Raw genomic sequence first — 54,872 nt, 5'->3', positions numbered from 1 at the left:
GGTCCCACGATGTCGTGTTCAAGGGACTCTCCGCGCTGCGCCGGATGGACCACCGTGGCGCCCGCGGAGCCGAGCCCAACACGGGCGACGGCGCGGGCATCATGATCCAGATCCCGGATGCGTTCCTGCGCGAGGTCCTGCCGTTCGAACTGCCCCCCGCCGGGCAGTACGCGACCGGCCTCGCCTTCCTTCCCATCGACGACGAGGCGGCCGCGCGCGCCCAGCGGGTGCTGGAGAAGTACGCGCTGGTCGAGGGCGCCCAGGTGCTCGGCTGGCGCGACGTGCCGGTCGACCCGGCCGACCTCGGCGCCACCGCGCTGACCGCCATGCCCCGCATCCGCCAGGTGTTCGTGAGCGCCGAGAAGCTCGGCGCGCCTGGCACCGTGCTCGGCGGCCTCGACCTGGACCGGGTCGTCTACTGCGTGCGCAAGCAGGCCGAGCGGGAGACCCGGGAGCGCGGCATCCAGCTGTACCTGCCGTCGCTGTCGTCCCGCACGATCACGTACAAGGGCATGCTCACCCCGGACCAGGTCGTGTCCTTCTTCCCCGACCTGTCCGACGAGCGTGTGGCCTCGGCGATCGCCCTCGTGCACTCGCGCTTCTCGACGAACACGTTCCCGTCCTGGGAGCTGTCGCACCCGTACCGCATCATCGCCCACAACGGCGAGATCAACACGATCCGCGGCAACCGCAACTGGATGGCCGCCCGTGAGGCGCTGCTGGCCAGCGAGAACCTGCCGGGCAACATCCGCCGGCTGTTCCCGATCTGCACGCCGGAGGCGTCCGACTCGGCGAACTTCGACGAGGTCCTCGAGCTGCTGCACCTGGCCGGGCGGAGCCTGCCCCACGCGGTGCTGATGATGATCCCCGAGGCGTGGGAGAACGACTCGCGGATGGACCCGCTGCGCCGGGCCTTCTACCGCTTCCACGCGTCCCTCATGGAGCCGTGGGACGGCCCCGCCTCGGTCGCGTTCACCGACGGCACCGTCGTCGGCGCCGTGCTCGACCGCAACGGCCTGCGCCCGGGCCGCTGGTGGCAGACCAGCGACGGCCTGGTGGTGCTGGCCAGCGAGGCCGGCGTGCTCGACATCGACCCGGCCACCGTGGTGGCCAAGGGCCGCTCGGCCCCCGGCAAGATGCTGCTGGTCGACACGGCCGCGGGCCGCATCCGCACCGACGACGAGGTCAAGGCCGAGCTGGCCACGGCCGAGCCGTACGAGGAGTGGCTGCACGCCGGGCTGATGGACCTCGACCAGCTGCCGGAGCGTGAGCACGTCGTGTACACGCACGACTCCGTGCAGCGGCGGCAGCAGACGTTCGGGTACACCGAGGAGGAGCTCAAGATCCTCATCGGCCCCATGGCCCGGGTCGGCGCCGAGCCGCTGGGCTCGATGGGCACCGACACCCCGGTCGCGGTCCTGTCGACCCGGCCGCGGCTGATGTACGACTACTTCACCCAGCTCTTCGCGCAGGTCACCAACCCGCCGCTGGACGCCATCCGCGAGGAGCTCGTCACCAGCGTCGCGGCCACCATCGGCCCCGAGGGCAACCTGCTGCGGCCCGGCCCGGCCTCGTGCCGGCAGATCGCGCTGCCGTACCCGGTCATCGACAACGACGACCTGGCCAAGATCCTGCACATCGACGACGACGGCGACCTGCCCGGCTTCAAGGCCGTGCGGGTGTCCGGCCTCTACCCGGTGCGCGACGGGGGCACCGGGATCAAGCGCCGGCTGGTCGAGATCATGCGCGGCGTCTCGGAGGCCATCGAGGACGGCGTGCGCATCCTGGTGCTCTCCGACCGCGACTCCACCGTCGACCTGGCCCCGATCCCGTCGCTGCTGCTCACCGCCGCGGTGCACCAGCACCTGGTCCGCGAGCAGACCCGCACCCAGGTGTCGTTGGTGGTCGAGTCCGGCGACTGCCGCGAGGTGCACCACGTCGCGCTGCTGTCCGGCTTCGGCGCCTCCGCGGTCAACCCGTACCTCGCCTTCGAGAGCGTCGAGGACCTGATCAACACCGGCGCGCTGCCCGGCGTCGACCCGGACAAGGCGATCCACAACTACGTCAAGGCGCTCGGCAAGGGCGTCCTGAAGATCATGTCCAAGATGGGCATCTCGACCGTCTCGTCGTACTGCGGCGCCCAGGTCTTCGAGGCCGTCGGGCTCGACCCGCGCTTCGTGGAGCGCTACTTCACCGGTACCCCGAGCAAGATCGGCGGCATCGGCCTGGCCGAGGTGCACGCGGAGATCTCCGCCCGGCACTCCCGGGCCTACCCGGCCAACGAGGCCGAGCGGGCGCACCGGCGGCTCGAGGTCGGCGGCGAGTACCAGTGGCGCCGCGAGGGCGAGCTGCACCTGTTCAACCCCGAGACGGTCTTCCTCCTGCAGCACGCGACGCGTTCGCGGCAGTACGACGTCTTCCAGCGGTACACCGCGAAGGTCGACGAGCTGGCGGGCCAGGCGGGATCGCTGCGCGGGCTCTTCGAGCTGCGCACGGGCGTGCGCCCGGCGGTGCCGATCGAGGAGGTGGAGCCGGTCGCGGAGATCGTCAAGCGCTTCGCCACGGGCGCCATGTCGTACGGCTCCATCTCGGCCGAGGCGCACGAGACGCTCGCGATCGCCATGAACAGGATCGGCGGCCGGTCCAACACCGGCGAGGGCGGCGAGGACGCGGACCGGCTGCACGACCCGCGCCGGCGCTCGGCCGTCAAGCAGATCGCCAGCGGCCGCTTCGGCGTCACCACCGAGTACCTGGTCAACGCCGACGACCTGCAGATCAAGATGGCGCAGGGGGCCAAGCCGGGCGAGGGCGGGCAGCTGCCGGGCAACAAGGTGTGGCCCTGGATCGCCAAGACCCGCCACGCCACCCCCGGCGTCGGGCTGATCTCGCCGCCGCCGCACCACGACATCTACTCCATCGAGGACCTGGCCCAGCTGGTCTTCGACCTCAAGAACGTCAATCCGTCGGCGCGCGTGCACGTCAAGCTCGTGTCCGAGGTCGGCGTCGGCACCGTCGCGGCGGGCGTGGCCAAGACCAAGGCCGACGTCATCCTGATCTCCGGCCATGACGGTGGTACCGGTGCGTCGCCGCTGAACTCCCTCAAGCACGCCGGCACGCCGTGGGAGCTGGGCCTGGCCGAGACGCAGCAGACCCTGCTGCTGTCGGGGCTGCGGGACCGGGTCAGCGTGCAGGTCGACGGGCAGCTCAAGACCGGCCGCGACGTGGTGGTCGCGGCCCTGCTCGGCGCCGAGGAGTTCGGCTTCGCGACCTCGCCGCTCATCGTCTCCGGCTGCATCATGATGCGCGTCTGCCACCTCGACACCTGCCCGGTCGGGATCGCCACGCAGAACCCGGCGCTGCGCAAGCGGTTCACCGGCACCCCGGAGTTCGTCGAGAACTTCTTCCTGTTCCTGGCCGAGGAGGTGCGGGGTTACCTCGCCGAGCTCGGCTTCCGCACCCTCGACGAGGCGATCGGCCACACCGAGCTGCTCGACGTGCGCCCGGCGGTCGACCACTGGAAGGCCGGCGGGCTCGACCTGACCCCGCTGCTGCACGTGCCGCCGCTGGCCGACGACGCGGCCCGGCGCCAGACCACCAAGCAGGACCACCGGCTCGAGCGGGCGCTGGACAACCAGCTCATCGCGGCGGTGTCCCCGGCGCTGGACGCCGGCGAGACGATCCGGCTCGAGGTCCCGGTGCGCAACGAGCACCGCTCGGTCGGCGCGATGCTCGGCGGCGAGGTCGTGCGGCGGGTCGGCGGGGCCGGCCTGCCCGACGACACCGTGCAGATCACGCTGCGGGGCGTGGCCGGGCAGTCCTTCGGCGCCTTCGTGCCCCGCGGGGTCACGCTGCGGCTGGTGGGCGAGGCGAACGACTACGTCGGCAAGGGCCTGTCCGGCGGCCGGCTGATCGTGCGCCCGGACGAGCGGGCGCCGTTCGTCGCCGAGGAGCAGACGATCGGCGGCAACACGGTGCTGTACGGCGCGACCGGGGGCAAGCTCTTCATGCGCGGCCGGGCCGGCGAGCGCTTCGCCGTGCGCAACTCCGGCGCCCTCGCGGTCGTCGAGGGCGTGGGCGACCACGGGTGCGAGTACATGACCGGCGGTACCGTCGTCGTGCTCGGCACCACGGGCCGCAACTTCGCCGCGGGCATGTCCGGCGGGGTGGGGTACGTGTGGAACCTCGACCGCGACCTGGTCAACGCGGAGCTGGTCGACCTGCGGCCGGTCAGCGACCCCGAGCGGCTGCGGGCGTACGTCGCCGAGCACCACGCCGAGACCGGCTCCGCGGTCGCCGAGCGGCTGCTGGCCGACTGGGACACCGCGGTGGCGCAGTTCACCGAGATCATGCCGCGCGACTACGAGCGTGCGATGGAGGCGATGCGGGCCGCCGAGGCTGCCGGCCGCGATGTGGATGCGGCTGTCATGGAGGTGGCACGTGCCTGACCCGAACGGTTTCCTGCGCTACGAGCGACGGCTGCCGGCCCGCCGGCCGGTGCCCGTGCGACTGCAGGACTGGCGGGAGGTGTACCCGTCCGCCGGCGACGAGCTGATCCGGGAGCAGGCCAGCCGCTGCATGGACTGCGGCATCCCCTTCTGCCACGACGGCTGCCCGCTGGGCAACCGCATCCCGGACTGGAACGACCTGGTCCGCAGCGGCGACTGGGACTTCGCGATCGAGTCCCTGCACGCGACGAACAACTTCCCGGAGTTCACCGGGCGGCTGTGCCCGGCCCCGTGCGAGGCGGCCTGCGTGCTGTCCATCGCCGGCGGCCAGGCGGTCACGATCAAGCAGGTCGAGGTCGAGATCATCAACCGCGCCGTCGCGGCCGGCCGGGTGACCGCGCGCCCCGCGCCCGATCGCTCGGGCAAGAGCGTCGGCGTCGTGGGCTCCGGGCCGGCCGGGCTGGCCGCCGCCCAGCAGCTGGCGCGCGCCGGGCACGACGTCGTGGTCTACGAGCGCGACGACGCTTTGGGCGGGCTGCTGCGGTACGGCATCCCGGACTTCAAGCTCGAGAAGGAGCACATCGACCGCCGCCTCGAGCAGCTCCGGGCCGAGGGCGTGGAGTTCCGCACCGGCGTCAACGTGGGCGTCACGGTCTCCGTGGAGGAGCTCCGGGCCTCGCACGACGCGCTGCTGCTGGCCTGTGGCGCCCTCACCGGCCGGGACGTCGTCGAAACGCCCGGCCGGACGCTGCGCGGCATCCATCTGGCGATGGAGCACCTCGTCGAGTCGAACCGCGTCGTGGCCGGCAAGCAGCCCGCGCCCGCGATCACGGCCGAGGGCAAGCGCGTCATCATCATCGGCGGCGGCGACACCGCGGCCGACTGCCTGGGCGTCGCGCACCGGCAGGGGGCGGCCTCGGTGCTGCAGCTCGACCAGTACCCGACGCCGCCGGAGGAGCGCGACGAGTCCCGCGACCCGTGGCCGACCTGGCCGTGGATCCTGCGCAACTACCCGGCCCACGAGGAGGGCGGCGAGCGCGCCTTCGCGGTCGCCGTGACCTCCTTCGAGGGCGACGCCGAGGGCAACCTGACCGCGGTGCGCATCGCCGAGGTACAGGTGGCCCGGGTGGACGGACGCCGGCAGGTGCGCGTGGTGGAGGGGACCGAGCGGGAGTACCGCGCGGACCTCGTGCTGCTCGCGATCGGCTTCGAGGGCACCGAGGAAGGGCCGCTGCTGGCCAGCCTCGGCCTGACCCGCAACCGCCGCGGCGGCATCGACACCGACGAGACGTGGCAGAGCCCGGCGCCGGGCGTCTTCATCGCGGGCGACATGCACCGCGGGGCATCGCTGATCGTGTGGGCGATCGCGGAGGGCCGCGCGGCCGCCGCGTCGATCCACGCGTACCTCGGCGGCGACGGCGCGCTGCCCTCGCCGGTCGCGCCGTCAGCGGTGGCCCTATCGGCCTGAGGTGCTAAACGGGAGCGGGCCTCTTCGGGGGTCCGCGCCCGGGTACCCTGGGCCACGAGTACGGCCACGGCATCCAGCAGCGCCTGGGCATCCAGTACCAGTACACGATCTACCAGGAACTCCAGGGCGACCTCAACCTCGACCCCGGGGACGTGGAATCGGGTGCGGATCGCGCTCGAGCAGCAACGTGACCTGCTGCGGGCGCGCCGCGATCGCCTGATCGAGGGATGGCCCCCGGATCGAAGCGAGGCCGCGGCGGCGTTCGTCGACAAGCTCAACGGAATGATCGACACCATGACGGCCACCGCGGCCGCCGTCAACCGCATCGGCGTGGGCGTCGACGAGGCGTTCGCGGCCATCCGGGACGCGAGGCGCCAGCTCGAACCGATGCTGGCGGCCTACTCCGGGCCCAATCCAGGACGGGGACTGCCGATAGCCGGCGCGCAACAGGCCCATCTCGATCAGCAGGCGCGCGAGGTGCTGATGCGGGCCGACGCCAAGATAACGGGCGCGAGCGGCAACATCAGCACCGATATTCCGGCGGCCGCACGTTTCGGCGAGTCGACGGAGGTCGTCACGCTGGACAACGGCCCCGGCGGCAATGCGTCGTTGTCCGGTCGCCAGGCCTCAGGCCGGAGCGCCGTTTCGGAATTCTTGCCGGCACCGCGATTCGATCCGCCGTCTCCTCCCCCGGCCGCGGTGGGAAACAGCCCCGGCTGGGTGACCGAGGGAGGCGGATTGGTGCTGACCGGGGGAGCGCCGGGCCCATCCGTGCCACCGGCCGGAACCTCCGCACCTCCCACGGTGGGGGGCGGTTACCGCGATCGTTCCTACGAGCAGTACGCCGAGCGCCGGCGAACCAAGCGGGGCAACGACGACGAGCTGTGGCCGGTCGAAGAAGGCGTCAGCCCCGTGATCGACGCTCCGCGCGAACGGCCTCACGATCCTGGTCCGGGCGTCCTCGGAATCGACCGTTGACCGGCTCGGTTCGTCGTGCGGCCGTCTGCGCGGCGGCGATGCTGATGCTGGTGACGACCGCCCGACCGGCATTCGCGGACAACGTGCGTGAACGGGAGTGGCACGTCGCCGCGCTCGGTCTGGCGGAGGCCCACCGGCTGAGCCAGGGCGACGGCGTGATCGTTGCGGTGATGGACACCGGGGTCGATACCAGGCACGCCGAACTCACCGCGGCCGTGCTCCCGGGGAAGGGCTTCGGTGAGGGCAACTCCTCGGACGGGCGGAGCGACTCGTTCGGCCATGGGACGGCGGTGGCCGGCCTCATCGCCGGGCGCGGGCTTCCGAACGGCGGTGGTGTGCTCGGCGTCGCGCCGAAGGCGATGATCCTGCCGCTGCAGACGCTGCGCGGCGATGACGGGCTCGGCGTGCCCGGGTTTCTGGCCGAGGGCGTCGACTGGGCGGTGGCCAACGGCGCGAAGGTCGTCTGTGTGGCCGGCGGTACCAGCGAGAACGGGCAGGTGCGAGAGGCCGTCGAGCGTGCGTTGAAGGCGGACGTCGTTGTCGTCGCCGCCGTGGGGAACACGCCCCGGCAGACCACTGTCGCCTTCCCCGCCAAGCTGCCGGGGGTCCTCGCCGTCGGCGGCACGGATCGCAACGGAGAGCACGCGCCCGTGTCCGTGGCAGGCCCGGAGATCCGGGTCGCGGCGCCGGCCGTCGAAATCATCTCGACCGGGCTGTCCGGTGACTACACCGTATCGATGGGCACGAGCGACGCCACCGCGATTGTTGCCGGTGTCGTTGCGCTGGTGCGGGCCAGGTATCCGCATCTCTCGGGGGCCGAAGTGGTTCATCGCCTCACGGCTACCGCTACCGACAAGGGGAAGCCCGGCCGTGACGAGGAGTACGGGTTCGGCATTGTGAATCCCGTCGCCGCGCTCACCGCCGACGTTGTGCCGGTTCCGCCGTCCGCGGCGGTGTCGTCCGCGCCGGCCCGATCGGCTGGTGCGGGTGTGAAGTGGGGGTTTGGGCTGGGGGTCAGCGTTGTCTTCGTGCTGATCGGGGTGTTCGTGATCGGGCGGCGGGTTGCGGAGCGGCGTTAGTCACCTCTCGCGTTGGTGTGGCGATCACCCTTCGCGGGTAAGGCGCGCAGAATGGGGGATACCGTCTATGACACGCTCGTGCCGCTCGGGATTGCGCTCGCCGCTGCGCTGCTCGCGCTGCTGTTCGTGCAGATTGTGCACAAGCTGATTCTGCGCGTCGGGCGGCAGTCCTCGTTCCTCACGGAGCTTGCTCAGCGTGCGCATCGGCCTACGCAGTGGGTTGTCGTGCTGTGTGCGGTGTACTTCTCGGTACGCGCCACGGCCGATGGGGCCTCTTGGCGGCACGCTTTTCTGCACGTCGATCAGCTGGTCGTGATCGGGGCCACCGCGTGGCTCGTCGCGGCGCTGCTCGTGGTGGCCGAGGACGCGGCGCTGGCGCGGTTCCGCACCGATGTGCCCGACAACCGTACGGCGCGGCGCGTGCACACGCAGGTGATCCTCATTCGGCGCGTGACGGTTGCCGTCGTGGCGGTACTCGCGGGCGCCGTGATGCTCATGACGTTTCCCCAGGCGCGGCTCGTCGGCACGTCGGTGCTGGCCAGTGCCGGGTTCGCGGGCATCATCGCCGGTCTGGCGGCGCAGAGCGTGCTGCGCAACCTGTTCGCGGGGCTGCAGCTCGCGTTCTCCGACGCGGTGCGGCTCGGCGACGTCATCATCGTCGAGAACGAATGGGGGCGGGTTCAGGAGATCACGCTGTCGTACGTGGTCGTGCACGTGTGGGACGACCGGCGGCTCATCCTGCCGACGTCGTACTTCACCGAGAAGCCCTTCGAGAACTGGACCCGGACGGATTCGGCTCTGCTGGGGGCGGTGATGTTCGATGTCGACTGGTGGCTGCCGGTACCGGAGATGCGTGAGGAGCTCCGGCGCGCCCTGGAGTCCACGGACCTGTGGGACGGGCGGGTGTCGGTACTGCAGGTCGTCGAGGCCACGGGCACGGCCATGCAGCTGCGTGCGCTCGTGAGCGCCGTCGACGCGCCCAAGCTGTGGGACCTGCGCTGTTTCGTGCGCGAGCACCTCGTGACCTGGCTGCGCGACACGCATCCGACCGCGCTGCCGAGGTTCCGTACCGAGATGACCTCCGCGATGCCGATCCACGCGACGCTCACCGGGCAGACGCTCACCACGGACGGTGACTCCCGTGTGTTCAGCCACAGCGTCGACGGGCGGGCCCGCGCGGAGGCGTTCACGGGGCGGGAGCAGTAGCCCCGAAAGGGTGGACGGGAGGCCAGGAGCGGGGAACGCGCGGGTGGACGGCGTCTCAACTGATGGCGCCGGACCGGGGCAGCGGATACGCCCCGTGAAGGAGGAGCTAGCCTCAACGGTGTGACTCGACGCGCCAAAATCGTCTGTACGCTCGGCCCGGCCACTTCGTCGGCCGAGCGGCTCCGTGGCCTTGTCGACGCCGGTATGGACGTCGCGCGGCTCAACTTCAGCCACGGTAGCCACGAGGACCACGCCTCGGTGTACAACCTTGTTCGGGAGGCCGCCATCGGCGCCGGTCGCCCCGTGGGCATCCTCGCGGACCTTCAGGGTCCGAAGATCCGTCTCGGCCGCTTCGCGGACGGACCGCACGAATGGGCGGCCGGGTTCACGGCCGTCATCACCAGTGACGAGATCGTCGGCACCGCCGAGCGGGTCTCGTGCACGTACAAGAAGCTCCCGCAGGAAGTCAAGGCCGGCGACCGGCTGCTCATCGACGACGGCAAGGTCGCCGTCGAGGTGACCGCCGTCGAAGGCAACGACATCACCGTCCTCGTCACCGAGGGCGGCATGGTCTCCAACAACAAGGGCGTCTCGCTGCCGAACGTGGCCGTGAGCGTGCCCGCGCTGTCGGAGAAGGACGCCGAGGACCTGCGCTTCGCGCTGCGCCTCGGCGCGGACTGGATCGCGCTGTCCTTCGTGCGCTCGCCGGACGACATCAAGCTCGTCCACGAGATCATGGCGGAGGAGGGCATCCGCCGCCCGGTCATCGCCAAGGTCGAGAAGCCCGAGGCGGTCGCCGCGCTCGAGGCCATCGTCAACGCGTTCGACGGCGTCATGGTCGCCCGCGGTGACCTCGGCGTGGAGATGCCCCTGGAGCAGGTGCCCCTGGTGCAGAAGCGCGCGGTGCAGCTCTGCCGCGAGCAGGCCAAGCCGGTCATCGTCGCGACCCAGATGCTCGACTCGATGATCGAGAACGCGCGGCCGACCCGCGCGGAGGCATCCGACGTGGCCAACGCGGTCCTCGACGGCGCCGACGCCGTCATGCTGTCGGGCGAGACCAGCGTCGGGAAGTACCCCATCCTGACGGTCTCCACGATGGCCCGCATCGTCGCGACCACCGAGGGCGGCGCGCTCACCGTGCCCCGCCTGCAGCACGACCCGCGCACCCGGGGCGGCGCGCTGACCTCGGCCGCGTCCAACATCGCGCGCAACATCGGCGCGAAGGCGCTTGTCGCGTTCTCCCAGACCGGCGACACCGTGCGCCGCCTGGCCCGCCTGCACTGCGAGCTGCCGCTGCTGGCCTTCACCCCGGAGCCCACGGTGCGTAACCAGCTCACCCTCAGCTGGGGCGTGCAGACCTTCGACGTGCCGTTCGTGGAGCACACGGACGAGATGTTCATGCAGGTCGACCTGGCCCTCGTCGGCCTGCCGTGGCTCTCGCCCGGCGACGACGTGGTAATCGTCGCCGGCTCCCCGCCCGGCACCCCGGGCTCGACGAACACGCTCCGCGTTCACCAGCTGGGAGCACTCTCACAGGTCTGAACGGACCGGGCGGGCCCGTTGATGCGTAAATTGTCCGTGTGACCGAACTGGTGAGCGGGCAGGACGCGGTGGACGGGCTCGTCCGCCTCCTGGATCTCGAGGCACTGGGGGACGACCGGTTCCTGGGCAGCAGCCCGCCGGACGGCCCCCAGCGTGTATTCGGCGGCCAGGTGGCCGGGCAGGCCCTCGTCGCCGCCGGGCGCACCGTCGACCGGGAGCGGCAGGTGCACTCGCTGCACGGGTACTTCGTGCGGCCGGGGGATCCGAGCGTCCCGATCACGTACACCGTGGAAAACATCCGCGACGGGCGCTCCTTCTCGGTGCGCCGGTCGGTCGCGGAGCAGCACGGCAAGGTGATCTTCTTCATGTCCGCCTCCTTCCACCACCCGGAGGAGGGCCTGGACCACGCCGAGCCCGCCCCCGCCGACGTCCCGCCGCCGGACGAGGTCCCGACGATGGCGGAGCGGCTGGCGAAGTACGAGGAGCGCGCCGGCATCTGGGCGGTCGTGCCCCGCCCCATCGACGTGCGCTACGTCGGCGAGCCCGGCTGGGTCCCCGCGGGCGACCGCCCCGCCGAGCCCCGCCAGCGCGTATGGATGCGCCTGGCCGGCAAGCTGCCCGACGACCCGGTCCTGCACACCTGCGTGCTCACCTTCGCCTCGGACCTGACCCTGCTCGACTCGGTCCTGTCGGCCCACGGCGCCGTGTGGGGCCCCGGCGGCTTCGTCGGGGCGAGCCTGGACCACGCGATGTGGTTCCACCGGCCCTTCCGCGCCGACGAGTGGTTCCTCTACGACTGCGTGAGCCCGTCCGCGTCGGGGGCCCGCGGCCTGGCCACCGGGCGCATGTTCACCCTGGACGGCCGGCACATCGCCACCGCCGTGCAGGAGGGCCTGTTGCGCCGCGTGGGAGGATGAGCTTATGCGGCTTTCGGCCCGAGTGGACTACGCGCTGCGCGCGGTGGCGGAGCTGGCGGCGACTTCGGCCGACGCCAAGCTGGTGACGGCCGACCGTCTGGCGTCGGCGCAGCAGATCCCACCGAAGTTTCTGGAGAGCATCCTGCTGCAGCTGCGCCGCGGCGGCGTCGTGGTCGCCCAGCGCGGCCCCGAGGGTGGCTACCGGCTGGCCCGCCCGGCCGCCGAGATCTCCCTGGCCGAGATCATCCGGGTCATCGACGGCCCCCTCGCCAACGTGCGCGGCCAGCGCCCGGAGGAGCTCGGCTACCACGGCGCCGCGCAGGCCCTGCAGGACGTGTGGATCGCGCTGCGCGCCAACGAGCGGCTGATCCTCGAGACGGTGACGATCGAGGACGTGGTGACGGGCGAACTGCCCGAACGCGTCCGGGACCTCGTCGCCGATCCGCGCGCCTGGGTCTGATGATTCTTGCTCGGGTCCGCGTCAGCTGCGGACCGCCGCTCCCGCCAGAAATCCCGGCGTCCGGGGGCGGTGCCAGCGCACCCGCTATTTCCTATCGGAAAAATAGTAGATAGGATCGGCGGCGTGACGATCGTCGTGGTTTCCGGAAACCCCCGCCCCCACTCGCGGACGCTGCACCTGGCCGAGGAGGTCGGCGGGGCGCTGGCCGCGCGGCTCGGGCTGGCGGCGCCGCGTACCGTCGACGTCGGGGACCTCGGGGTCCGGCTGCTCCAGCCCGGTGACGGGGCCGTCGCCGACGCGGTGGCGGCGCTGCGGAGGGCCAGCGTGCTCGTGGTGGCCACGCCGACGTACAAGGGAAGTTACACGGGCGTGCTCAAGGTGCTGCTCGACCAGCTGCCGGCCGGCGGCCTCCAGGACATCGCGGCCGTCACCGTGGTCACGGCCGGGGTGCAGCCGCAGGCGGACGCGGCCCAGCGCAACCTGCGGGAGCTGCTCGGCGAGCTGGGGGCGGTGCCGGTCGAGCCGGGCCTGGCCGTGATCGAGGGCGAGCTGGCCAACGCGGGCGCAGCGGCGGCGGCCTACGTCGACTCCATCGCCGCCGGGTTCAGCACCGTCGCGACCGAGGCGAGCTGACCGCGCGCCCGCGCGTCAGTTGTTCAAGGCCGCCGCGGTGGTCAGCAGTGAGCCCGCCTCCTCGGGGGCGCCGCGCTCGGCGAGTTCGTTGAGCGAGCGGGCGATGCTCAGCAGCGCGTACGTCTGCGTGACCCGTAGCGTCCGGTCCATCTCGAGGTCGTCGGCCATGTCCAGCTCGGCGCGGATGCTGTGCAGGAAGCCCTCGGCCGCCTGCAGGTAGGGGTCGTGCGCTTTTGTCGACATGATTCCGAGCGTAGGACCCGCGGCGCGGCAAGATCCGGGAAAGCCGCGAAACGACCGGGGCCGTTTCATGACGGTCGTGCAGGACCCGGCGGCCGGCCTCGTCCGCGCGGCCTGTTCGTCGCTCGGGCGCGCCGGTGCGGATCTTGATGGGGTGTGGCCCGCCGTGAGCGGAGCGAGCTAACGAGGCTGCCAGGCCGCCGGGGGAGTGGTCAGGCGGCGTACATGGGCGGGCATGCGGCCGCGCACCACGTCGGCCAGGCTCACCTCGTCGAGCACGTTGCGCACCGCGGCGCGCACGGCGACCCAGAGCTGCTGCAGGTGTTCGGCCGTGCCGGAGTACATCGCCTCCTCCGGGCGTACGCCGCGCACCTCGGCGAGCGGGCCGTCGACCGCGCGCAGCACGTCGCCGACCATGATCTCCGAGGGCTGGCGGGTGAGCACGTAGCCGCCGTCGACGCCGCGCTGGCCGCGGACCAGGCCTGCGCGCCGCAGGTCGCCGAGGACCGCCTCCAGGAACTTGCGCGGCATTTCCTGCTCGTCGGCCAGTCCGGCGGCCGAGACCACCGCCGGGTACGCCGAAGCGAGCCCGAGGGAGGCGCGAACCGCATAATCTCCGCGCGCCGAGATGTGCATCGAAAGCCTGCCTTTCCGGCCGGGCTGGTGGCATAGGTTGTCCGGTACCAATGTAGGGTGCCCGTTCCCGCGTGATCGCCGGGGTAGCGTTGTCGGATTATGCGATCAGATGAGCCGCGGCGGGGCGCCGACCACAACGTCATGCGCGAGGTCAACCGCTCGCTCGTGCTCGCCCTGGTCAAGGAGGGCGGGCCGGTCTCCCGGGCCAGCATCGCGCGCTCCACGACGCTGGCCAAGCCCACGGTCTCGGCGATCGTCGACGAGCTCATCGCCGAGGGCCTGGTGCGCGAGCTCGGGCCGGGCTCGACCGCGGTCAGCGGCGGGCGGCCGCCGATCCTGCTCGAGTTCAACGCGCGCTCGCTGCTCGTCGTCGGGGTACACATCGGGGCCCGGCGCACCACCATCGCGATCGGCGACGCCACGGGCGAGGAGATCGTGCGGAGCGAGCTGGCCACCCCCGCCCTGGGGACGGCCCCGGCCGAGGTCCTGCGGCAGGTCGCCGCGGAGGCCCTGCACGCCATCGCCGGGGCCGGGCTGAAGGGCGCGAAGATCGCCGCGGTCGGGGCCGTGCTGCCGGGGCTGACGGACTTCCACGCCGGCGTGTGCCTGCTCGCCCCCAACCTCGGCTGGCGCGACGTGCCGGTGCGCGACCTGCTCGCGGCCGCGCTGCACGACGCCCCCGTCTACGTGCACAACGCCGGGCAGGCCGCCGCCGTGGCCGAGAACCTGGAGGGTGCGGGGGAGCGGGTGGGCGACCTTGCGCTGCTGTACACCGGGACCGGTCTTTCCGCCGGCATACTGTCCGACGGCCGGGTCTTCCACGGGGTCGGCGGCACCGCGGGCGAGATCGGGCACAACGCGGTGCCGGGCAACGCCGAGCCCTGCAACTGCGGCAAGATCGGCTGCCTGGAGACGCTCGCGTCGGGGCCGGCGATCGTGCGCGCGGCGCGGCGGGCCGGGCTGGACGGGCTCGACGCCCGCGAGGTGACCGCGGCCGCGCACAACGGCGACGCGGTGGCCCGGGGGGTCATCGAGGAGGTCGGCGAGCACCTCGGGCTGGCGGCATCGTGGCTCATCAACGCGTACAACCCGGCGCTCGTCGTTGTCGGGGGCGGCCTCGCGGCCATCGGCGACCTGCTGCTCGAGCCGCTGCGCGCGGCCGCGGCCCGGCACACGCTCGCCCCGGCCCTGCGCGGGGTCGAGATCCGGGCCTCCAAGCTGGGCCCGGACGCGGAGGTCAGGGGCGCGGTACTGCTGGCCCTGCAGCACTCGGAGACGTACTACCGGGTCGTCTTCCGCGCTTGAAAAGGAGGTTAGTTCTTATCTTGAACAAACCTCCGCCCGCAGCGTAACGTGTGGCCTGCAACCGCCAACACACCCCGCGAAGAGGTACCTCATGACTGATTTCCAGCCCACGCGCGAAGACAAGTTCAGCTTCGGCCTGTGGACCGTCGGCTGGCAGGCCCAGGACGTCTTCGGCGGCCCGACCCGCGCCCCGCTGGACTCCGTGGAGGCCGTGCACCGCCTCTCGGACCTCGGCGCCGCCGCGGTCACGTTCCACGACGACGACCTGTTCCCGTTCGGCAGCGACGACGCGACCCGCGACAAGCTCATCGGGCGCTTCAAGGAGGCGCTGAGCGAGACCGGCGTCCGGGTGGAGATGGTCACCACCAACCTGTTCAGCCACCCGATCTTCAAGGACGGCGGCTTCACGTCGAACGACCGTGCGGTGCGGCGCTTCGCCATCAAGAAGGTGCTGCGCAACATCGACCTCGCCGCCGAGCTGGGCGCCGAGACCTACGTGCTCTGGGGCGGCCGCGAGGGCGCCGAGTCCGGCGGGGCCAAGGACGTGGCGGCGGCGCTGGACCGGTACCGCGAGGGCCTCAACCTGCTCTGCCAGTACGTGCGCGAGCAGGGGTACGACATCCGCTTCGCCCTCGAGCCCAAGCCCAACGAGCCCCGTGGCGACATCCTCCTGCCCACGATCGGGCACGCCCTCGCGCTCATCGCGGCCCTCGACGAGCCCGACCGTGTGGGCCTCAACCCCGAGGTGGGCCACGAGGAGATGGCCGGCCTGAACTTCGCGCACGGTATCGCGCAGGCGCTGTGGCACGGCAAGCTGTTCCACATCGACCTCAACGGCCAGCACGGGCCCCGGTTCGACCAGGACCTGCGCTTCGGGGCGGGCAACCTGCGCGGCGCGTTCTGGACCGTGGACGTGCTGGAGACCGGCGGGTACACCGGCTTCCGGCACTTCGACTACAAGCCCCCGCGCACCGAGGACTACGACGGCGTCTGGGAGACCGCGCGTGCCTGCATGCGCAACTACCTGATCCTGCGCGAGCGGGTCCGCTCCTTCCGCGCCGACCCGGACGTGGCCGCGGCCCTGGCGGAGGCGCGCGTCGACGAGCTGTCGCAGCCGACCCTGGCCGAGGGCGAGACCATCGCCTCGCTGCGCGCCGAGGAGTTCGACGTCGACAAGCTGGCCGCGCGCGGTGGCGCGTTCGAGGTGCTCGACCAGCTTGCGATGGAGCACCTCCTCGGAGTTCGTTCATGACACTCGTCGCCGGGGTGGACACCTCCACCCAGTCGACGAAGGTGCTGGTCTGCGACGCGGACACCGGCGCGGTCGTGCGGGAGGGCCGCGCCGGGCACCCCGACGGGACCGAGGTCGCGCCCGCGCACTGGTGGGCCGCGTTCGGCGAGGCGACCGCCGGCGGCCTGCTGGACGGGGTCGCGGCGATCGGCGTCGGCGGGCAGCAGCACGGCATGGTGCTGCTCGACGAGGCCGGCGAGGTGGTGCGTGACGCGCTGCTGTGGAACGACACCCGCTCCGCCGGCGCGGCCGCGGACCTCATCGCCGAGCTGCCCGGCGGGGCGGCCGACTGGGCCGAGGCCGTCGGGCTGGTGCCGGTGGCCAGCTTCACCGTCACCAAGCTGCGGTGGGTCGCCCAGCACGAGCCCGACGTCGCGGCGCGCGCCGCGTCGGTGGTGCTGCCGCACGACTGGATCACGCATCGGCTGAACGCGAGCTCCCGAGAGCAGACGACGGACCGCGGCGACGCCTCCGGGACCGGGTACTGGTCGCCGGCGACGGGGGAGTACCGCCCGGACCTGGTCCGGCTCGCGTTCGGCCGCGACCTGCGGCTGCCCCGGGTCGCCGGGCCGGCCGAGGTCGTCGGCGAGACCGCGGACGGGGCGCTGCTCGCCCCGGGCACCGGCGACAACATGGCCGCCGGGCTCGGCCTGGGCCTGCGCCCGGGCGACCTCGTGGTCTCCCTGGGCACCTCCGGCACCGTGTTCGGGGTCAGCGCGACGCCCGTCACCGACCCGAGCGGGACGGTGGCCGGGTTCGCCGACGCGAGCGGGCGGCACCTGCCGCTCGTCGCCACGCTGAACGCGGCCCGCGTGCTCACCGCGGTGGCGGGCCTGCTCGGCGTGACACTGTCCACACTGGACGAGCTCGCGCTTTCGGCCGAGCCGGGGGCGGGCGGGCTGACGCTGTTGCCGTACCTCGACGGCGAGCGCACGCCCAACCTGCCCGACGCGCGCGGACTGCTCAACGGGCTCACGCGGGCCAACGCCGGGCCGGCGAACCTGGCCCGGGCCGCGTACGAGGGCATGCTGTGCGGGCTCGCCGACGGCCTCGACGCGGTCCGCGCGCTGGGCGTGCCGGTCGAGCGGGTGCTGCTCATCGGCGGCGCCGCGGCCTCGCCGGCGGTCCGGGCGATCGCGCCGGGCCTGCTCGGGGTGCCGGTCAGCGTGCCGGAGCCGGCGGAGTACGTCGCGCTCGGCGCGGCCCGCCAGGCGGCCTGGGCCCTGCGCGGCACACCGGAGGCGCCGGCGTGGCCGGTGTCCGCGGCCGAGGTGCCGGCCGGTCCCGCCGAGGGGGTCCGGAAGGTGTACACGGATGTGCGCGACCGGGCGCAGGCGCTCCTGCGTTAGGCACGCTTGCTTTTGGACACGCGCCAGCGCCGGGGGTTTCATCCCCGGCGCTGGTGTGCGTCGATGCCGTCGCTCAGTGGTCGTCGGGCCAGTCGCCGGTGAGCCGGCGCACGCCCTCCGCCCCGCCCCGGTCGATGGCGGCCTTCACCACGGCGAAGACCGCTCCCTGCAGCGCCGCGGCGGCCAGGACCTCGCCCCAGCCGTACTCCCGCGAGGTCGCCTCGGGCGCGTCCTCCTCGCCGGACAGGCGCTTCCAGATCTGCTTGAACACGACCCCCGCCGCGATGCCGCCCGCCACGCTGAAGGCGATGCTGAACGGCTTGTACAGCAGCTTGTTCATTCAGTACTCCCGCCGGTTGCGGAAGCCGACCAGCGCCGCCAGCACCAGCAGGGCGGAGCCGACGACCCACGGGGCCGGCCGCTCCCGCGCCGAGTCGAGCATCCGGCGCATCCCGGTCTGCACCGTCAGGCGCGGGTGCATGCGCAGCTCGCGGCGCGCGTAGGCGGCGTTGACCGCCATCTGCTCGACACCCTCGCGCATGCGCAGCTTCGCGGTCTCGACCGAGGAGTGCATCGCCTCCTGGGCCCGCGTCTTCACGTCGGCCCTGGTCGCGAGGGCCTCGACGGTCTCGCCGAGCCCGGCGCGGGTACGGGCGATCTCGGCCCGCAGCGCGTCCGGGTCGGCGGCCTGGCTGTGCCCGTTGGCACTGTGCGATTCGGTCGCCGTCATTTGTGGCCCCCGTGCTTCACCGAGCTGGTGATGGTGTCGATGTCGGCCTTCACGCCCGCGACCGTCTCCTCCGGCATCGCCGGCACGGCCCGCTTCACCTGGCCCTTGCCCACCAGCGCGAGCACGCCCGCGACGATGAACAGCGCCACGCCGACGATCAGCGCGGCGAGCCAGGCCGGCATCACCGCGGCCAGGCCGATGATGAGTGCGGCCAGCAGGGCGCCGACGCCGTACATCGCGATGACCCCGGCCCCGCCGAACATCCCGACCCCGAGGCCGGCCCGCTTGCCCTTCGCGGTGAGCTCGATCTGGGCCAGCTTCAACTCGTCGCGCACCAGCGTGGAGATCTGCTCGGCGGCGAGCTTCACGAGCTCGGCCGTGGACCGATCGCCTGTGTGGGTGGTCGTACCGGTGATCGGGTTCTGCACGCGCGGCGCCACGGCCGGGCGGTTCTCCAGGGTGGACGTCATGGCTTCTCCTCTCGCCCGTACCAACCTGATGCCCAGCCTTCGGGGTGGTTAACCCGCAACGGTTGCCACGGCCGCCTCATCCACCTCTTCAGGCTCCTCCCGTGCCCTTGCGGGCAGTAGGAAGCACAGCGCGGCGGCCAGAGCGAGCAGCCCGAGCTCGAGCCACAGCACGCGCTCGAGCGAGCCGGTGAAGCCGCGGCCGCCCCAGGAGAAGAACGCGGTGCCGAGCACGGCGACCCCGATCGCGCCGCCGACCTGCTGGGCGGCGGTCAGGGTGCCGGAGGCCGAGCCGACCTCGTGCTCGTCGACGGCGGCCAGGACGATGTCGAAGTACGGCGCCATCGAGGCCCCCATCCCGGTCCCGAGCACCAGCAGCGCGGGCAGCAGCGGCCAGGGCGAGGCCGAGCCCCCGGTGGCCGCGAGGGTGACGAGGAGCCCGGCGACGCCGAGCGCGACGACGCCGGTACCGCCGACGAGCACCTTCCGCCCGCCGAGGCGCGCGCTCAGCCCGTGGGCGGCGACCGCGCCCAAGGCGGTGCCGAACGCCCAGGGGGCCTGGGTGAGGCCGGCGCGCAGCGGGCTGAAGCCGAGACCGATCTGGAGGTACACGCTGATGATGAGCGACAGCCCCATGAGCCCGGCGAAGAAGATCAGCCCGACCACGAGCCCGGCGTTGAAGCGCTGCTTGGCCAGCAGGGAGGGCTCGACCAGCGGGCTCCGCCCGGCCCGCACGCGGCCCTGCTCGTAGCGGCGGAACAGCCACAGGCCGGGCGCGGAGGCGGCCATCGCGGCCCAGCACCACCCCGGCCAGCCCAGCTCGCGCCCCTGGACCAGCGGGAAGACGAGCAGCAGCAGCGCGCCGCCGAGCAGCGCCGTGCCGGGCAGGTCCAGGCGCAGGCCCGGGTCGCGCTCGCCGGTGCGGGGCAGCACGAGCGCGGCCCCGACCAGCGCGGCGAGGCCGACCGGCAGGTTGATCAGGAAGATCATGCGCCAGCCGGTGCCGAACAGGTCGGCGTCGACGAGTACGCCGGCCAGGATCGGGCCGCAGACCGCGGAGAGCCCCATGACCGGGCCGAACGCGGCGAACGCGGCGCCGAGTTTCTCGGCCGGGAACGCGGCCTTGATCAGGCCGAGCCCCTGCGGGATGAGCACGGCGCCGCAGAGGCCCTGCAGGACCCGGAACGCGACAAGCCAGGCCGGCCCGGGCGCGACCGCGCAGAGCAGCGACATGAGCGTGAATCCGGCCGCGCCGGCCAGGAACATGGGACGGCGCCCGAAGATGTCGCCGAGCCGGCCGCCGGTGACGAGGCCGACGGCGAAGGCGAGGGTGTACCCGGCCGCGAGCCACTGCAGGAAGGCGGTACCGCCGCCCAGGTCCGCGCGGATGGACGGCCCGGCGATGGCGATGATCGTCGCGTCGAGAAGGTCCATGACCTCGGCCGCCAGCACGACGGCGAGGACGACCCAGGGGTTGGAACGCTGTTCGTTTCTCACGAACATCGTTCTACTTACGAACACCGTTCGTGTCAAGTAGGATTGGCGGGTGCCAGCTGCCGCCATTCCCGCCCCACCGTGGCGGGCGCCGAAGAAGCCCCCGGCCGCCCGCCAGCCCCTGAGCGCGGAGGCGGTGCTGAGCACGGCACTGCGCCTCGTCGACCGCGACGGGCTCGACGCGCTGAGCATGCGGCGGGTGGCGCAGGAGCTGGGCACGGGGGCGGCGTCGCTGTACGCGTACTTCGCCAACAAGGACGAGCTCCTCGAGCAGCTCCTCGACCGCGTGGTCGGCGAGATCCCGCTGCCGCGCGCGGACGCCCCCGACTGGACGGCCGAGGTGCGGCGCACCTGCTTCGCCAGCCGCAACGTCTTCTGCTCGCACCGCGACCTCGTGCGCGTCGCGCGGGCGAACATCCCGACCGGCCCCAACTCGCTGCGGTACACCGAGGCCCTGCTGGCCCTCCTGCGCGGCGCCGGCATCCCGGACCGCGTCTGCGCCTGGTCCATGGACCAGATGTCAATGATCATCATCGCCGACGCCGTCGAGCAGTCCATCCACGCCGAGCTGGGCCGGCGCACCGAGGCCGAGGCGGAGCCGTACCTGCACCAGGTCCGCGACTACCTCGCGGCCCTCCCCGCCGACGAGTTCCCCAACCTCGTGGCGCTGGCCCCGACGATGATCGAGGGCAGCGGCGACGAGCGCTTCCAGTTCGCGATCGACCTCATGGTGGACGGCCTCGCCCGCTACGCCGGCGCCGGGGACGGTGACCGGTGACCGCGATCGTCGGCCTGGTCCACCAGGGCACCGTCTACATCGGCGGCGACTCGGCGGGCGCGTCGGGCTGGAGCCTGACCGTTCGCGCCGACTCGAAGGTGTTCCACAACAACGGCTACCTCTTCGGGTTCACCACGTCTTTCCGCATGGGGCAGCTGATTCGGTACTCCCTCAAGCCCCCGAAGCCGGTCGGCGACATCGAGCGCTTCATGGCCACCCGTTTCATCGACACGGTGCGCGACTGCCTCAAGGCGGGCGGCTGGGCGCGGCGCGACAGCGAGCGGGAGGAGGGCGGCACCTTCCTCGTCGGCGTGAAGGGCCGCCTCTTCACCGTGCACGACGACTACCAGGTGGCCGAGGCGGCGGACGGGTACGCGGCGGTCGGCGTGGGGGACGAGATCGCGCTGGGCGCGCTGTTCGCGACGGCGCAGTCGCGGATGGCGCCGCAGCGGCGGGTCGAGACGGCCTTACGCGCGGCGGAGCGATTCAGTGCTGGGGTTCGGGGGCCTTTTGTGTGCTTGTCGCAGCCGCCGGGAGCGCTGCCTTCGGGTTCTTGAGGTGGCTGGGCGTTATGTCGGGCGCTGGCGCGCCGCGACATAACGGATTTTTCGCCTGACGGGGTATATGTCGGCTTACCTGGACTTTGGGGCTGTCCGACGACGCTCGGCCGATGGTGGCGGGAGCTTGCGCTCCCGCAATGTGTAAGCGTGGTCGCTGTTCGTTGTTGCGTGCGGTTATTCCTCTTGGTCGTGGTTTGCCGGCGGGTTCGTGCGGGTCGTCATTCGGTGGTCCCGGATTTGTGCGCTATATGAAGTGGGGCGGCGAGGTTCGGGAGTGGTTGGGATAATTGTGGGGTGGTGGGGCAGATATCGTTGTTCAGTCGGGCGCAAGTGGCTGCTATGCGGGATCGGACTCGGGCGCGGAATTGGTCGCCTTCTCAAGATGCGTTTCGGCGGGAATGCGAGGAGCGTCGCTACTGGGGGCTGAAGCGTCGGTATGCGGAGAAGCTTCGGCGGGAATATGGCAGTGAGGCGGCGGGGTATGCGAGCTTTGCGCGGCGGGCGGCGGAGGCGAAGGCGAACTACGAGCAGCGGGCGGCTGCCGTTGCGTCCGGCGGGCCGGTTTCGTCGGTTGAGCAGGTCGAATGTCCCGTCCCGCTGGTTCCGCGGGTTGAGCAGGTCGCATGTGCGGCGGCGCCGGTCCCGGTGGTTCCGCCCGCTCGGTCCACTTCGCCCGTTTCGCGGGTTGAGCAGCCCGGAAGTCCCGCCCTGCCGGATGGGCACCCCGTCGAGCGGGCCGTCGCCGACAATGACGATGGTCCCGAGCCGCGGCGCAGCATGGACCGCGCCGACCTGGCCGGCCCCAAACGGCAAAACCGCGCCGCGCCGGCGTCACGAGCGCACGGCCCCGTCGATTCGTCAAGGCGCGGAACAATCAACCGGAGCCCGCGCCGGCCTGTGCATTGTGCACGCCGCCGTAATCTCCGAATTCCCGCTCCACCGAATCGGAGAAGAATGCCTTCCGCCGACCGATTAGCCTAGGGCCGATTCTGATTGCATGGCGGCAATATTGCCGGAGTGAAGGATTGCCGTACCGTGTGCGCATGACGTTCTCGATCGTTGGGCGCTCCGAAGACGGGCTGTCCCTCGGGGTCGCGGTGGCCAGCAAGTTCCTCGCCGTCGGGGCCGCTGTGCCCGCCGCCGAGGCCGGGGTCGGGGGGCTTGCTACGCAGGCGTTCGCGAACCTGGCGTACCGGGTGCAGGGGCTGGCGTTGCTGCGGACCGGAACCGCCGCCGGAGACGTCATTGCCGGGCTCACCGCCGCCGACGCCGGGCGGGCGCACCGGCAGCTCGGGGTCGTCGGGCCGGACGGGGACGGGGCGACCTTCACCGGGGACGAGTGCTTCTCGTGGGCCGGGGGCGTGGCCGGGGACGGGTACGCGATCCAGGGGAACATTCTCGCCGGGGCCGAGGTCGTGGCCGAGATGGAGCGCGCGTGGCTCGGCTCGGCGGGGCTGTCGCTGCCGCGCCGGCTCTACGCGGCGCTCGTCGCCGGGGACGCCGCCGGTGGGGACAGTCGCGGGCGGCAGAGTGCGGCGCTGTTCACCGTGCGGCGCGGGGCCGGGTACGGGGGCATGAGCGATACCGAGGTCGACCTCCGCGTGGACGACGACCCCGATCCGGTCGGGCGGATGGGCGGGCTCATAGACCTCTGGGAGTTGTACTTCGGCAAGCCCGACCCCGCCACCCTGCTACCCCTGGACGGCCCTCTCGCGGTCGAGGTCGGGGAGCGGCTGGCGGCGCTCGGGTACGACTCCCTCGACGCCTGGGCCGGGGTCGAGAACCTCGAGGAGCGCATGGTGGCCGGCTCGATCGACCCGCTGGTGCTGGAGCAGTTGCGCGCCCCCAAGCCGTAGGTCATCCGGCGGCCTCGCGCAGGGCGGCCAGGGTCGTGGCGATCGCCGGGCGGTTCGCCGCCGATGCTCGGACGGCCGCGGTGATGCGGCGCTCCAGCGGCTCGTGCAAAGGGTGCGCGGTCACGTCGTAGCGCGGGTCCACGGCCAGGCCAGGCAGCAGCGTCACCGAGAGGCCGGCCTCGACGTGGGCCAGGAGCGGGCCGTACGAGGCGAAGAGCGCCGTCACGTCCGGCTCGAAGCCCGCCCGCCGGCACGCCCGCGTGATGAGATCGTGCGTCCACGTGCCCGGGCGCTCCGCGGACCAGAGAGCGCCGGCGTACGAGGCCAGATCGACCGGGCCCGCGCCCGCGCCCGAAGCGGTGACGAGAACCACCGGGTCGGTCCCCAGCGGGGTGTGCCGGATCTCCTCGTCGACCGGGGCGGTGCCGTCGAACAGGTCGGCGGTCACGGCGATGTCGCACGCGCCGCGGCGCAGGGCCGGCACGCTCTCGGTCGGGTCGAGCTCCCGGATGTCGATGCGCAGGCGCGGGGTCTCGGCGCGCAGGCGGCGGATGGCGGCCAGGACGAACGTGTTCGCCGCGCTCGTGAACGCGCCGATCGTCACGCGGCCGGCCGGCGCGGAGGCGTCGCCGGCGAGCTCGGCGCGCGCGGTCTCCATCTGGTCGAGGATCGTGCGGGCGTGCCGGGCCAGGGTCTGGCCCGCGTCGGTGAGCCGCAGGCGGCGGCCGGCCCGCTCGAACAGGCGGGCGCCGGCCTCCCGCTCCAGCACCGCGAGCTGCTGGGAGACGGTCGAGGGGCTCAGGTGGGCGGCCTGGGCCACGGCGCGCACGGTGCCGAGCGCGGCCAGGTCGCCGAGCAGCTTCAGGCGCCACGGATCGAGCATGTGTTCGCCGCCTCCGAACAAGCTGTGCGAGATTGTGAGCTGGAAGTGAACATAGTGCGGGCCGTAGCGTCAGGTCATGGCGGACTTCTGGAGCGATGCCGAGCGGCATGTCGTGCGGTACGGCGGGGCGTTCACCCCGGAGATCATCGTGCGCGCCGAGGGCAGCCACGTCTTCACCGAGGACGGGCGGCGCATCCTCGACTTCACGTCGGGGCAGATGAGCGGGATCCTGGGGCACTCGCATCCGGAGATCGTGGCGACGGTACGGCGGCAGATCGGCGAGCTCGACCACCTCTTCAGCGGCATGCTCTCCCGGCCCGTCGTGGACCTGTCGCGCCGGCTGGCCGAGTCGCTGCACCGCGCGGAGGCGCCGGAGCTGTCGAAGGTACTGCTGCTCACGACCGGCGCCGAGTCCAACGAGGCGGCCGTGCGCATGGCGAAGCTCGTCACCGGCGGGTACGAGATCGTCTCCTTCGCCCGCTCCTGGCACGGCATGACCCAGGCGGCGGCCGGGGCCACCTACAGCGCCGGGCGCCGTGGCTACGGGCCGCCGGCGCCGGGCAACTTCGCGATCCCGGCGCCGGACTCGTACCGCCCCGACTTCACCCTCCCCGACGGCACGCTGGACTGGCGGCGCCAGCTCGACCACGCGTTCGCGCTCTTCGACGCGCAGTCGTCCGGGGCGCCGGCCGCCTGCCTCGTCGAGCCGATCCTGAGCTCCGGCGGGGTCATCGAGCCCCCCGCCGGCTACCTGGCGGCGCTGCAGGCCAAGTGCCGTGAGCGGGGCATGCTGCTCATTCTCGACGAGGCCCAGACCGGCCTCGGGCGAACCGGGATGTGGTACGCGTTCGAGCGCGACGGCGTCGTGCCCGACATCCTCACGCTGTCGAAGACGCTCGGTGCGGGCCTTCCCCTGGCGGCCGTGGTGACCACGGAGGAGATCGAGCAGAGGGCGTACGAGCGCGGGTTCCTGTTCTACACCACACACGTCAGCGATCCGTTGCCCGCCGCGGTCGGGCTCACGGTGCTCGACATCATCGAGCGCGACGGCCTCGACCGGCGCGCGGCCGAGCTGGGGGAGCGGCTGCGGCGGGGCCTGCTCGAGCTGCGGAGCCGGCACGATGCGGTCGGCGACGTACGCGGGCGCGGGCTGCTGCAGGGCCTCGAGCTCGTGACCGACCGCGCGGCCAAGACCGGCGCGGACAAGCTGGGGGCCGAGGTCACGCGGCGGTGCCTGGAGCTGGGCCTGCACATGAACGTGGTGCAGCTCAAGGGAATGGGCGGCACGTTCCGGATCGCGCCGCCGCTGACGAGCACCGACGAGGAGATCGACCGGGGCCTGGCCATCCTGGACGAGGCCCTCGGCGAAAGCCGCTGAACGGGCGAATACCCCGACGGGCGAAAAATCCGAAAAGTCGCGGCGCGGAGCGCCCGACTTTTCGGAGCCGCCGCCGCTTCGGCGCCTGTTGTGACTCGAGTGCGATGGCGGGGATTTTGAGGGGGTTTGGGTGGAGCGAAGCTCCCCCAACGCGAGCGGAGCGAGCTAGGAGAACAGCTCGTTGCGCACTGCGTACAGGGCCGCCTGCGTCCGGTCCTGTACGCCCAGCTTGGTCAGGATTGCGCTCACGTGCGTCTTGACCGTCTTCTCGGCCAGGCCCAGGTTGCGCGCGATCTCGCGGTTCGAGCGGCCCCGGGCCACCTCCGCCAGGACCTCGCGCTCCCTCGCCGTCAGGTGGGCCGCATCCGGGGGTGGTGCGCCCTCGGTCAGCAGGCGGGCCACGTCGGGGTGGAGCAGGATGTGGCCGGCGTGCACGGCGCGGATCGCGGCGGCCAGGGCGGGCGGGTCCACGTCCTTGTAGACGTAGCCGGCCGCGCCCGCGCGCACGGCCGGTAGGACCGCTGAGGGCTCGGTGAAGCTCGTGATGACCAGCACCCGCGCCCGGGTGTGGGCCGCGGCCAGTTCGTGCAGGGCCGACACGCCGTCGCCGCCCGGCATGCGCAGGTCCAGCAGGATCACGTCCGGGTCGGTGCGGGCCGCCTCCGCCACGCACGACTTGCTGTCGAAAGCTTCGCCCACGACCTCGATGTCGTCCTGCACGTCGAGGAAGGTGCGCAGCCCCTGGCGTACCACCGGATGATCGTCGACCACGAGGACCCGGACGGTCTCAGGCACCCGGCACCTCCATCGTCACCGTCGTGCCCGCGCCCGGCGTGGAGCGGATCAGGAGGCGGCCGCCGGCCGCGCGGGCGCGCTCGCGCATCGAGGCCAGGCCCAGCCGCGGGCGGGGCAGGTCGCCGCGCGGGTCGAAGCCGCGGCCGTCGTCGGCGACGGTCAGCACCACGCCCGGGCCCGCGCGGCGCAGTTGCACGGCTACGTGGGCGGCGGCCGCGTGCCGCAGGGCGTTGTGCAGGGCCTCCTGGGCCACGCGGTACGCCGCCTCCTCGCGTGCCGCCGGCAACCGCGGCACCGCGTCGGCGGTGAAGGAGACCTCGGCCGCGTGGACGCGGTCGAGCAGCTCGGCCTGGCGGCGCAGGGCGGGGGCCAGGCCGTCGCCGGCGAGGTCGACCGGGCTCAGGCCGACCACGATGGACTTCAGCTCGGCGGTGGCCTCCGCGGCCAGGCGGCGCACCACGTCGAGCTCGGCGGCGGCGCGGGCCGGGTCGCGCCCGACCAGCGCGGCCGCGGCGTCCACGGTGAGCCGGAGGCTGAACAGCTTCTGGGTGACGGCGTCGTGCAGCTCGCGGGCGATCCGCTGCCGTTCCTCCACGATGGACAGTTCGCGGCCGCGCTCGTAGAGGCGGGCGTTGACGATCGCGATGGCCGCGTGCGCGGCGAGCAGCTTCAGCAGCTCCTCGTCGTCGGCGTCGAACGCGCCGCCGCGCTTGTTGGCCAGGAACAGCTCGCCGAGGATCTCGACACCGTCCACAATGGGCATACCGAGGAAGTCGACCATCTCCGGGTGGGCCGCGGGGTAGCCCTCGAAGCGCGGGTGGGTGCGGATGTCGGCCGAGCGGACCGGGCTCGGGTCGCGCAGCATCGCGCCCAGCAGGCCGTGCTGGCGGGGGATCGGGCCGATGCGCCGCCACTGTTCGTCGCTGAGGCCGTCGGCCAGGAACTCCCGGAACGAACCGAGCTCGTCGGGGATGCCCAGCGCGGCGTACTCGGCGTCGAGCAGCCGCCGCGCGGCCGAGACGATCGTCTGCAGGACCTCGCGCACCGAGCGGTGCGCGGTGACGGCCAGCACCGCGGCGCTCACCTCGCGCAGCTCTTCCCGATCGCATCCGGCCACGCTCCCCAAGGTACCGACGCCAGGGTCTTAGGACCATGGACCTAGGCGCGCCCCCGTCCGCCGCCCGATGGCACGCGGCCGTGCGCTTCTTAGCGTCGAAGTCATGGACACCAGAACCGCCATCGTCACCGGGGTCTCCCGCGGCCTGGGCAAGGCGCTCGCCGAGGCGCTCGCCGGGGCCGGCTGGACCGTCATCGGCGACGGGCGGACCCTAGAACCGGTAGAGCCGGCCGGCCACCCGAACATCAGGGCGATCCCCGGCGACGTCACCGACTCCTGGCACCGGGCTCTGCTCGTCGAGACCGCGCTGGAGACGGGCCGGCTCGACCTGCTCGTGAACAACGCGGGCATCCTCGGGCCGAGCCCGCAGCCGGCGCTGGCCGACTACCCGCACAGCGCCCTGCGCGACGTGCTCGAGGTCAACCTGGTCGCGCCGCTCGCCCTCACCCAGCTCGCCCTGCCCGCGCTGCGCGACCACGGCGGGGCGGTGGTGAACATCAGCTCGGACGCGGCCACGGGCGCGTACCCGGGCTGGGGCGGGTACGGCGCGGCCAAGGCCGCCGTCGAGCAGCTCAGCCACGTGCTGGCGGCCGAGGAGCCGAAGCTGCGCGTGTGGTGGGTCGACCCCGGCGACCTGCGCACGCAGATGCACCAGGAGGCGTTCCCGGACGAGGACATCGGCGACCGGCCGCCGCCCGAGTCCGTGACGCCCGCGTTCCTGCGGCTGCTCGCGGCGCGGCCCGAGTCGGGCCGGGTCAAGCTGTGACCGCCGTGCTCGACTTCGCGCTCCCGGCCGAGCTGGAGGCGCGCGAGCCCCCGGAGGCGCGCGGCCTGGCCCGTGACGAGGTGCGGCTGCTCGTCGCGTCGCCGGCCGGCGTCGCCCACCACCGGTTCACCGAGCTGCCCGGGCTGCTGCGCGCCGGCGACGTGCTGGTCGTCAACACGTCCGGGACGCTGGCGGCGGCGGTGCGCGTTTCGGGGGTACCGCTGAGCCTGCACTTCTCGACCCACCGGCCCGACGGGCGCTGGGTCGTCGAGGTGCGCGGCCCCGACCGGCGCCCGCACCCCGGCGCCCCCGGCGAGCTGCGGCTGCCCGGCGGGGCGAGCGTCACGCTGGAGGAGCCCTACACGCGCGGGCGGCTGTGGGTCGCGACCGTGCGAACGCCGGTGCCGGTGCCCGAGTTCCTGCGCCGGTACGGCGAGCCGATCCGCTACGCGTACGTGCGGCGGCGGTGGCCGCTGTCGGCGTACCAGACCGTGTTCGCCCGCGAGCCCGGCAGCGCCGAGATGCCCTCGGCCGCGCGGCCGTTCAGCGAGCGGGTCGTGACCCGCCTGGTCGCCGGGGGCGTGCAGTTCGCGCCGCTGCTGCTGCACACCGGGGTCGCCTCGCCGGAGGCGCACGAGCGACCCTACGAGGAGTGGTACTCCGTCCCGCCCGCCACGGCCCGCCTGGTCAACGACGCCCGGGCGGCGGGCGCGCGCATCATCGCCGTCGGCACCACGGCGGTGCGGGCCCTGGAGAGCGCGGTCGCGCCGTCGGGCCGGGTCGTGGCGCGCGAGGGGTACACGGACCTCGTCATCACCCCGTCCCGCGGCGTCACGGTCGTCGACGGCCTGCTGACGGGCTTCCACGAGCCGCGCGCGTCGCACCTCGACCTGCTGGCCGCGGTGGCCGCGCCGCCGGTGCTGGCCGCCGCGTACGACGCGGCCGTGCGCGAGGGCTACCTGTGGCACGAGTTCGGCGACGTGAACCTCCTCCTGCCGTAGGGTCGTGCGGGTGGACGATCTGGTGGCGCGGGCCCTGCGGGAGTTCAACGAGCGCATCGACGTGTACGACCCCGCCCCGGGCCCGGCGGTGGCCGAGGTGCGCGTCGGCGAGCAGGTCATCGCCCTGCGCGCGCCGGTCGCGAAGGCCCTCGCGGAGGCGCTGCGCTCCTACGCCGACCCGCGCGACCGCGGCCCCTGCGACCACTGCGGCGGCCCGCGCCTGGACGACAACTTCGTCTGCGCCGACTGCGGCCGCCCGAGCGGCGTCTTCGGCCGCCTGCTGGCCGAGCGCGTCGCCCGCTACGACCCGCCGTCCGAGCTGTCCTGAGCCCGGATCCTCGCCAGCAGCGCCGGGACCCAGTGCCCGCCGTAGCGCGCCTGCAGCTCCGGACGGCGCCAGTCGTCGCCGGTGACCACGCCGGCGACCGCATCGGGGTGCAGGAAGCAGTCAGCCTCCGGGAGCGCGGTCATCGCCCCGCGGCCTCGCGGAGGCGGGCGAACTCGGCGGCCAGGGCCGGCAGCTGGTAGTGGGCGTTCAGGCCGCTCGGGTTCGGCAGGATCCACAGCCGCGTCGGCAGCAGGGCGTCCGAGTCCTGCGGGCCGACCTTCGCCGCCTGGGTGCCGAAGGCGACCCGGAACGCGGTCACGCCCAGGACGGCCAGCCAGCGCGGCGCGTACTCGGCCACCTTCGCGCGCAGGAGAGTGCCGCCCGCGGTCAGCTCCTCGCGGGTCAGCTCGTCCGCCCGGGCCGTCGCGCGGGCGGCCAGGTTCGTGATGCCCAGGCCCCAGCCCGGCAGGAGGTGCTGCTCGTCCGGGCGCAGCTGCCGCGGGGTGAAGCCGGACCGGTGCAGGGCCGGCCAGAAGCGGTTGCCCGGGCGGGCGAAGTGGTGGCCGCTCGCCGCCGACCACAGGCCCGGGTTGATGCCGCACAGCAGGACGTCGAGGCCCGGGGCGATGACGTCGGGCAGCAGGCGGTCCGCGGCGGCCAGGAGCTCGTCGCGCGTGAAGCGCACGCGGGCGGGTGCGTGGCGGTTCACGGGCGACGGCATGCGGACAAGCATGCCAGGGCGCGCGGCCCGATCCGGCACAGTGAAAGGCATGGATCTGGAGGCGGTACTGGCGCTGTGGGACTCGCCGGTCGACGAGCGGGCCGACGCCGTCGCCGATTTTCGGCGGTACTACGCCGATCCCGTGCCGGTGAACGGGGTGCCCGTGTCCGCCGAGGGGCTCGTGGCCCGCGCGCGGGCGCTGCAGGCGGCGTTCGCCGACCGGCGGACCGAGATCGTGCACCGCGTCGAGACCGCGGACCGGGTCGTGATCGGGTTCTTCATGCACGTGCGGCACGTCGGGCCGTACGACACGCCGTTCGGGCGGGTCGCCGCGACCGGACGGCCGCTGCGCATCCGCGTCAACGACATCCTGACCGTTCGCGACGGGCTCATCACCGACATCTGGGTGATGAGCGACGACGTGGACCTGCTGCGCCAGCTGGGGAAGCTGCCCTCTAGCGTCTGAGGCATGAGCGAGCGGCGGTTGATTTCGAGTGGGTCGACGTTCGAGCGGGAGATCGGGTACTCCCGCGCGGTGGTGGACGGCGACTGGGTGCACGTGTCCGGCACGACCGGGTTCGACTACGCCCGCATGACGATCTCGGACGACGTGGTCGAGCAGGCCGAGCAGTGCTGGCGCAACATCGACGCGGCGTTGAAGGAGGCCGGGGCCTCGCCGGCCGACGTGGTGCGGGTGCGGTACCTGCTGCCCGACGCCGCGGACTTCGAGCCCTGCTTCCCGGTGCTGCGGCGGTGGATGGGCGACGTGCGGCCGGCGGCCACCATGCAGGTCTGCGGGCTCTCGGACCCGCGGATGCGCATCGAGATCGAGGTGACCGCGCGCCGCCGGTCCAAGCTGGGCTGGCCCGCGTAACACAGCCCGGCGACAAAGTGCCCGGGTGACAGAAATCAGTCAGTCATCCGACAGGGTGATTCCCAGGGCCGTGGCGAAGAGGCCCAGCAGCTCCTCCGCGTCGACGCCGGTCATCGTGGCGCCCTCGAGGCCCTCGATGCCCGCCGCGCCCCCGAGGGTGCACGACTCGAAGCGGGCCCCCGCCGCGGCCGCGCCCGTGAAGGTGGCGCCGGTCAGGTCGCAGCCGCTGAACGTGGCCCCGGTCAGGTCGGCGTCGGTAAAGTCGGCGCCGGTCAGGTCGGTCGAGGTGAAGAAGACGGAGTGCAGCTGGGCGTCGCGGAAGACGCTGCGCTCGGCCCGGCAGTCGCGCACCGTCACGTCACGCAGGGTCCCGCCCAGCCACTGCAGGTCGGCCAGGCCGCAGTCGCGCAGCGTGACGCGGTGCAGGACGGCGTGATCGGCGTGCACGTGGTCGAGTGCGGTGCGTTCGAGCAGGCAGTCGGTGAGGATCGCGCCCGACAGGGCGGTGCCGGTCAGGTCGGCGCGGTTGAAGCGGCACTGCACGAACTCGGCCGACTTCGCGCTGCGGCCGGTCAGGGCCAGGTCGTAGAAGCCGATGGCCTGGTAGGCGGCGCCGTCGCGCAGGTCGTCCTCCTCCAGCGTGCCCAGCGTGAGGGCGCGTGGCGGCCGGGGGCGGGCCGGGCCCGGGCGGGCCGCGGAGACCGTCGGGAACGCGCCGGTGGCGAAGGTGCCGGCCGAGAAGATGCGGCCCTGGGCCGCGTGGCGCGGGGTGGGGCGCACGCCGGAGGGTGACGGCTGGGAGGGGACCGCGGGCAGGGCCATGGATGTGACGTTAGTGGCTGGAGTGACAGTGCGTCACGGCGGGCCGCCGGGTGTCGATCGGAAACCAGGGCGCGGGTGAAAATCACGGGGCAATCGCGCGGGCGCATGCCTATTCTTGTGCGCGTCATGTCTGAAACGCCCCAGCCGGCCGCCCTGAGCGAGCTGCGCGCTCGCCTCGCCGGGCTCATGCCCCAGGATCAGCATCGGCTGCGCCGCCGTCTCGACGGGGCCAAGCGCTCCAAGAACGCGCAGGGCATCGCCGAGGCGATCAGGGCCGACGTCGAGCGCGCCGAGCAGCGGGTCGCCGCCCGCCGCGCCGCGCTGCCCGCGATCAGCTACCCGGAGCAGCTGCCGGTCAGCCAGCGCAAGGACGAGATCCTGGCCGCGATCCGCGACCACCAGGTGGTGATCGTGGCCGGCGAGACCGGGTCGGGCAAGACGACCCAGCTGCCGAAGATCTGCCTCGAGCTCGGCCGCGGGGTCACCGGCCAGATCGGGCACACCCAGCCGCGGCGGATCGCGGCCCGGACCGTGGCCGAGCGCATCGCCGAGGAGCTCGGCACCGACCTGGGCGCGACCGTCGGCTTCAAGGTGCGCTTCACCGACCAGTCGTCGGAGCAGACCATGGTCAAGGTCATGACCGACGGCATCCTGCTCGCCGAGATCCAGCAGGACCGGCTGCTGCGGCGGTACGACACGCTCATCATCGACGAGGCCCACGAGCGCAGCCTGAACATCGACTTCATCCTGGGGTACCTCAAACAGCTCCTGCCCCGCCGCCCCGATCTCAAGATCATCATTACGTCGGCCACGATCGATCCCGAGCGGTTCTCCCGGCATTTCGGGGACGCCCCGATCGTCGAGGTGTCGGGGCGCACCTACCCCGTCGAGGTCCGGTACCGGCCGATCGAGGACGAGGAGGACGCCGACCAGTTCGACGCGATCTGCCTGGCCGTCATGGAGCTGCAGGACGAGGGCCCCGGCGACGTGCTCGTCTTCCTCAGCGGCGAGCGCGAGATCCGCGACACGGCCGACGCCCTGACCAAGCTGGACCTGCCCGGCACCGAGATCCTGCCGCTGTTCGCCCGGCTCTCCTTCGCCGAGCAGCACCGGGTGTTCCAGGCGCACAGCGGGCGCCGGGTGGTGCTGGCGACGAACGTGGCCGAGACCTCGCTCACCGTTCCCGGCATCAAGTACGTCGTGGACCCCGGCACGGCGCGCATCTCGCGGTACAGCCACCGCCTGAAGGTGCAGCGCCTGCCCATCGAGCCCGTCTCCCAGGCCTCGGCCAACCAGCGCAAGGGCCGCTGCGGGCGGACCTCCGACGGCATCTGCATCCGCCTGTACAGCGAAGAGGACTTCAACGCCCGGCCCGAGTTCACCGACCCGGAGATCCTGCGCACCAACCTGGCGTCGGTCATCCTGCAGATGATCGCGCTCGGCCTCGGCGACCTCGGCGCGTTCCCGTTCATCGACCCGCCGGACCGGCGCAACGTCACCGCCGGGGTGCAGCTCCTGGAGGAGCTCGGCGCACTTGATCACAAACAGGCCCTGACCGCGCTCGGGCGCCGCCTCTCCCAGCTGCCGGTCGACCCGCGGCTGGCCCGGATGGTGCTGGAGGCCGACAAGAACGGCTGCGTGCGCGAGGTCATGGTGATCACCGCGGCCCTGTCCATCCAGGACCCCCGCGAGCGCCCGGCCGACAAGCAGGCCCAGGCCCAGCAGTCGCACGCCCGCTTCGCCGACAAGGACTCGGACTTCACCGGCTACCTGAACCTGTGGAACTACCTGCAGGAGAAGCAGCAGGAGCTGTCCAGCAACCAGTTCCGCAAGCTGTGCCGGGCCGAGTACCTCAACTACCTGCGCGTGCGCGAGTGGCAGGACATCTACAGCCAGCTGCGCCAGGTGCTCAAGACGATGGACGTGACCCCGAACGAGCAGCCCGCGGCCCCGTTGCCGATCCACGTCTCCCTGCTGACCGGACTGCTGTCGCAGATCGGGCTCAAGGACGCGGAGAAGAACGAGTACGTCGGCGCGCGCGGCGCCCGCTTCGCGGTGAACCCGGGCTCGGCCCTGTTCCGCAAGACGCCGCGCTGGGTGATGGCGGCCGAGCTCGTGGAGACCACGCGGCTGTGGGCCCGGGTGGTGGCCCGCATCGAGCCCGAGTGGATCGAGCCGCTGGCCCAGCACCTCGTGAAGCGGCAGTACAGCGAGCCGCACTGGGAGCGCAAGCAGGCCGCGGTGATGGCGGTGGAGCGCGTGACGCTGTACGGCGTTCCGATCGTCACCAACCGGAAGGTCAACTACGGCCGCATCGACCCGGCGCTGTCCCGCGAGCTGTTCATCCGCCACGCCCTGGTCGAGGGCGACTGGGAGACCCACCACGCCTTCTTCGCCGAGAACCGCCGGCTGCTCGGCGAGGTGGAGGAGCTCGAGGCCCGGGCCCGCCGGCGCGACCTGCTCGTCGACGACGAGACGCTGTTCGAGTTCTACGACGGAAGGCTGCCCGAGGAGGTGGTCTCCGGCCGCCACTTCGACAGCTGGTGGAAGCGGACCCGGCGGGAGTCTCCGGACCTGCTCACGTTCGACCCGGCGATGCTCGTCAACGCCGGAGCGGAACCCCTGGAGGCGGCCAGGTACCCGGACGCGTGGGAGCAGGACGGGCGCCGTTTCGCGCTGACGTACCAGTTCGAGCCGGGCACCGAGGCCGACGGCGTGACGGTCCACATCGGACTGCCGCTGCTCGGCTCGGTCCGCCCCGGCGACTTCGCCTGGCAGGTGCCGGGCCTGCGCGAGGACCTCGTGACGGCGCTCATCAAGTCGCTGCCGAAGGCGACCCGGCGCAACTTCGTCCCGGCCCCCGACACCGCCCGCGACGCGCTCGCCGAGATGCCGCCCCGCGACGGCGACCTCCTCGACGCGCTGGAGCTGACGCTGCGGCGGATGACCGGGGTCTCGGTGCCGCGGGCCGAGTGGGACTGGCCGAAGGTGCCCGAGCACCTCAAGATGACCTTCCGGATCGTCGACGACGCCGGCAAGGTCCTCGGCGAGGGCAAGGATTTGACGGTACTGCGGGAGCGCCTGGCCCCGAAGGTGCAGGAGACGGTCGCCGAGGCGGCCGGGGACGTGACCCGCGAGGGCGCCACGACCTGGGAGTTCGGCACCCTGCCGCGCAGCCTGTCGCGCACGGTCGCCGGGCACACGCTCACCGTCTACCCGGCCCTGGTCGACGACGGCGCCTCGGTCTCGGTCCAGGCCTTCGACCTGCCGGCCCGCCAGCAGTACGAGATGTGGCGCGGCACCCGCCGCCTGCTGCAGCTCACGCTTCCGCCGCCGGCCCGGTTCGTGCAGGGCCGCCTGTCCAACGAGGCGAAGCTGGCGCTGAGCCGCAACCCGCACCGCAACGCCGTCGACCTGCTCGAGGACTGCGCGGCCGGCGCGGTCGACCAGCTCATGACCGACGCGGGCGGCCCGGCGTGGGACGAGGCCGGCTTCGCCGCGCTGCGCGACAAGGTGCGGGCCGACCTGGTCGACCTGACCCTCGACATCGTGGGCCGCGTCCGCAAGATCCTCGCCGCCTCCTACGACGTCGAGCAGCGCCTGGCCCGCACGAAGAACCCGCTGCTGCTGCCGGCCCTGACCGACATGCGCGCGCAGCTGGGGCGGCTGGTGTACCGCGGCTTCGTCACCGACACCGGCTGGCAGCGACTGCCGGACCTGGAGCGCTATCTGCGCGGCATCGAGCGGCGCCTGGAGAAGGTGCCGACGGACACCGGGCGCGACCGCGACCGGATGCTCACGGTGCAGGAGGTGCAGCGGGAGTACGACCAGCTGGCGGCCACGATGACGATGACGCCGCAGCTGCGCGAGATCCGCTGGATGATCGAGGAGCTGCGCGTCGGGCTCTTCGCCCAGGCCCTCGGCACCGCCTACCCGGTCTCCGACGTGCGCATCTACCGGGCCATGGACGCGCTGCCGTCCTGAGCCCGGCGGTGCAGCACCGGGGCCAGGGCCGCGACGACCGCGACCAGCCCGGCCAGGCCCAGCAGCGACCGCCCGAGCCCGATCACGTCGGCGAGGGCGCCGATGAGCGGCGGTCCGACCAGGATCGAGCCGTATCCGATGCTGGTGACGAGCGCGATCGCCTCCGCGGGCCGGTCGGTCTCTCCGGCGGCGCTGACCGCGGCCGGGAACACCAGGCACACGCCCAGGCCCCACAGCAGCGCCCCGGCGTAGGCCGGCGCGGCGGCCGGGGCGAGCACGGCGGCGACGATGCCGGCCACGCCGAGCAGCGCGCCCAGGCGCACGGCGCCGGAGCGGCCGAGGCGGGCGACGGCGGCGCTGCCCGCGAACCGGCCGGCGGTCATCGCGGTGGCGAACACGGTGTACCCCAGCGCCGCCGAGGCCTGCGAGAGGCCCCGGCCGGTGTCGAGGTACAGCGCCAGCCAGTCGCCCGCGGCCCCCTCGGCCACCGTCGCGCACAGCGTGATCAGCCCGATGAGCAGCAGCGCCCGGCTCATCGGGGCGCGCGGACGCCCGTCGGCGGCGGCCGGGGCGGCGGCGCGCTCGTCGAGGTAGAGGGCCAGGCCGGCGTACGTGACCGCGAGCGATACGACCGCGGCGATCGCCAGGTGCGGGGCGGCGCCGAGGCCGGCCCGGGCCGCGAGGGAGCCGGCGGCCGCCCCGCCGATCGAGCCGAGGCTCCAGCAGGCGTGGTACCGCGGCATCCACTCGCGCCCGGCCGTGCGGTCCACGAAGCTGCCCTGCACGTTCATGGCCACGTCCCAGGAGCCGTACGCGAGCCCGAGCACGAACAGCGCCCCGGCGAGCGTCCACAGCCCGCCCGCGAGCCCGGCCGCGGCGAGCGCGGCGACCGCGACCACCGCGGTGCCGGCCACCCAGGCGCGGCTGCCGAAGCGGCGGCAGGCGTGCCCGGTCACGGGCATGGAGACGAGTGAACCGAGGCCGAGGGCGAGCAGGGCCCGGCCGAGCTCGCCCGGGCCGATGCCGAGCCGCTCGACGACCGCGGGGATGCGCGAGACCCAGCCGCCGACGACCGCGCCGCTGGCCGTGAAGACGAGGGCCGTGCCCAGCGCGGCCCGGTTCAAGACCGGCTAGAGGTCGTCGGGCCGGCGGAAGGTGATGGTCCGGTCGTCGCCGGGGCCCGCGTTGGGGTTCGGCTGGATGATCTGCGTCGGTCCGCCGGGGGCGCCGCCGAAGTTCGGGTTGATCATCTGGGTCTGCGCGGCCGGCGGACCGTAGGTCTGGGGCGGCGGAGCGCCGTAGGCCGGCGGCGGCGGGGACCCGTAGGTGGTCGGGGCCGGCGCCCCGTAGAAGCCCTGGGGCGCGGGGACGACCGGATGCATGCCCGTTTCGGGCTCGTTGCGGTCCTTGCGCCGGAAGTAGAAGAGGCTGCCGATGAGGCCGAGCGCGCCGACGATCGCGATGATGCCGACCCACAGGCCCAGGCCCATGCCGCCGCCGCTGTCGCTGGTCTTGTCGGTGCCCGCGTCGGTCGTCGCGATGGCGACGCCGTTGCCGGCCTCCGGCACGGCGAAGCTGCCGTCCTCGGTGAGGCCCGGGGTCTCGCTCGCCGACAGGCTCGAGGTCTTGGTCGGCTTGGCCGACTTCGTGGTCGCCGAGGGGGTCGGCCCGACGGCGCGCAGCTGGAAGTTGTCGGCGTTGCCGCCCTCGACCGCGATGCGGCCGGCCGCCTGCCCGGCGGTCTTCACCGTCAGGGCGATCGCGCCGTTGGCGGACTTGCCGACGGCCAGGGTGCCGTTGGAGCGGCACGTCGCCGCGTGGCCGCCGCCGCCGACGGCGCAGCCGGGGTTGTCGCCCGCCTCCAGCACCGCGTTGCCCGGTGCCGTCACGACCACGGTCAGGCCGGTGATCGGCTGCTTGGTGTTGTTCCTGATCGTGAAGCCGACCTGGACCTTGTCGCCGACCTTGCCCTGGACGTTGCCGTTGGCGACCCTGAGCTCGAGCTGGTCGGCGGCCCACGCGGGCGTCGCGGCGAAGGCGATCAGGCCGACGCCGAAGGCCGCGACGGCTCCAGCCGCCGCGCTCCAGCGTCGCATCCTTGAATCAGTCATAGCTTCGGCGGACATTAGCAGGATTTGTCAACGGTCGCCGTCCGCCGACCGGTCGGACGAATCGGGCAGAGGCGTCTGAAACAGGCGGAACAGCCACCACAGTGACGGGGTCAGGATGGCGATACCACCGAGGACGGCCCACAGGGTGGCGCGCGTCACGGCGGGCGTCGCGGCGGTGGCGGCGACGGTCGTGGCCGGCGGGAGCAGGTACGGGTGCTGCGCCGCCGCCCAGCCCCACAGCACGGCGGCCACGGCGAGGCCGCCGGTGACCCGCACGGCGACGTAGCGCCCGGCGGCCAGCAGCCCGATCGAGGCCAGCCCGGCCAGGGCCGAGAGCACGACCAGCGCGGCCGGCACCGGGCGCAGCAGCCGGTCGGCGAGCCAGCCCGCGTCGGCCTCCACGACGATCAGCCCGGCGACGGCCAGCACCCCGGTGCCGGCCCCGGCCCACAGCGCCCGCCGGCGCATCGCCGGGACGAGGTCCGGGTCGTGCCGCTGGGCGTCGAGGCAGAGGAAGACCGCGGCCAGGTACGCGCACACCGCCACCGCGAGCGCGCCGGTCGCCACCGAGGTCGGGTTCCACCAGGACGTGAGCAGGTCGCCGCGCCCGGCCGTCCAGGGCGGCACCCGCCCGGAGGCGATGCCCCCGGCCACGGCGCCGAAGAAGAACGGGGTGACGACCGAGGAGAACGCGAACAGCGCGCCGAAGATGCGCTGCCGGCCGACCGTGTCGCTGGTCTTGCGGAACGCGAACCCGGCGCCGCGGCCGATGATCCCCAGCGCGGCGCACGTGAGCGGGATGTACATCGTCGCGGCCACGCCCGCGAAGACGGCCGGGAAGCCGGTCCACAGCAGCACCACGGCGAAGATGAGCCAGACGTGGTTGGCCTCCCACACCGGCCCGATCGCGTGCTCGATGAGCGTGCGCTGGCGGCGGCCGGAGCGGGCGCCGCCGGCGAAGAGATCCCAGAACCCGGCGCCGAAGTCGGCGCCGCCGAAGAGGGCGTAGGCGGTGACGGCGGCGAAGAGCACGCCGAGGAGCGCGTCGGCGGCCCGCATCACGGCACCGGGAAGGTCTCGACGTCGGACTCCTGCGGCGCGACGGGCGCCGGTCGGTCCCTCGCCAGGCGGCGCAGGACGAACACGGTGGCGACGGTCAGCAGCGCGTACACGATCGTCAGCACGAGGAGACCGACGCGCAGCCCGGGCGCGGTGTTCACGGCGTCGTGGGTGCGCAGGATGCCGTAGACCACCCACGGCTGGCGTCCGGTCTCGGTGGTGGTCCAGCCGGCCTCGAGGGCGAGCACGGCGGCCGGGCCGCACAGCGCGGCCGCGCGCAGGAACCACCGGTACCAGAGCCGCCGCGGGCCGGCAGGGTCTCCACTGACGAGGCCTGTGTCGCTTGTCAGCCACTCGCGGCGGAAGCGCCAGATGAACGCGAACAGGGCGGCGACGCCGAGCATCGCGAAGCCGGCGCCGACCATGAGCTGGAAGGACCAGTGCACGATGTTGACCGGCGGGCGCTGGTCGGCGGGCACCGCGTCCAGCCCGGTGATCTCCGCGTCCGGGTCCCAGTGGGCCAGCAGCGACAGCGCGTTCGGGATCTCGATGGCGTACCGCAGCTCGCCGTCGATCACGACCCCGCCGACGTGCAGCGGGGCGCCGCGCTCGGTGGGGAACAGCCCCTCCATCGCGGCCAGCTTCGCCGGCTGGTAGTCGGCGACGTAGTGCGCGGCCCAGTCGCCCACGCCGACCTGGACCGGGGCCATGACCGCGGCCACGGTGAACGGCACCAGGAAGCCGAGCCGGTGGTAGCGGTCGGTGCGCCCGCGCAGCATGCCGACCGCGTAGACCGACGCCATGCAGAAGCCGGTGACCATGAACGCGGCGACGAGCATGTGCACCGACTGCGGGCCGGTGGCCCGGTTGAACATCGCGCCGAGCGGGTCGACGCCGGTGATCCGGCCGTCGACGAGGTCGAAGCCCTTGGGCTGGTTCATCCAGGCGTTGGCGCTGACCACGCAGAAGGTGCCCACGATGCCGGCCAGCAGGATCGGCACGGCCGACCACATGTGGACCTTGGCCGGGAGCCGGTCCCAGCCGTACAGGTAGATGCCCAGGAAGATGGCCTCGACGAAGAACGCGAAGCCCTCCAGCGTGAACGGCAGGCCGATCACCTGGCCGTAGGTGCCCATCAGGCCCGGCCAGAGCAGGCCCATCTCGAAGCTCAGGATCGTGCCGGAGACGGCGCCGACGGCGAAGAGGACGCCCATGGCGCGGGCCCAGCGCCGGGCCAGCAGCCGGTACTCGACCAGCCCGGTCCGGTGCCCGCGCCACTCCATGAACAGGGTGATCGCGGGCATGGCGACGCCGAAGCTCGCGATGATGATGTGCCAGCCGAGGCTGAGGGCCATCTGGGTGCGTGCGGCCGCGAAGTCCCCGGGTGTCGCGGCCTCGGCGAGAACGGTCAACGGTTCCACAAGCCCGTTCTATCCCCGCGCGGGGCGGCCATGCCCATCGGTCCGTATGAAAGCGGCGTTGAACACGTTCGGGAACTTTTTACGATTCTTACGAGTAGCATGCCTACATGTTCCGTGCCTACCCCTAGGCCTCGCCGGCGGTGCCGCTGAACTGCGCGAGCGCGAGCAGGAGGGTCAGCACGACGAACCCGGCGTAGACGAGCCGGCGCCGCCGGATGTTCTCGTACGCGTGCCACCAGGCGATCGCCGCCTCCGACACCGGGCCCGCGATGAAGCTGCTGCGCCGCCTGGGCACGACGATCGGGGCGAGGCGGACGGCGGTGCTGACGTACACCCGGCGCGTCTGCGGTTGTTCCGGACGCTCGGGGGTGACCGTGATCTGGTGCTCGTCGTCATGCGCCGGGTCGTGGTCCTCCGCACTGAACCAGCGCTCGGAGCGGCGGTGGAAGGTCCGGTCCAGAAACTGCTCGGCCGCGGCCGCCTGCCCGAGCCGGGTGCGCTGCAGTTCCAGCCACGGCCAGCGGGTCGCCACGTCGGTGAGGACGTCGACGTAGAGGTGGTCGGCGTCCTCGTCGCCGCCGACGACCCGGGAGGAGTCCCGGCGCAGGGGCTCCAGGTGACGGGTGACGAAGGCGACGTAGTCGGGCGGCGGCTCCGATGTCATCCGCATCACACCTACGCGCATGGCTTCATCGTGACCCTGTCGCCGGGGTTTGGAAATGGGGTTGCCTTGCTCCCGGATGGCATGATCGGCCCCGTGGGCTCCGCGTTGCCCGTTGGCCGGGAGATCCTCATCCCCGGCGAGCTGTCGGTCGCCATCGACGAGGGTGGCATCCGCACGGCTTCCGGCATGCTGCCCGCGTTGCTGTACACGACCGACGGCCTCGCGCGGTACGGCCAGCGCGAGATGGTCTTCGCCGTCACGCGCACCGGCGCGCCCGCGCCCGGGTTCCCGTTCACCATGGCCCGCACCGTGCACCGCTTCGCGGCCGAGGGCCGGCTGGTCGACGCCGGCGACGTGAGCGTCTTCGGCCGCCCCGGCGTGGACGTCGACGAGCGGGTCACCGGCTTCGTCTACGCCGACCCGCCGGCCACCCTCCCGTCCACTGTGGACCTGGCCCGCCCCCCGCTGGTCGCGCTGCCGCTGCTGGGCGGGGAGACCGCGGTGGTACAGCGCTTCGGCCACGCCCGGGTGCTCGCGCTGCTCGGCGCGCAGGAGCGGTACTACCCGCACCCGTGGTGGTTCCGGCCCGGGCGCGCCCCGGTGCTGGACGACGCCGAGTTCCGCGCGGCCACGATGCTGTCCCGCGCGCCCGCGTACAACCTGCCGTTCCTGCACGTCGTGCACGACGGCGACCGGCTGGAGCTGTCCGTGGCGGCCGAGGAGCTGCCGGCGCTGCGCGAGGCGATGCGGGAGGCGCCGGAGGTGTGCGCGTACCTGCCGGGGCTGGCCGGCACCCCGAAGACCTATGTGTGGGCGCCCGGGCAGTCCGGCCCGGCCGCGATCGTGGCCCCCGGCGGCGAGCGGGCCACCCGGCTCGCCTGCAACTTCCTGCTGCTCATCCGCGGCGCGGCGGACGGGCCCCGGCCGCCGACCGCGCGTCAGGTCGAGGACGGTTTCGCGGTACTGCTGACCGGCGCCATGCACGCCCGGCTGCTGCAGGCCGTGGAGGCCGGCCGGCCGGTCGAGATCGGCCTGCCCGGCGGGGCCGTGCGCGCGCTCGCGTTCCGGGTCGTCGACGGCGCGGCGGACCCGGAGCCGGCCGCGGGCGGCCCGGACGCGGTGAACGCGATGCCGCCGACGCTGCTCAACGGCGTACCGGCGGCGACCACGATGGACGCGACCGCCGCGGGGCCGGCGGCGCCGCGGCCGCCGGGCCGCATCGTGCTGCTCACCAGCGAGGAGCAGCTGCGGCAGGCGACCACCCCGGCCGAGCTCAGCGACTTCCTCGACCGGGCCCGGCGCGTGGTGGAGGGCCTCTTCGCGGGCGTGCGCCACCACACCGAGGAGCTGATGGTGGAGTTCCGCCTGGCCCCGAACCGCCCGGTGGCGGTGCGCATCATGGCGCGGCCGATCGCTCCCCCGCGCGAGCTGCTGGTGGTGCTGGAGCGGCAGCTGCAGCAGCTGCCGCCCCCGTCGATCCACTACACGGAGGTGGCCTTCCAGCTTCACCTGCCGATCGGGCCGGCGCTCTCCTGAGCGGCCTTGAGCGCCCACCACACCAGGGGAATCTGGAGTGGGACGCGCCCCCAGGCGACGGCCCGGCGGGCCGGGGATGCGTGCCGCCAGTCGATCGCCATCTTCACGTTGGCGGGGAGGACGGCCACGAAGAACCCGGCCGCCGCCAGCCCGGCCGCGCGGCGGGTGCGCGGGTGCAGCAGCCCGGCCGCGAGGGCGAGCTCGGCCGCGCCGCTCACGTACGTGTACGCCCGAGCCGGCCCGGGCAGCACGCGCGGGACGATGCGGTCGTACGGCCGGGGCTTCGCGAAGTGCGTCACCCCGGCCGCGCCGAGCAGAGCGGCCAGCGACAGCGCGGCGTTACGCGCCATCGTTGAGGCGGACGACCATCTTGCCCAGGTTGTCGCCCTTGAGCATGCCCAGGAACGCGTCCACGGCGTGGTCGATGCCGTCCACGAACGTCTCGGCGACCTTGACCTTGTTCGCGCGCAGCCAGCCGATCATCTCCTCGGTGAAGGCCTCGCGGCGCGACCAGTGGTCGAGCACCAGGAAGCCCTGCAGCGTCAGGCGCTTGCTGATGAGCAGGCTCAGGTTGCGGATGCCCTTGGCGTCGGGGGTGTTGTACTGCGAGATCGCCCCGCACACCGCGATCCGCCCGTGCAGGTTCATCCGGAACAGCGCCTCCTCCAGCTGCTCGCCGCCGACGTTGTCGAAGTACACGTCGATGCCGTCGGGCGCGAGGCGCTTGAGCTGGCCGCGGATGTCGCCGTCGCGGTAGTTGAAGGCGGCGTCGAAGCCGAGCTCCTCGGTGAGGTACCGAACCTTCTCGGCCGACCCCGCCGAGCCGATCACCAGGCGGGCGCCGCGCAGCCGGGCGATCTGCCCGACCAGCGTGCCCACGGCCCCGGCCGCGCCGGAGACGAACACCGTCTCCTCGGGGCGCATCCGGGCCACGTCGAGCAGGCCGGCGTAGGCGGTCAGGCCGGGCATGCCGAGCACGCCGAGGTAGGCCGAGGCCGGGGCGGCCGCGGTGTCGACGGTCCGGACCCGCTCGGCGTCCAGCAGCGCGTACTCCCGCCAGCCGAGCCCGTGCAGGACGCTCTCGCCGACCTTCACGTCCGGGCTCTGCGAGGCGACGACGGTGCCGACCGCGCCGCCGTCGAGGGGCGCGCCGAGCTGGAAGGGCGGCACGTAGGACTTCACGTCGTTCATCCGGCCGCGCATCGCGGGGTCGACGGACATGACGTCGTTGCGGACCACGACCTGGCCGGGGCCGGGCTCCGGCACGGGCTCGGTCCTGAGCTCGAAGTCCGATGTGGACGGAAAGCCGCTCGGGCGCGCCGCGAGGTGCCAGACCCGGTTCGTCGCGCTCATGCCGCAACCTCCGCTTCGCTCCGGCCGCGCCATGAGGAAGGCTGTGCCAGCCGATGAGCGGCCACTCCGCTCCGCTCCGTACCGCTCATGCCGCTACCTCCGCTTCGCTCCGGCCGCGCCATGAGGAAGGCTGTGCCAGCCGATGAGCGTGGCCGCTCATGCCGAGACCTCGATGTGCACGTCGATGTTGCCGCGGGTCGCGTTGGAGTAGGGGCAGACCTGGTGCGCGGCGTCGGCCAGCGCCTGGGCGGTGCCGGCGTCGGCGGCGGGCAGGGTGACCGTGAGCCAGACCTCGAGACCGAAGCCGCCGGCGCCGTTGGAGCCGATGCCGACGCGCGCCTGCACCTGCGAGCCCTCGACCGCCGGGAGCGCGTTCTGGCGGCGCGCCACGCTGCGCAGCGCGCTGTGGTAACAGGCCGCGTAGCCGGCCGCGAACAGCTGCTCCGGGTTTGTCGCCTCGCCCGCGCCGCCCATCTCCTTGGGCGTGCGCACGTCGAAGTCGAGGATCCCGTCGGAGCTGGTCACGTGCCCGTTGCGGCCGTCGCCGGAGGCGGTGACGTCAGCGGTGTAGAGCACCTGCATCGATTTCTCCCTGTCGCTGGAGTGCGGCGGTGAGCCGCACGAGGGTGTCGCGGAGCTCCGCGAGCTCGCCGATGTCGAGGCCGCCGTCGCAGATCAGGCGGGCCGGGATGCCGGCCGCCCGGGTCCGCAGCGCCGAGCCCTCGGCGGTCAGGCGCACGGTGACGGAGCGCTCGTCGTCGCGGCGTCGCTCCCGCGCCACGAGGCCGGCCGCCTCGAGGCGCTTCAGCAGCGGCGACAGCGTGCTGGAGTCCAGCCGCAGCGCCGCGCCGAGATCCTTCACGGTCCGCGTGTCCTGCTCCCAGAGGGCGAGTAGGACGAGGTACTGCGGGTAGGTGAGACCGAGCTCGTCGAGCAGCGGCCGGTAGCGCGCCGTGACCGCGTGGCCGGCGGTGTACAGCGCGAAGCAGACCTGTCGGTCGAGCGGAAGGACGTCCACGGACATAGCCTAGCGCACGATTAAGTCGTGCGCGACTTAAGTCGCCTCCGTCATACTCGTCCCGTGCCCGTGCCCCGGTACGCCCTGTGGTCCTCCGCCGCCGCGCCCGTGCTCCTCATCGGCGGCTGGACGCTCGCCGCGGCCCTGCAGCGCGGCGGGTTCGACGCGTTGCACGAGACGATCAGCGCCCTCGCCGCCACGGACGCCGACCACCGCTGGGTGATGACCCTGGCGCTGCTGGGCGTCGGGGTCTGTCACGTCGTCACCGCGCGCGGGCTGGCGCCGCTGGCCCGGCCGGCCCGGGTGATGCTCGGCGCGGGCGGGGTCGCGACCGTGCTCGTCGCCGCCTTCCCGCTGCCGGCCGGCGGGCGGTCGGCCCCGCACCAGGCCGCCGCCACTGTCGCGTTCGCCTGCCTCGCGCTGTGGCCGGCCCTGTGGCGGCCCGCGGGGAGTGGCCCGGTCCGGCCGCCGGTGCGCGTGATGGTCCCGGCGGCCCTGGTCCTGGCCGTGCTCGTGCTGCTGTTCGCCGTGGCGCTGGGCACGGGCGTGCTGGTCGGGCTGGCCGAGCGGCTGGCGGCCGGCGCCCAGGCGGTCTGGCCCCTGGTCACCGTGCTGCTGCTGCGGCGCGTCACCCGTCGATGAGGGTCGCGGCCTTCTCCGCGATCATGTAGACGGGCGCCATCGTGTGGCCCCGGTTGATTCGCGGCATGACCGAGGCGTCCACGACCCGCAGCCCGGCCAGCCCGCGCACCTTGAGCGCGGGGTCGACCACCGACCCGGGGTCGTCGCCCATGCGGCAGGTGCCGACCGGGTGGTAGAGCGTCTCGCAGTTGCGCCGGATCGAGGCGGCCGTGGCGTCGTCGTCCAGCACGCCGTCGTACGGCGCCATGGGCTCCCCGACGAAGGGCTTGAGCGCCGCCGTGGCCGCGATCCGCTCGGCCTGGCGCAGGCCCCACAGGAGCGTGTCGAGGTCGCGCGGGTCGTCGAGGTAGCCGGGCTCGATCACCGGCGGCTCGGCCGGGTTGGCGCTCGCCGGCGTGACGGTGCCGCGGCTGGCCGGCTGCAGCAGGACCACGCCGATGGTCAGGCCGTGGCCGGGCGGGGGGACCAGGCCGTGCTCGATGAACGGCACCGGCGCGAAGATCACCTCGATGTCGGGCGCGCCGCCGCCGCGGGCGAGGAAGGCGACGGCCTCGGCCACGTTGGACGAGAGCATGCCGGTGCGGCCGATCAGGTAGCGGGCCAGGCTGCCGAGCGACTCGGCGGCGACCATGGTGATCGGCTGCGGGCAGGTGACGACGACCCCGGCGCTGAGGTGGTCCTGCAGGCCGGCGCCGACCCCGGGCAGCTCGTGCACGGGGGCGATCCCGGCCGCGCGCAGCCGGTCGGGGTCGCCGATGCCGGAGAGCTGCAGGATGTGCGGGGAGCCGACCGCGCCCGCGCACAGCAGCACCTCGCGCTGGGCGGTCACCTCGCGGACGGTGCCGTCGGCGGCGCGGTACGTCACCCCCGTCACCCGCTTGGTGTCGCCCGGCCCGGACAGCCGCAGCCGGTCGACGGTCGCCCCCGTCACCACGGTCAGGTTGGCGCGGCGCACGGCCGGGCGCAGGTAGGCGTCGGCCGCGCTGTGCCGGGCGCCGCGGCGCTGGGTGACCGGGGTGGGGGAGAAGCCGCTGTTGTCCGGGCCGTTGAGGTCCGGCCGCTCGGCGATGCCCACCTCGCGGCACGCCTCCAGGAAGGCCGCCGTGATCGGGCTCGGGCTGCGCAGCGCCTCGACGTGCAGCGGCCCTTCGGGGTGCAGGATGCGCCCGAAGTACGGCAGGACGTCGGAGTAGGACCAGCCGGGCACGCCCCAGCCGTCGTAGTCGGCGGCGCAGCCCCGGATCCACATCTGGGCGTTGATCGAGGTCGAGCCGCCCAGGGTCTTCCCGCGCGGCCAGTACAGCTCCCGCCCGGCGAGCCCAGGCTGCGGCGCGGTGCGGAAGTTCCAGTCGTACTCGGTCGTGAACAGCTTGCTGAACGCGGCCGGGATGCGGATCTCGCGGGCCTTGTCCGGGCCGCCCGCCTCCAGCAGGACGACCCGGTTGCCGGGCGCGGCCGAGAGGCGGTTGGCCAGCACGCACCCCGCGGGGCCGGCCCCCACGATCACATAGTCTGCGCCGTCCGGCGCAATGTTCGCCGCAGGCATGCCCTACTTGTACTCGTCGATGGCCCTCAGCTTCAAGGGGTTGGCGACCATGTAAACGCCCGCGATGCGCCCGTCGACGACGTTGACGCTGAGGGTGTACCGGCGGCGGCCGTCCATGAGCCGCACCGGGTGCCCGTTGAGCAGCGCGGGCCGGTCGGTGAGGTACCGCCCGGTGACGGCGACGAAGAACCGGATCGCCTTGACCCGCCCCAGGATCGGCTTGCGGGCCGTGCGCGCCCGCCCGCCGCCGTCGCTCCAGATCACCACGTCGTCGTGCAGCAGCCGCTCCAGCCGCGCGACGTCGCCGCCGCGGGCCGCGGCCAGGAACCCCTCGAGCAGGCGGGTGATCTCGGCCGGGTCGGTGCTGAAGCGCGCCTTCTGGCCGAGGGCCTCGGTGGCGCGGTGGTGCAGCTGGCGGCAGTCCTCCGGGGAGCGCCGCAGGATCGCGGCGATCTCGGGGTACGGCACGGCGAAGGCGGTGTGCAGGACGTACACCGCGCGCTGGGGCGGCGTCAGGCGCTCCATGAGGTGCAGGACGGCGATCGACAGGTCGGAGGTGTCGACGGCGCCGAACGGCGACGGCTCGGTCGACACCGGCTCCGGCAGCCAGGTGCCGATGTACTCCTCGCGCCGCGCCTGCCGGGCCCGCAGCGCGTCCACGGCGAGCCGGGCCACGACCCGGGTGAGGTAGCGGCGCGGCTCGGCGACGTCGGACCGGTCGGCGGCGCTCCAGCGCAGGTACGCCTCCTGCAGCACGTCCTCGGCGTCGTGGACGCTGCCGAGCATCCGGTACGCGAGGCCGTAGAGCATCGGCCGGTGCTCGACGAAGTCCATACGTGCCTCTACCACTAGGGTTCCCCCATGAGCAACTGGCGCCATCTCCCGCCGGCCGCCCGCGCGATCGCCGTGGCCTCCGCCGAGGCCGTCGAGGCGGCGCGGGCGCGCGACGAGGCGGCGTACGCGGACGCGGCGGAGCGACTCGGCGGGCTCGACCCGGAGCAGACCGGGCGGGTGCTCGGCGCCGTGGTGCGGACGCTGCTGGAGGAGCGGCACCCGGACGGGCTCGACGGCGACGACATCCGGGCGGCGCTGGAGCACGCGGTGCGCTCGGCCGCGGCCTGGCGGGAGGTGGACCCGCAGGTCATGGTGGTGCTGCTGGTCGGGGCGCTCGGCATTCACGAGACCGACGAGGACGCCCCGGTGCCGCCGCGCGCCCTCGCCGCGCACGCGCCGCTGCTCATCGACGACCTGCTGGGTGAGCGGAGCTTCGCCGCGCTCCTGACCCGGGCCTTCGCCGAGATCGAGCGCGCGGAGATCAACGACTGACGCCCTCTAGCGGAACCCGCCGCGGAACCGGCGGAAGAAGCCGCCCTCCTGGGGCAGCGGCGGCGCGGCCGGGGGTGCGGTCGCGCGTTGCCGGGCGATCGGCCGGTCGTAGTCGGTCCGCGCGATGGCGTCGATGATCTGCTCCTCGGTGAAGTGCTCGGAGCCCTCGATCATCGGTACGAACCCCACGAGGATGCCGTCGCGCATCACCTGCGCCTCCAGGCCCGCGGTGCCGTCGGTGTCCCAGACCGCGAGCCGGCCGTCGAAGAGCTGCACCCGCACGCCGAACTGGCTCAGTCCGGCCTTCGCCATTTCCACATGAGCCGGCACGCCGCGTTGCCGCAGCGCGTCGACGACCCTTCGCGCCTCGAACTCATCCATCCCGGAACGCTAGCTCGTAACGCTGTGAGATGCCTGAACGCGAGGCGCGAGGATCATGTACGACGGCGGGAAACCGTCACTTCGACGGCTGCGGAAGCGCACAATTGATCTTCGGGTTGACCCCGAGGTAGTTCAGCGGCCCGGCAATGATGGTGACCACGATGGTGCCGGCCTTGGCGCAGTTCGCGTCGTCGCTGTTGAAGTATCCGCGCTGACCGGCCGCAATGATGCCGATGATCAGCCAGATGACGAGGATGACCCCGCCGATCGAGGAACCCCTGCCCACAGCCTGCCTCCTTCTGAAAGAGATCGACGGATAGATACCCCCGGGCCGGGTTGTGGCAAACCCCGCCCGTGACCTGGGTCGCTTTCGCTGTCGGCTTGGCAGCAATGGGGGAGTGAACGCCCCCGGCGGGCGCCTAGCGTGCCTGACGCACCTTCTGATCGAGCGACCTTGGAGTACGGCGGATATGAGCGACGACTACACGAACTTCAGCACCGACCTCGACGGCAACGGCACCGACGACCCGGCGGCGATCTACACGCTGGACGACGGCAGCAACGTGCTCGTCGGCGACCTCGACCACGACGGCCAGATGGACATCGCGGCCCTCGACAGCGACGGCGACGGCGTGTACGAGCAGGCCTACGACCCGGCCACGGGCGTCACGACGGACCTGACCGACGACGCCGCACCGGACTACGACGGCTCGGGCGGCAACCTCGACGGCGACGTCTCCGGCGCCGGGGATGCGTCCTCGGGCGGTGGCTACTGGGACGCCGGTGCGGTCTCCGACATGATGGAGATGCAGCACGAGACCGCGATGACTGTGATCAACAACATCTGACCCGTTCGCCTGCCGGCCGCCCGGAGCGCCTTGCCGCGCACCGGGCGGCCGTTATACATGATCCCTGTGACCTCGCTCAGCCCGCTGCTCGTCGCCGACCTCGTCGGCATCGCCGTCTTCGCGGCCTCCGGCGCCACCGCCGGGGTGGTCAAGCGGCTCGATCTCTTCGGCGTGGTGTTCGTCGGCTTCACCGCGGCGCTGGGCGGCGGGATCATGCGCGACGTCTTCATCAACGTCCAGCCCAACGCGTTCGCGGACTGGCGCTACGCCGTGGTCGCCGCGCTGTGCGCGGGCGCGGCCTTCTGGCTCCACCCGGCCGTGAGCCGGCTGCGCTGGACGGTGCTCGTGCTCGACGCCGCCGGGCTCGGGCTCTTCGTGGTGACGGGCACGCTCAAGGCGCTCGACGCCGGGGTGCCGCCGATCGGGGCCTGCATCATCGGCATGATCACGGGGATCGGCGGGGGGCTGGCCCGCGACCTGCTCACCGGCGAGATCCCGACCGTGCTGCGCCGTGAGATCTATGCCGTGGCCGGGCTGCTCGGGTGCGCCTCCGTGGCCGCGCTGGACGCCACCGGGGTGCAGCGGCCGGCGGCCATCGCGCTGGCCGCCACCCTCACCTTCGTGCTGCGCATGGTGGCGATCCGCCGCAACTGGTCGGCGCCGACGCCGAGCCCGAATCCGCCGGAGCATTCCTGACACAAGGTGGCAGGAATAGCCGCGAGGATCTGAGGCATGACTGGATTCGCGAGCCTCATCATGGTCAACATCGACTGCGCCGAGCCCCCGGTGCTGGCCACCTTCTACGGCGAGGTCCTGGGCTGGGAGGTGACGCACAGCCAGGCCGAGTACGCCATGATCAGCGACGGCACGACGTCGGTCGGCTTCGGGCAGCTGCCCGCGTACGAGGCGCCGACGTGGCCCGAGGGGCCGACGCCGAAGCAGTTCCACCTGGACTTCTACGTCGACGACCTCGCCGACGCGGAGCAGCGGGCGATCAAGCTCGGCGCGACGAAGCCGGAGTTCCAGCCGGGGGGCGACCGGTACACGGTGCTGCTCGACCCGGCCGGCCACCCGTTCTGCGCCTGCCTGCGCTCGTAGCTACCGCGTCAGGCTCGAACCGGAGACGGACGGCGGCCGCGCGCCCAGGAAGAAGATGCCGGGGAAGCCGTCCGTCTCGAAGCCGGCGCTGGGGTTCTTGCGCAGCGTCGAGCCCTCGATCGACATGGTGCCGGTGCGGTCGTTGCTGACGAAGAACACCGCGCCGCCGCCCTCGTTGGCCTTGTTCTGCTCGATCAGGGTCCCGGCCAGCTTCAGGGTGAAGTTGTCGCCGTCGAGGTAGATCGCGCCGCCGCTGCCCCCGCCCGGGGTGCCCGAGCGGGCCGGGTTCGCGCCCCGCCCGACCGCCGAGTTGTACGAGAAGACGCTGTTGAGCACCGTCCACGACACCTGGATGCTGCTCAGCGCGCCGCCGTTGGCGCACACCCCGCCCTGGCCCGAGGCGCCGCCGAACGTGCTGCCGACGATGTAGACGGGCTGGTTGTGGTACTGGCTGAGGACCCGCACGGCCGCGCCGCCGAGGTCGGGGCCGGTGTCGTCGCAGCGGTTGCGCACGAACTTGGTGTTGACCGCCTTGAAGCGGCCGCCGCGCACGAAGATCGCGCCTCCGCCCCCGCCCTCGGTCTTGTCGCCGGTCGAGTTGCCGTCGGCGAAGAGGATGTTCTGCACCGTCAGTGCGGGGGTCGCCTGGTCCTGGCAGTGGTCGGTGGTCCACTCCAGGGCCTTGTCGCAGGTGTTCTGGTACAGAATCCGGCGCTTGCCCTCACCGCTGAGGGTCACCTTGCCGCCGCCGTCGATGACGACCTTGGCCGAGCGGTTGCGCACCTTCGCGGTCTGCTTGACCACGATGGTCACCGGGTCGGGCCCGCAGTTGAAGGTGATCACCCCGCCGGTCGACACCGCGGCGACGAACTTCTCGGAGGTGCAGCCGGCCGCGCTGCCGTCGCCGACCACCGTGGTCGGCGCGGACGCGTTCTCGGCCTTGGCCTCGGCGGGCACGGCGGCCTTGCCGTTGGGGTTGCCGAACGCGAAGGGCTGGGAGGCCGCCGCCCCGGTCTTCGACGCGCCGGGCGCGGCCCCGAGGGCGCCGGAGCCGTCCGGGTCGGCCGAGCCGGACGACGGCCCGGCGGAGCTGTCGGACGGCCGGGCGCCGGGGTCGGCCGTCGCCGGCTTGTCGTCGCCGCAGCCCGCCAGCGCGAGCGTGGTCACCAGCAGTAGTGCCCCGAGCCGCTTTCGCATTGGGCGATCCTACTCAGCGGCGGCGCTTGAGTTCACGCTCCCAATCGACCGCGGCCGCCTCCAGGGCCTCCGTGGTGAGGTCGAGCGTGACCGGATAGTCGAACGTCATCGCCTGCTCGTCGTCGCCCAGCCACGCGGGCGCGGTCGCGCGGGAGAAGCCGACGACAAGGCGGGGCTCGCCGACCTCGTGCTCGTCGATCGTGAACGACAGGTCGGCGAACGCGAGCCGCTCCGGCAGCTCGATGCGGCCCTTCGCCGCCTTGAGCAGCCAGTCCGCGAGGCGCTTGGCCTCCTCCGCGGTCAGGCACGGCTCCCGGAACCGCCAGGCCCGCCCGTCGAGCGCGTCGACGACCCCCTCCACGAGCAGCGGCTCGCCGGCCGCCTTGATCGCTCGCAGTTCGACGAAGGCCCCGGTGCGCGTCTGCAGTTTCACCGGCCCAGCATCGCAAACCGCAGGGGCGCTCACTTCAGGCGAAAGGGCGGATACGGTACCCCCATGAGACCGCACTTGGCCGAGCAGCTCGACATGCGGCCGCACCCCGAGGGCGGCTGGTTCCGCGAGACCTGGCGCTCGCCGGTGACCTTTGCCCCGCCCGGCTACGACGGCCCGCGCAGCGCGGCCACCGCGATCTACTTCCTGCTCCACCCCGGCGAGGAGTCGGCCTGGCACGTGGTGCGCTCCGACGAGCTCTGGTTCTGGCACTCGGGCGGCCCGCTGACGCTGCGCCTGGGCGGCTCCGGGGAGCGCCCGGGGCCCGGCCCGGAGGCGCTGCTCGGCGCGGACGTCGCGGCCGGGCAGCGCCCCCAGGTGTTGATCCCGGCCGGCACGTGGCAGGCCGCGGCGCCCGCGGGCGACGAGCCGGTGCTGGTCAGCTGCGTCGTGGCGCCCGGCTTCGACTTCGCGGACTTCCGCCTGGCCGACTGACTGCAGCCCGCCATGCGGCTCGGCCCCGGGCCGCCGCGCGGCCGGGCCTCAGCCCGTCACTCGCCGCGCGAAGCGGAACGCGTAGATGTTCGAGATCTTCACGCCGCCGCGCTCGGTCGAGGCGTGCACCATGCGGCCGCCGCCGATGTAGATGCCCACGTGGCCCGAGCTCGGGAACACGAGGTCGCCCGGCTGCAGCTCGCCCCGGGACACCGGGCGGCCCACGCCCGCGAGGCCGCCGGTCGAGCGGGGCAGCGCGAGGTCGAGGCCGCGGTAGGCGGCGACGACGAGCCCCGAGCAGTCGAACGCGTCCGGGCCGGTCGAGCCGAACGGGTACCGCTTGCCGACCTGGGCCATCGCGAACCCGACGACCCCGCCCGAGGGCACCGTCACGGCCGGCGGGGCTTCCGGGTCACGCGGGGCCTGGTCGCGAGCGGCCGGGTCCCGGCGGGCCGGACGGCGCGGGGCTTCGTCGCGCGGGGCCTGCCGCGACTGGCCCGCGAGGCCCTGGTACCCGGGGCCCGGGCCGACTCGGTGACGGGCGCGGCCGTCGCCGGTGCGGGCGGTGCGGGCGGGGGCGCGGGCGGCTCGGCGCGGCGGATCCCCCGGTAGGCGCCGCGGAGCTCGGCGAGGCGGTCCGGGAACTCGGCGGCGACGGCCGCCGTGCGGACCTCGGGGGCCGCCGCGGCCGGGGCCGCGTGAGTGGTGTTCGCGCTGATCAGGGCCCCGCCGAGGACGGTGCAGACGGCGGTGCAGGCGGTCGTGGCCGCCGCTAGGTGGCGGCGTGCGTCATGACTGGACAGGTGTGGCTCCCCCGCCGGCGCGGCGGCGGAATCGGCCCGCCGCGCCGGATCGGAGACCCGGGCAGTGATCACTGCCCAGAGCCAAACTAGAACCGACAGGACGGATATGTCGGTCATTTGCCCGAAAAATTCCCGCATCGGCGGGGGTTCATCCCGGGTGTACCGCGGAAGAAACGTCCCGTCGATCAACCATTCGACGCCGGTGGCTCCGGATCGGAGATGTCGGCCACCGTGGCGCCCAGCGCCCCGATTGCGGCGTCCGCGGCCACGGCCAGGGCCACGCCGTGCTGGCCGCCGCCCAGGCTGATCTCGCGGCCCTGGATGCGCTCGTCGGCGATGACCGGCCACGCCGTCGTGGCGCCGAACGGGGTGATCGTGCCGCGCTCGAACCCGGTCGCGGCCTTGGCCGTGGCGGCGTCCGGCATCGACATGCGCGCCACCCCGAGCAGGGCGCGCAGCTTCGGCCAGGAGATGACACGGCCGCCGGGGACGAGCACGAAGCGGAAGTCGTCGTCGGCGAGGCGTACGACGATGGTCTTCACGACGTCGGCGACCTCGACCCCGCGGACCGCCGCCGCCTCGGCCAGGCTGCGGACCGGCCCGTGCTCGACGACCCGGTAGGCGATTCCGCTCGCCGCGACCCCGTCGACCGCGGGATTGCCGCTCACGCCGTCACCTCCGCAGGCTCCGGTGCCGGCGCGACGAAACTGTGCCCATGGTGAGCGGCCCCTCCGCTCCGCTCCGGACCGCTCACGCCGTCACCTCCGCAGGCTCCGGTGCCGGCGCGACGAAACTGTGCCCATGGTGAGCGGCCCCTCCGCTCCGCTCCGGACCGCTCACG

At 73.1% G+C, this 54,872-nt stretch carries 59 protein-coding genes (1 of these 59 running past the window's edge); 29 read left to right on the top strand and 30 right to left on the bottom strand.

Going from position 1 to position 54,872, the window contains the following annotated elements; genetic code table 11:
• The 9 genes from gltB to AB0B76_RS52525 form a co-directional block, all read left to right on the top strand.
• On the top strand, positions 1-4,445 hold the 3' portion of the coding sequence (gltB, locus tag AB0B76_RS52565) for a glutamate synthase large subunit (protein ID WP_360391905.1). 97 nt of this gene lie to the left of the window's left edge; only the last 4,445 of its 4,542 coding nucleotides appear in the window; the start codon falls outside the window, past its left edge; its stop codon occupies positions 4,443-4,445.
• Entirely contained in the window at positions 4,438-5,913 is a 1,476-nt protein-coding gene (locus AB0B76_RS52560) for a glutamate synthase subunit beta (protein ID WP_360391902.1), read from the top strand. Before gltB ends, AB0B76_RS52560 begins: the two co-directional genes overlap by 8 nt.
• A 162-nt stretch (positions 5,914-6,075) precedes the next feature.
• Positions 6,076-6,891, top strand: a complete 816-nt coding sequence (locus AB0B76_RS52555; RefSeq protein ID WP_360391900.1) for a hypothetical protein — start codon at positions 6,076-6,078, stop codon at positions 6,889-6,891.
• Positions 6,888-7,970, top strand: coding sequence for a S8 family serine peptidase (locus tag AB0B76_RS52550; RefSeq protein ID WP_360391898.1), 1,083 nt, complete (start codon positions 6,888-6,890; stop codon positions 7,968-7,970). Before AB0B76_RS52555 ends, AB0B76_RS52550 begins: the two co-directional genes overlap by 4 nt.
• 51 nt (positions 7,971-8,021) lie before the next feature.
• Complete coding sequence (locus AB0B76_RS52545; RefSeq protein WP_360391895.1) at positions 8,022-9,176, top strand: mechanosensitive ion channel domain-containing protein; 1,155 nt, start codon at positions 8,022-8,024, stop codon at positions 9,174-9,176.
• Between the two features lie 120 nt (positions 9,177-9,296).
• The gene (gene pyk, locus AB0B76_RS52540; protein WP_360391892.1) at positions 9,297-10,718 is read left to right on the top strand and encodes a pyruvate kinase; all 1,422 of its coding nucleotides are present in this window, start codon (positions 9,297-9,299) and stop codon (positions 10,716-10,718) included.
• A 47-nt stretch (positions 10,719-10,765) separates the two neighbouring features.
• Complete coding sequence (locus AB0B76_RS52535; RefSeq protein WP_360391923.1) at positions 10,766-11,635, top strand: acyl-CoA thioesterase II; 870 nt, start codon at positions 10,766-10,768, stop codon at positions 11,633-11,635.
• Between the two features lie 4 nt (positions 11,636-11,639).
• Positions 11,640-12,095, top strand: a complete 456-nt coding sequence (locus tag AB0B76_RS52530) for an Rrf2 family transcriptional regulator (protein WP_360391890.1) — start codon at positions 11,640-11,642, stop codon at positions 12,093-12,095.
• 123 nt (positions 12,096-12,218) lie between these two features.
• Entirely contained in the window at positions 12,219-12,728 is a 510-nt protein-coding gene (locus AB0B76_RS52525; RefSeq protein WP_360391887.1) for an NAD(P)H-dependent oxidoreductase, read from the top strand.
• Between the two features lie 15 nt (positions 12,729-12,743).
• On the opposite strand, the gene AB0B76_RS52520 is transcribed toward AB0B76_RS52525, so the two are convergent.
• Together AB0B76_RS52520 and AB0B76_RS52515 are read right to left on the bottom strand one after the other, a co-directional pair.
• Positions 12,744-12,971, bottom strand: a complete 228-nt coding sequence (locus AB0B76_RS52520) for a hypothetical protein (RefSeq protein WP_360391885.1) — start codon at positions 12,969-12,971, stop codon at positions 12,744-12,746.
• Between the two features lie 177 nt (positions 12,972-13,148).
• The gene (locus tag AB0B76_RS52515) at positions 13,149-13,604 is read right to left on the bottom strand and encodes an Rrf2 family transcriptional regulator (protein WP_360391883.1); all 456 of its coding nucleotides are present in this window, start codon (positions 13,602-13,604) and stop codon (positions 13,149-13,151) included.
• 99 nt (positions 13,605-13,703) lie between these two features.
• Between AB0B76_RS52515 and AB0B76_RS52510 the strand changes: the two genes are divergently transcribed.
• The 3 genes from AB0B76_RS52510 (at position 13,704) to xylB (ending at position 17,549) form a co-directional block, all read left to right on the top strand.
• On the top strand, positions 13,704-14,909 hold the full coding sequence (locus AB0B76_RS52510; RefSeq protein ID WP_360391880.1) for an ROK family transcriptional regulator: 1,206 nt from the start codon (positions 13,704-13,706) through the stop codon (positions 14,907-14,909).
• Between the two features lie 91 nt (positions 14,910-15,000).
• Entirely contained in the window at positions 15,001-16,161 is a 1,161-nt protein-coding gene (gene xylA / locus AB0B76_RS52505; protein WP_360391877.1) for a xylose isomerase, read from the top strand.
• Positions 16,158-17,549 carry a xylulokinase gene (gene xylB / locus AB0B76_RS52500; protein WP_360391874.1) on the top strand — a complete coding sequence of 464 codons (1,392 nt, stop codon included), beginning with the start codon at positions 16,158-16,160 and terminating at the stop codon, positions 17,547-17,549. The genes xylA and xylB overlap by 4 nt, the downstream gene beginning before the upstream one ends.
• A 73-nt stretch (positions 17,550-17,622) precedes the next feature.
• Here the strand turns inward: xylB and AB0B76_RS52495 are convergent, their stop codons facing one another.
• The 4 genes from AB0B76_RS52495 to AB0B76_RS52480 are packed head-to-tail and all read right to left on the bottom strand — an operon-like array spanning position 17,623 to position 20,243.
• A complete protein-coding gene (locus AB0B76_RS52495) occupies positions 17,623-17,889 on the bottom strand; it encodes a DUF4235 domain-containing protein (RefSeq protein WP_360391871.1) in 267 nt (88 codons plus the stop codon).
• On the bottom strand, positions 17,890-18,279 hold the full coding sequence (locus AB0B76_RS52490) for a DUF3618 domain-containing protein (RefSeq protein ID WP_360391868.1): 390 nt from the start codon (positions 18,277-18,279) through the stop codon (positions 17,890-17,892).
• Complete coding sequence (locus AB0B76_RS52485; RefSeq protein ID WP_360391865.1) at positions 18,276-18,749, bottom strand: phage holin family protein; 474 nt, start codon at positions 18,747-18,749, stop codon at positions 18,276-18,278. The genes AB0B76_RS52490 and AB0B76_RS52485 overlap by 4 nt, the downstream gene beginning before the upstream one ends.
• 48 nt (positions 18,750-18,797) lie before the next feature.
• Positions 18,798-20,243 carry an MFS transporter gene (locus AB0B76_RS52480; RefSeq protein ID WP_360391862.1) on the bottom strand — a complete coding sequence of 482 codons (1,446 nt, stop codon included), beginning with the start codon at positions 20,241-20,243 and terminating at the stop codon, positions 18,798-18,800.
• 49 nt (positions 20,244-20,292) lie between these two features.
• Between AB0B76_RS52480 and AB0B76_RS52475 the strand changes: the two genes are divergently transcribed.
• The 3 genes from AB0B76_RS52475 (at position 20,293) to AB0B76_RS52465 (ending at position 23,434) form a co-directional block, all read left to right on the top strand.
• Positions 20,293-21,018 carry a TetR/AcrR family transcriptional regulator gene (locus tag AB0B76_RS52475; protein ID WP_360391860.1) on the top strand — a complete coding sequence of 242 codons (726 nt, stop codon included), beginning with the start codon at positions 20,293-20,295 and terminating at the stop codon, positions 21,016-21,018.
• Entirely contained in the window at positions 21,015-21,575 is a 561-nt protein-coding gene (locus AB0B76_RS52470) for a hypothetical protein (RefSeq protein WP_360391857.1), read from the top strand. Before AB0B76_RS52475 ends, AB0B76_RS52470 begins: the two co-directional genes overlap by 4 nt.
• Positions 21,576-22,621: 1,046 nt before the next feature.
• Complete coding sequence (locus tag AB0B76_RS52465) at positions 22,622-23,434, top strand: DUF1028 domain-containing protein (protein WP_360391855.1); 813 nt, start codon at positions 22,622-22,624, stop codon at positions 23,432-23,434.
• A 1-nt stretch (position 23,435) separates the two neighbouring features.
• Here AB0B76_RS52465 and AB0B76_RS52460 read toward each other — a convergent pair whose 3' ends face one another.
• Positions 23,436-24,317: a LysR substrate-binding domain-containing protein gene (locus AB0B76_RS52460; RefSeq protein ID WP_360391852.1), complete on the bottom strand. Its 882-nt coding sequence runs from the start codon at positions 24,315-24,317 to the stop codon at positions 23,436-23,438.
• A gap of 76 nt (positions 24,318-24,393) precedes the next feature.
• Here AB0B76_RS52460 and AB0B76_RS52455 point away from each other — a divergent pair, with 76 nt between their 5' ends.
• Complete coding sequence (locus AB0B76_RS52455) at positions 24,394-25,695, top strand: aspartate aminotransferase family protein (RefSeq protein ID WP_360391849.1); 1,302 nt, start codon at positions 24,394-24,396, stop codon at positions 25,693-25,695.
• A gap of 165 nt (positions 25,696-25,860) precedes the next feature.
• Here the strand turns inward: AB0B76_RS52455 and AB0B76_RS52450 are convergent, their stop codons facing one another.
• Together AB0B76_RS52450 and AB0B76_RS52445 are read right to left on the bottom strand one after the other, a co-directional pair.
• The gene (locus AB0B76_RS52450) at positions 25,861-26,490 is read right to left on the bottom strand and encodes a response regulator transcription factor (RefSeq protein WP_360391846.1); all 630 of its coding nucleotides are present in this window, start codon (positions 26,488-26,490) and stop codon (positions 25,861-25,863) included.
• On the bottom strand, positions 26,483-27,607 hold the full coding sequence (locus AB0B76_RS52445) for a GAF domain-containing sensor histidine kinase (RefSeq protein WP_360391844.1): 1,125 nt from the start codon (positions 27,605-27,607) through the stop codon (positions 26,483-26,485). The genes AB0B76_RS52450 and AB0B76_RS52445 overlap by 8 nt, the downstream gene beginning before the upstream one ends.
• A gap of 103 nt (positions 27,608-27,710) precedes the next feature.
• Between AB0B76_RS52445 and AB0B76_RS52440 the strand changes: the two genes are divergently transcribed.
• The 3 genes from AB0B76_RS52440 to AB0B76_RS52430 are packed head-to-tail and all read left to right on the top strand — an operon-like array spanning position 27,711 to position 29,702.
• Positions 27,711-28,373 (top strand): SDR family oxidoreductase, encoded by a 663-nt coding sequence (locus AB0B76_RS52440; RefSeq protein WP_360391841.1) that lies wholly within the window; start codon positions 27,711-27,713, stop codon positions 28,371-28,373.
• Positions 28,370-29,374 carry an S-adenosylmethionine:tRNA ribosyltransferase-isomerase gene (locus AB0B76_RS52435; RefSeq protein WP_360391839.1) on the top strand — a complete coding sequence of 335 codons (1,005 nt, stop codon included), beginning with the start codon at positions 28,370-28,372 and terminating at the stop codon, positions 29,372-29,374. The genes AB0B76_RS52440 and AB0B76_RS52435 overlap by 4 nt, the downstream gene beginning before the upstream one ends.
• A 10-nt stretch (positions 29,375-29,384) precedes the next feature.
• Entirely contained in the window at positions 29,385-29,702 is a 318-nt protein-coding gene (locus AB0B76_RS52430) for a hypothetical protein (RefSeq protein WP_360391836.1), read from the top strand.
• On the opposite strand, the gene AB0B76_RS52425 is transcribed toward AB0B76_RS52430, so the two are convergent.
• A complete protein-coding gene (locus tag AB0B76_RS52425; RefSeq protein WP_360391833.1) occupies positions 29,675-29,845 on the bottom strand; it encodes a hypothetical protein in 171 nt (56 codons plus the stop codon). The genes AB0B76_RS52430 and AB0B76_RS52425 overlap by 28 nt on opposite strands.
• Positions 29,842-30,423, bottom strand: a complete 582-nt coding sequence (gene mug / locus AB0B76_RS52420) for a G/U mismatch-specific DNA glycosylase (protein WP_360391830.1) — start codon at positions 30,421-30,423, stop codon at positions 29,842-29,844. The genes AB0B76_RS52425 and mug overlap by 4 nt, the downstream gene beginning before the upstream one ends.
• 49 nt (positions 30,424-30,472) lie before the next feature.
• Between mug and AB0B76_RS52415 the strand changes: the two genes are divergently transcribed.
• Both AB0B76_RS52415 and AB0B76_RS52410 read left to right on the top strand, forming a co-directional pair.
• Entirely contained in the window at positions 30,473-30,889 is a 417-nt protein-coding gene (locus AB0B76_RS52415) for an ester cyclase (RefSeq protein WP_360391828.1), read from the top strand.
• A gap of 3 nt (positions 30,890-30,892) precedes the next feature.
• Positions 30,893-31,297: a RidA family protein gene (locus tag AB0B76_RS52410; RefSeq protein WP_360391825.1), complete on the top strand. Its 405-nt coding sequence runs from the start codon at positions 30,893-30,895 to the stop codon at positions 31,295-31,297.
• 39 nt (positions 31,298-31,336) lie between these two features.
• Here the strand turns inward: AB0B76_RS52410 and AB0B76_RS52405 are convergent, their stop codons facing one another.
• Entirely contained in the window at positions 31,337-32,119 is a 783-nt protein-coding gene (locus AB0B76_RS52405) for a pentapeptide repeat-containing protein (RefSeq protein ID WP_360391822.1), read from the bottom strand.
• A gap of 126 nt (positions 32,120-32,245) precedes the next feature.
• Between AB0B76_RS52405 and hrpA the strand changes: the two genes are divergently transcribed.
• Positions 32,246-36,103, top strand: a complete 3,858-nt coding sequence (gene hrpA / locus AB0B76_RS52400) for an ATP-dependent RNA helicase HrpA (RefSeq protein ID WP_360391819.1) — start codon at positions 32,246-32,248, stop codon at positions 36,101-36,103.
• On the opposite strand, the gene AB0B76_RS52395 is transcribed toward hrpA, so the two are convergent.
• From AB0B76_RS52395 to AB0B76_RS52375, 5 genes are all read right to left on the bottom strand, one after another.
• Positions 36,073-37,227 carry an MFS transporter gene (locus AB0B76_RS52395; RefSeq protein ID WP_360391816.1) on the bottom strand — a complete coding sequence of 385 codons (1,155 nt, stop codon included), beginning with the start codon at positions 37,225-37,227 and terminating at the stop codon, positions 36,073-36,075. The two genes, hrpA and AB0B76_RS52395, sit on opposite strands and share 31 nt — an antisense overlap.
• Before the next feature lie 6 nt (positions 37,228-37,233).
• On the bottom strand, positions 37,234-38,199 hold the full coding sequence (locus AB0B76_RS52390) for a hypothetical protein (protein WP_360391813.1): 966 nt from the start codon (positions 38,197-38,199) through the stop codon (positions 37,234-37,236).
• Positions 38,200-38,241: 42 nt separating this feature from the next.
• A complete protein-coding gene (locus AB0B76_RS52385) occupies positions 38,242-39,273 on the bottom strand; it encodes a cytochrome d ubiquinol oxidase subunit II (RefSeq protein ID WP_360391810.1) in 1,032 nt (343 codons plus the stop codon).
• A complete protein-coding gene (locus tag AB0B76_RS52380; RefSeq protein WP_360391807.1) occupies positions 39,273-40,694 on the bottom strand; it encodes a cytochrome ubiquinol oxidase subunit I in 1,422 nt (473 codons plus the stop codon). Before AB0B76_RS52380 ends, AB0B76_RS52385 begins: the two co-directional genes overlap by 1 nt.
• A gap of 124 nt (positions 40,695-40,818) precedes the next feature.
• Positions 40,819-41,379 (bottom strand): hypothetical protein, encoded by a 561-nt coding sequence (locus AB0B76_RS52375; protein ID WP_360391804.1) that lies wholly within the window; start codon positions 41,377-41,379, stop codon positions 40,819-40,821.
• A 72-nt stretch (positions 41,380-41,451) separates the two neighbouring features.
• Here AB0B76_RS52375 and AB0B76_RS52370 point away from each other — a divergent pair, with 72 nt between their 5' ends.
• Positions 41,452-42,894, top strand: coding sequence for a hypothetical protein (locus AB0B76_RS52370; RefSeq protein WP_360391801.1), 1,443 nt, complete (start codon positions 41,452-41,454; stop codon positions 42,892-42,894).
• Here the strand turns inward: AB0B76_RS52370 and AB0B76_RS52365 are convergent.
• From AB0B76_RS52365 to AB0B76_RS52350, 4 genes are all read right to left on the bottom strand, one after another.
• Positions 42,864-43,244, bottom strand: a complete 381-nt coding sequence (locus tag AB0B76_RS52365; RefSeq protein WP_360391798.1) for a hypothetical protein — start codon at positions 43,242-43,244, stop codon at positions 42,864-42,866. The two genes, AB0B76_RS52370 and AB0B76_RS52365, sit on opposite strands and share 31 nt — an antisense overlap.
• Entirely contained in the window at positions 43,234-44,247 is a 1,014-nt protein-coding gene (locus AB0B76_RS52360; protein ID WP_360391795.1) for an NADP-dependent oxidoreductase, read from the bottom strand. Before AB0B76_RS52360 ends, AB0B76_RS52365 begins: the two co-directional genes overlap by 11 nt.
• A 156-nt stretch (positions 44,248-44,403) precedes the next feature.
• A complete protein-coding gene (locus AB0B76_RS52355; protein WP_360391792.1) occupies positions 44,404-44,829 on the bottom strand; it encodes an organic hydroperoxide resistance protein in 426 nt (141 codons plus the stop codon).
• The gene (locus tag AB0B76_RS52350) at positions 44,807-45,271 is read right to left on the bottom strand and encodes a MarR family winged helix-turn-helix transcriptional regulator (protein WP_360391789.1); all 465 of its coding nucleotides are present in this window, start codon (positions 45,269-45,271) and stop codon (positions 44,807-44,809) included. The genes AB0B76_RS52355 and AB0B76_RS52350 overlap by 23 nt, the downstream gene beginning before the upstream one ends.
• A 57-nt stretch (positions 45,272-45,328) precedes the next feature.
• Here AB0B76_RS52350 and AB0B76_RS52345 point away from each other — a divergent pair, with 57 nt between their 5' ends.
• A complete protein-coding gene (locus AB0B76_RS52345; protein WP_360391786.1) occupies positions 45,329-45,907 on the top strand; it encodes a DUF998 domain-containing protein in 579 nt (192 codons plus the stop codon).
• Here the strand turns inward: AB0B76_RS52345 and AB0B76_RS52340 are convergent.
• Together AB0B76_RS52340 and sigJ are read right to left on the bottom strand one after the other, a co-directional pair.
• Positions 45,894-47,453 (bottom strand): GMC family oxidoreductase N-terminal domain-containing protein, encoded by a 1,560-nt coding sequence (locus tag AB0B76_RS52340; RefSeq protein WP_360391783.1) that lies wholly within the window; start codon positions 47,451-47,453, stop codon positions 45,894-45,896. The two genes, AB0B76_RS52345 and AB0B76_RS52340, sit on opposite strands and share 14 nt — an antisense overlap.
• 3 nt (positions 47,454-47,456) lie before the next feature.
• Entirely contained in the window at positions 47,457-48,287 is an 831-nt protein-coding gene (sigJ, locus tag AB0B76_RS52335; RefSeq protein WP_360391780.1) for an RNA polymerase sigma factor SigJ, read from the bottom strand.
• 27 nt (positions 48,288-48,314) lie between these two features.
• Between sigJ and AB0B76_RS52330 the strand changes: the two genes are divergently transcribed.
• Positions 48,315-48,779, top strand: coding sequence for a hypothetical protein (locus AB0B76_RS52330; RefSeq protein WP_360391777.1), 465 nt, complete (start codon positions 48,315-48,317; stop codon positions 48,777-48,779).
• Positions 48,780-48,785: 6 nt separating this feature from the next.
• Here AB0B76_RS52330 and AB0B76_RS52325 read toward each other — a convergent pair whose 3' ends face one another.
• Entirely contained in the window at positions 48,786-49,160 is a 375-nt protein-coding gene (locus tag AB0B76_RS52325; RefSeq protein ID WP_360391774.1) for a hypothetical protein, read from the bottom strand.
• 76 nt (positions 49,161-49,236) lie between these two features.
• Positions 49,237-49,446, bottom strand: a complete 210-nt coding sequence (locus AB0B76_RS52320; RefSeq protein ID WP_360391771.1) for a hypothetical protein — start codon at positions 49,444-49,446, stop codon at positions 49,237-49,239.
• Between the two features lie 184 nt (positions 49,447-49,630).
• Here AB0B76_RS52320 and AB0B76_RS52315 point away from each other — a divergent pair, with 184 nt between their 5' ends.
• The 3 genes from AB0B76_RS52315 to AB0B76_RS52305 all read left to right on the top strand — a co-directional run bounded on the left by AB0B76_RS52315 (position 49,631) and on the right by AB0B76_RS52305 (position 51,106).
• Positions 49,631-50,008 carry a hypothetical protein gene (locus AB0B76_RS52315; protein WP_360391768.1) on the top strand — a complete coding sequence of 126 codons (378 nt, stop codon included), beginning with the start codon at positions 49,631-49,633 and terminating at the stop codon, positions 50,006-50,008.
• A 66-nt stretch (positions 50,009-50,074) separates the two neighbouring features.
• Positions 50,075-50,704, top strand: coding sequence for a trimeric intracellular cation channel family protein (locus AB0B76_RS52310; RefSeq protein WP_360391765.1), 630 nt, complete (start codon positions 50,075-50,077; stop codon positions 50,702-50,704).
• A gap of 36 nt (positions 50,705-50,740) precedes the next feature.
• Positions 50,741-51,106, top strand: a complete 366-nt coding sequence (locus tag AB0B76_RS52305) for a VOC family protein (RefSeq protein WP_360391762.1) — start codon at positions 50,741-50,743, stop codon at positions 51,104-51,106.
• On the opposite strand, the gene AB0B76_RS52300 is transcribed toward AB0B76_RS52305, so the two are convergent.
• Both AB0B76_RS52300 and AB0B76_RS52295 read right to left on the bottom strand, forming a co-directional pair.
• Positions 51,107-52,303 carry a hypothetical protein gene (locus AB0B76_RS52300; RefSeq protein ID WP_360391759.1) on the bottom strand — a complete coding sequence of 399 codons (1,197 nt, stop codon included), beginning with the start codon at positions 52,301-52,303 and terminating at the stop codon, positions 51,107-51,109. It lies immediately after the preceding gene.
• A 13-nt stretch (positions 52,304-52,316) separates the two neighbouring features.
• Positions 52,317-52,736: a hypothetical protein gene (locus AB0B76_RS52295; RefSeq protein ID WP_360391756.1), complete on the bottom strand. Its 420-nt coding sequence runs from the start codon at positions 52,734-52,736 to the stop codon at positions 52,317-52,319.
• Between the two features lie 63 nt (positions 52,737-52,799).
• On the opposite strand from AB0B76_RS52295, the gene AB0B76_RS52290 reads away from it, so the two are divergent.
• Positions 52,800-53,228, top strand: a complete 429-nt coding sequence (locus AB0B76_RS52290; protein ID WP_360391753.1) for a cupin domain-containing protein — start codon at positions 52,800-52,802, stop codon at positions 53,226-53,228.
• Positions 53,229-53,276: 48 nt separating this feature from the next.
• Here the strand turns inward: AB0B76_RS52290 and AB0B76_RS52285 are convergent, their stop codons facing one another.
• The 3 genes from AB0B76_RS52285 to AB0B76_RS52275 all read right to left on the bottom strand — a co-directional run bounded on the left by AB0B76_RS52285 (position 53,277) and on the right by AB0B76_RS52275 (position 54,699).
• Positions 53,277-53,621: a C40 family peptidase gene (locus AB0B76_RS52285; protein WP_360391750.1), complete on the bottom strand. Its 345-nt coding sequence runs from the start codon at positions 53,619-53,621 to the stop codon at positions 53,277-53,279.
• Positions 53,618-54,103: a hypothetical protein gene (locus AB0B76_RS52280; RefSeq protein ID WP_360391747.1), complete on the bottom strand. Its 486-nt coding sequence runs from the start codon at positions 54,101-54,103 to the stop codon at positions 53,618-53,620. The genes AB0B76_RS52285 and AB0B76_RS52280 overlap by 4 nt, the downstream gene beginning before the upstream one ends.
• A 113-nt stretch (positions 54,104-54,216) precedes the next feature.
• Complete coding sequence (locus AB0B76_RS52275; protein WP_360391744.1) at positions 54,217-54,699, bottom strand: YbaK/EbsC family protein; 483 nt, start codon at positions 54,697-54,699, stop codon at positions 54,217-54,219.
• Between the last annotated feature and the right edge of the window lie 173 nt (positions 54,700-54,872).

The organism is Dactylosporangium sp. NPDC049140, from assembly GCF_040648435.1.
This window is presented reverse-complemented; position numbering and strand designations above follow the sequence as displayed.

Bases quoted from the DNA above. Each gene is read 5' to 3' on its own strand.
- sigJ (WP_360391780.1), bottom strand. From the start codon at position 48,287: ATGGACTTCGTCGAGCACCGGCCGATGCTCTACGGCCTCGCGTACCGG.
- AB0B76_RS52315 (WP_360391768.1), top strand. From the start codon at position 49,631: ATGAGCGACGACTACACGAACTTCAGCACCGACCTCGACGGCAACGGC.
- AB0B76_RS52510 (WP_360391880.1), top strand. From the start codon at position 13,704: ATGCGATCAGATGAGCCGCGGCGGGGCGCCGACCACAACGTCATGCGC.
- AB0B76_RS52365 (WP_360391798.1), bottom strand. From the start codon at position 43,244: ATGGCGCGTAACGCCGCGCTGTCGCTGGCCGCTCTGCTCGGCGCGGCC.
- AB0B76_RS52340 (WP_360391783.1), bottom strand. From the start codon at position 47,453: ATGCCTGCGGCGAACATTGCGCCGGACGGCGCAGACTATGTGATCGTG.
- AB0B76_RS52325 (WP_360391774.1), bottom strand. From the start codon at position 49,160: ATGGATGAGTTCGAGGCGCGAAGGGTCGTCGACGCGCTGCGGCAACGC.
- AB0B76_RS52530 (WP_360391890.1), top strand. From the start codon at position 11,640: ATGCGGCTTTCGGCCCGAGTGGACTACGCGCTGCGCGCGGTGGCGGAG.
- AB0B76_RS52425 (WP_360391833.1), bottom strand. From the start codon at position 29,845: ATGACCGCGCTCCCGGAGGCTGACTGCTTCCTGCACCCCGATGCGGTC.
- AB0B76_RS52405 (WP_360391822.1), bottom strand. From the start codon at position 32,119: ATGGCCCTGCCCGCGGTCCCCTCCCAGCCGTCACCCTCCGGCGTGCGC.
- xylA (WP_360391877.1), top strand. From the start codon at position 15,001: ATGACTGATTTCCAGCCCACGCGCGAAGACAAGTTCAGCTTCGGCCTG.
- AB0B76_RS52305 (WP_360391762.1), top strand. From the start codon at position 50,741: ATGACTGGATTCGCGAGCCTCATCATGGTCAACATCGACTGCGCCGAG.
- AB0B76_RS52390 (WP_360391813.1), bottom strand. From the start codon at position 38,199: ATGCGACGCTGGAGCGCGGCGGCTGGAGCCGTCGCGGCCTTCGGCGTC.
- mug (WP_360391830.1), bottom strand. From the start codon at position 30,423: ATGCCGTCGCCCGTGAACCGCCACGCACCCGCCCGCGTGCGCTTCACG.
- AB0B76_RS52410 (WP_360391825.1), top strand. From the start codon at position 30,893: ATGAGCGAGCGGCGGTTGATTTCGAGTGGGTCGACGTTCGAGCGGGAG.
- AB0B76_RS52495 (WP_360391871.1), bottom strand. From the start codon at position 17,889: ATGAACAAGCTGCTGTACAAGCCGTTCAGCATCGCCTTCAGCGTGGCG.
- AB0B76_RS52375 (WP_360391804.1), bottom strand. From the start codon at position 41,379: ATGCGCGTAGGTGTGATGCGGATGACATCGGAGCCGCCGCCCGACTAC.
- AB0B76_RS52520 (WP_360391885.1), bottom strand. From the start codon at position 12,971: ATGTCGACAAAAGCGCACGACCCCTACCTGCAGGCGGCCGAGGGCTTC.
- AB0B76_RS52385 (WP_360391810.1), bottom strand. From the start codon at position 39,273: ATGCGGGCCGCCGACGCGCTCCTCGGCGTGCTCTTCGCCGCCGTCACC.
- AB0B76_RS52545 (WP_360391895.1), top strand. From the start codon at position 8,022: ATGGGGGATACCGTCTATGACACGCTCGTGCCGCTCGGGATTGCGCTC.
- AB0B76_RS52355 (WP_360391792.1), bottom strand. From the start codon at position 44,829: ATGCAGGTGCTCTACACCGCTGACGTCACCGCCTCCGGCGACGGCCGC.
- AB0B76_RS52290 (WP_360391753.1), top strand. From the start codon at position 52,800: ATGAGACCGCACTTGGCCGAGCAGCTCGACATGCGGCCGCACCCCGAG.
- AB0B76_RS52460 (WP_360391852.1), bottom strand. From the start codon at position 24,317: ATGCTCGATCCGTGGCGCCTGAAGCTGCTCGGCGACCTGGCCGCGCTC.
- AB0B76_RS52490 (WP_360391868.1), bottom strand. From the start codon at position 18,279: ATGACGGCGACCGAATCGCACAGTGCCAACGGGCACAGCCAGGCCGCC.
- AB0B76_RS52465 (WP_360391855.1), top strand. From the start codon at position 22,622: ATGACGTTCTCGATCGTTGGGCGCTCCGAAGACGGGCTGTCCCTCGGG.
- AB0B76_RS52455 (WP_360391849.1), top strand. From the start codon at position 24,394: ATGGCGGACTTCTGGAGCGATGCCGAGCGGCATGTCGTGCGGTACGGC.
- AB0B76_RS52440 (WP_360391841.1), top strand. From the start codon at position 27,711: ATGGACACCAGAACCGCCATCGTCACCGGGGTCTCCCGCGGCCTGGGC.
- AB0B76_RS52350 (WP_360391789.1), bottom strand. From the start codon at position 45,271: ATGTCCGTGGACGTCCTTCCGCTCGACCGACAGGTCTGCTTCGCGCTG.
- AB0B76_RS52300 (WP_360391759.1), bottom strand. From the start codon at position 52,303: ATGCGAAAGCGGCTCGGGGCACTACTGCTGGTGACCACGCTCGCGCTG.
- AB0B76_RS52515 (WP_360391883.1), bottom strand. From the start codon at position 13,604: ATGCACATCTCGGCGCGCGGAGATTATGCGGTTCGCGCCTCCCTCGGG.
- xylB (WP_360391874.1), top strand. From the start codon at position 16,158: ATGACACTCGTCGCCGGGGTGGACACCTCCACCCAGTCGACGAAGGTG.
- AB0B76_RS52360 (WP_360391795.1), bottom strand. From the start codon at position 44,247: ATGAGCGCGACGAACCGGGTCTGGCACCTCGCGGCGCGCCCGAGCGGC.
- AB0B76_RS52330 (WP_360391777.1), top strand. From the start codon at position 48,315: ATGAGCAACTGGCGCCATCTCCCGCCGGCCGCCCGCGCGATCGCCGTG.
- AB0B76_RS52485 (WP_360391865.1), bottom strand. From the start codon at position 18,749: ATGACGTCCACCCTGGAGAACCGCCCGGCCGTGGCGCCGCGCGTGCAG.
- AB0B76_RS52415 (WP_360391828.1), top strand. From the start codon at position 30,473: ATGGATCTGGAGGCGGTACTGGCGCTGTGGGACTCGCCGGTCGACGAG.
- hrpA (WP_360391819.1), top strand. From the start codon at position 32,246: ATGTCTGAAACGCCCCAGCCGGCCGCCCTGAGCGAGCTGCGCGCTCGC.